The following is a 56676-nucleotide window of genomic DNA, read 5'->3' as shown; positions in this document are numbered from 1 at the left end:
AACTGGGCATGCCGCCCCTGAGCGACGCGGAACGGTACTTTGTGCATACGCGCACCCACGAAGAGGCCTTGCGCCATATTGTGCCCGAGAACAAGCTTGCGCGGGCCTTCGCCATCGGCCGGACCATGAATCAGGCCTCCCTGGCGCCGTACTTCAAGCGTTCGGACGGTATCCGTGAGTTCCTGTGGTGGCTGCGCTCGGCCGGATTCGGACTTGCCGTGAACACCAGCCGGGGCACGTCCATGAATCTGGTCCTCAAGCTCATGGATCTGGAAGGATTCTTCCACCCGATCATCACTTCCTGCGTGGTCAGCAAGCCCAAGCCCCACCCCGAGGGGTTGTTCCGGATTATGCAGGAGCACGGCGTGCGTCCGGACGAAGTGGCCTACATCGGGGATTCCGTGGTGGACCAATTGGCGGCACGGGCCGCCGGGGTGCGTTTCTGGGCCTACCGGGACCCGTCCATGGAGGCCGAGGTGCATGTGGAGAATTTCTGGGCCATCCGGGCAGTCATGCAGCGCTGCTACAAAGGATGCGCTCCCGCGTTTTAGGACTTGATTCTTGCATTCCCGTGTGCGAAATTACCAACATTGATACTAATCGCCGGCGCCTTGCGCCGCGCCGACTGGAGGCCTCATGGACTTGATTGTCCAAGCAATCGCTACCGTTCTCGACATTGTCCTTTCCGCCTACTTTTGGGTCGTCATCATCTCCGCTCTCCTTTCCTGGGTGAACCCGGACCCGTACAATCCCATTGTGCGTTTCCTGCGTGGCATCACGGAACCGGTCTTCTACAAAATTCGCAGTTGGATTCCCTTCGCCGTTGTCGGCGGTTTCGACCTTTCGCCCATCGTGGTTCTGCTGGCCATCAAGGTCTGCCAGATCGTGATTGTGGGGAATCTCTTGCGGTTGGCCTATTCCATGGGCTCCGGCATGCCCATGTAGCCCTTTGACCAAGGAGGACCGAGGTGACCGTTTCCAAAATCGATTTGCTCAACAAGCAGTTTTCGCGCAGCCTGCTCGGCTATTCGCGTCTGGAAGTTGACCAGTTCATGCTCGAACTGGCCGAAGTCCTGGGCGACGCGGCCGATGTGCAGAAGGGCATGCGCAAGAAGATCAAGCGGTTGGAAAGCGCGCTCAAGGAATACCGACAGCGCGACGAGACCCTTCGGGACACGCTCATGTCCACCCAGAAGATGGTAGACGACCTCAAGGTGGCTGCCGGGCGCGAAGCCCAGCTCATCCTGGACGAGGCCCGCGCCAAGGCGGACGATACCGTGCGCAAGGGCCACAACCGTCTGGCGCAGATCCACGAGGAAATCGAATCCCTGAAGCGGACCCGCACCCAGTTCGAGGTCCAGCTCAAGGGTATGCTCAACGCGCATCTGGAGATGCTTGAGCGTAGCGACCCCGAACGGGACAAGGTCGAGGAGATCGAGTCCAAGCTCAAATACCTGAAAAAGGCTGAGTAGGGGGCGCGTATTTCTCGGCCGGTGTTCGTTTCCGAACTGGAGTCGGGGTGGTCCCTCGACATCTGGGCCCAGCCGGGTGCCAGGAAGGACGAGGTTGCCGGCGAGTACCAGGGGTGTCTGAAAATTCGACTCAGGGCCCCGGCGGTGGACAACAAAGCCAACAAGGGGTTGGTCGCGTACATCGCCCGTTTGTTGCGGTTGAAAAAAAGCCAGGTGGAAATCGTGTCCGGTCATGCCAGCCGGAAGAAACACTTGGCACTTAATACTGCGGATGAGCCGGACTGGGGAAGTCTTCTTTCAGGCAACGCACCGCAATAACCTGTAAAAAGGAGCAGCACATGGAAGCCAAAGACCTTGAACTCATTGAGAAGTACGGGGCCGAGGATACGGAACTCAAGGCTCTGTGGGATCAACATACCAATTACGAAAAAATGTTGGATAAGCTTGAAGGCAAGTCCTACCTCTCTCCCACGGAAATGCAGGAAATGAAGGAACTCAAGAAGAAGAAGCTGGCGGGCAAGACCACCCTGTCGACGCTGCTCGACAAATACCGCCAACTGGAGGCGTAGTGATGAAATTGACCGGGGCCCAGATCCTGCTCAAGTGTCTGGAAGAGGAAGGTGTTGATGTCATGTTCGGTTTCCCCGGGGGAGCCGTGATCGACATTTATGACGAGATTCCCAAATCGTCCGTGGAGCACATTCTAGTGCGCCACGAGCAGGGCGCCATTCACGCCGCCGACGGTTACGCCCGGGCCACTGGCCGGGTAGGGGTATGCCTAGTCACCTCCGGCCCCGGTGCGACCAATACCGTAACCGGTATCGCCACGGCCTACGCCGATTCGATTCCGGTCGTCATTTTCACCGGTCAGGTGCCCCGGGCCCTGATCGGCAATGACGCCTTCCAGGAAGTGGACATCGTCGGCATCACCCGGCCATGCACCAAGCACAACTATTTGGTCCATGACATCAAGGACCTGGCGCGGATCATCAAGCAGGCCTTCTACCTGGCCCGCACAGGGCGTCCCGGTCCGGTCCTGGTGGACCTGCCCAAGGACATCCAGCAGCAGGTCGCCGAATTCAAGTATCCCGAAGAAGTGTCCATGCGCAGCTACAAGCCGACCAAGAAACCGCACATCGGCCAGATCCGCAAGGTGGTCAAGCTGCTCCAGAAGGCCAAACGTCCGCTGATCTACTCCGGCGGCGGGGTGATCACCTCCGGCTCCCATCAGGAGCTGACCTGGCTGGGACAGACGTTGAATATCCCGGTGACGTCCACCCTCATGGGGCTGGGCGCGTTCCCGGGCGACGATCCGCTGTTCCTGGGCATGCTCGGCATGCACGGCACCTTTGCCGCCAATATGGCGGTGAACAATTGCGATCTGCTTTTGGCCGTGGGCGCGCGCTTCGACGACCGCGTCACCGGCAAGGTCGATACCTTCGCGGCCAATGCGACCATCGTGCACATCGATGTGGACCCGACCTCCATCCAGAAGAACGTCTCGGTCCAGGTTCCCCTGGTGGCGGACTGCAAGCTCGCCCTGGCCGCGCTTAAAGCCGAGACCGAGGGCACGCTGGACGAGTTCGACTGGGTCGCCGACCACAAGCCGTGGGTGGACAAGGTCCAAGGGTGGGCCAAGGAACACCCGTTGACCTACAAAGACGACACCGACGGCATCAAGCCGCAGTATGTAGTCGAGAAAATTCATGAAATCACCAAAGGTGACGCTATCATCGCCACCGAGGTGGGCCAGAATCAGATGTGGGCGGCCCAGTTCTACAAATACAACCGGCCCAACACGTTGCTGACCTCCGGCGGCCTGGGGACCATGGGCTATGGCTTCCCGGCAGCCATGGGCGCCCAGCGCGCCTTCCCGGACAAGCTGGTCATCGACATCGCGGGCGACGGCTCCATACAGATGTGCATTCAGGAGATGATGACCGTGGTCTGCAACAAGTTGCCGGTCAAGATCGTCATCCTGAACAACGGTTATCTCGGCATGGTCCGGCAGTGGCAGGAGCTGTTCTACGACAAGAACTATTGCGCCACCTGCATGGACGCCCAGCCCGACTTCGTCAAGCTGGCCGAAGCCTACGGGGCCGCCGGATTCCGGGTAACCGAGAAGAAGGACGTGGAAAAGACCCTGCGCGAAGCCTTCAAGCTGGACAAGCCGGTTATCGTGGACATCCGCGTGGAAAAGGAAGAAAACGTTTATCCCATGGTCCCGGCCGGAGCGTCGCTGACCGAGATGCTGTTGGTGTAGGAGACCGTGATGAGCAAGCACACTCTTTCCGTAATGGTCGAGAACGAACCGGGCGTCCTGTCCCGCGTGGCCGGGCTTTTTTCCGGCCGCGGCTTCAACATCTACTCCCTGAACGTGGCCCCCACCTTGGAGGCGGGCGTCTCCCTCATGACCATCGTGGCCGAGGGCGACGATGCCATCGTCGAGCAGATCGTCAAGCAGTTGCGTAAGCTGGTACCCACCATCAAAGTCAAGGATCTCACCGAACTGAAGTCCGTGGACCGTGAAATGGTCCTGCTCAAGGTCAATGCCGAGGATTCAAAACGCGCAGAGATCCTGCGTATTGTTGACATCTTCAGGTGCAAGGTTGTAGACGTGAGCGTCGATGAGTTGACCATTGAGGTTACGGGCGACCAGGGCAAGATTGGCGCACTCGTCAATCTGCTCACCCGTTTCGGCATCAAGGAGATCGCCCGCACGGGCAACGTCGCCATGCGGCGTTCCATGCAGACCGACCTATAATTTGCAATCAGGCGAGTCCCCGGGCCAGGAGTGCGCTCCTCGCCCGGCTTTTTCGCATGTTCATATAATTCAAGCCGTTCTGTCCCAAGTGGGGCAAACAATATCGAGGAGAAACTCCCATGAAAGTGTATTACGAGAAAGATGCGGACCTGGGCCTTTTGAAAGACAAAACCGTGGCCGTGATCGGTTACGGCAGCCAGGGCCATGCCCATGCGCAGAACCTGCGTGATTCGGGCGTCAACGTCATCGTGGCCCAGCGTCCCGGTGGTCCCAACTATGATCTGGCCAAGGAACACGGCTTTGAGCCCATGTCCGTGGCCGACGCCTCCAAGCAGGCCGACATGATCATGATTCTGCTGCCCGACCAGTATCAGGCCGCAGTCTTCAAGAACGAAATTCTCCCGTACCTCGAGGAAGGCAACATCATCGCCTTCGGTCACGGCTTCAACGTCCATTTCCAGCAGATCACCCCGCCCAAGGGTGTGGACTGCGTCATGATCGCCCCCAAGGGGCCCGGTCACCTGGTGCGCCGCACCTACACCGAGGGCGGCGGCGTGCCCTGCCTCGTGGCTGTGGAGGCCGATGCCTCCGGCAAGGCCACCGAGATCGCCCTGGCCTACGCCAAGGGTATCGGCGGCGCCCGTTCCGGCGTAATCAAGACCACCTTCAAGGAAGAGACCGAAACCGACCTGTTCGGCGAACAAGCCGTGCTCTGCGGCGGTCTGACCGCCCTGTGCAAGGCCGGATTCGATACTCTGGTCGAAGCCGGTTACCAGCCCGAGATGGCCTACTTCGAGTGCATGCACGAGCTTAAGCTGATCATCGACCTCATGTACGAGGGCGGCCTGTCCAACATGCGCTACTCCATCTCCGATACCGCCGAGTACGGCGATTACGTCACCGGCCCGCGGATCATCACCGATGAGACCCGCGCGGAAATGCGTCGCGTGCTCAAGGACATCCAGTCCGGCAAGTTCGCCCGCGATTTCATCCTGGACAACCAGGCCGGTCAGGTGGGCCTCAAGACCATGCGCCGCATTGAAGCCGAGACCCAGATTGAGGAAGTCGGCGGCCGTCTGCGCAAGATGATGAGCTGGCTGAAGAAGTAAGCTCGTCTGCCAAGGCTATTCAAGGGCGGTCCTGTCGGGACCGCCCTTTTTTTGGGCGGAATTCAGACCGTTCCCTGTTGTGGGCGGGAAGCTGTGCGGCGGAGAGAGCGGGCCCAAGTCGCAACCTCGCAGAGGGAGAACCCTGTCCTGGACGGCTTTAGGCGGAATCTCCTGCTTCCCGACGCGAGAAGCGGCTTTCCATATTTGATTCTTTTCTTCAGGGGCGAAAGGGGGCAACCGGCATCCGATTCCATCGGGGAGGAGTGCGGAAACGTCCCGGCGGAATTTTTCCCCTCGGGGCGGCCACGGAAACATGGTTTGGCGCCTGTCATTTTTATTGAGTAAATATAGGCTGTTGAATGGTGGCGGCGAAACGGCTCCCCCGAGGCGGCGGCAGACGATTTCGCAGCCCGGAAACCGGGTGCGTAATTGTCACAATTCTTCCGGCGTATTTCGCTTGACCCATGGGGCAATGGTGCATACTGCTCACTCTCTGATTTTCATTTTGAGGGTGAGACTATGACGCTGGATGTCCTTTTTCTCGGGCTGGTCATCTTCCTGTTGGAGGTGATGGCCCTGACCATCGGTACCGTGCGAACCATCGTGACCATGCTCGGCGAGTCGCGTGCGGCCTTTTACCTGGGCTGCCTGGAGATGACCCTGTGGGTTTTCGGAACCTCGGCGGTCATGACCAAAGTCGGTGACGCGCCTGTGCTCGGACTGTTCTATGCCGTGGGATTCGCCACGGGCAATGTGGTAGGCATCCTGGCCGAGAAGAAGCTGGCCCTGGGCAACGTGGTGATCCGCTTGATCAGCGCCCTCAAGGGGGTGGAAATTGCCCACGCCCTGCGCCGGGCCGGGTTCATGGTTACCACTGTGGCCGGGGAGGGCTCCGACGGCCCGGTCACGGTCCAATTCGTGGTCTGCAAACGCAAGGACATGAAGCTTGTCCTGTCCGAGGCCCACGCGATTGATCGCGACCTCTTCTACACCTTCGAGACCGCGGGCGGGGCCAGTGAAGTGGCGAGCCCCTCCACCAGTCGCATGGACAAGTTCCTGCGTCCCCTTCGGCGGCTGGTGCCGCAGTTCTGATTCCGTCCGGTCAGCGGACGGGAGCGCCGTCGCGATGCCGGTGCAGGGCCGCGCCCAGGGCGCCCATGTGGTCCGGGTCGTTCGGCACGAGGATGTCCTTGCCGACCTCGCCACCCACGCTTTGGGCCAGCAGGTCGAGCACGCACGGGTTGTTGGCCACGCCGCCGGTGAAGACCAGGGGGAAATTGAGGCCCACCCGCCGCAGCATGTTGGTCGTGCGTTTGACGATGGCCTTGTGCAGGCCGAGGGCGATAGCCTCGGGCCGCTCACCGCGCGCCATGAGCGAGGTGGCCTCGGTCTCGGCGAAGACCGTGCAGATTGAACTGATTTCCGGCGGGTTCTCGCCTTTCATGGCGTAGGGCCCGAAGTCCTCCACCGGGATTTGGAAGACCCCGGCCGTGTATTCCAGGAATTTGCCCGTTCCGGCCGCGCAGCGGTCATTCATTTCGAACTTCAAAACCTTCCCGTTCACCAGGGACATGGCCTTGGTGTCCTGCCCGCCGATGTCGAGCACGGTCCTGGCCTCGGGGAAGCGATATGCCGCGCCCAGAGCGTGAGCCTTGATCTCGGTGATGGTCGAATACTCGCAGTCCAACTCCAGGCGCTGGATAAGATTGCGCCCGTAGCCGGTCCCGACCAAGGAGGTGGGGTGCAATCCATCCAGCAGCCTGAAGCATTGGGCTACGGGGTCGAAGGTGGTGGGCAGCTTCCGCGACTCCGCCACCTCCCCGTTTACCAGGATGACCAGTTCGATGGAACGTGATCCTATGTCCAGGCCCGCTATCATGCAAGGGTCTCCACGAACGCCTCGATGCGTGTCTTGAGCTGTTCCACGTCCTCCATGGAGTAATCGGTTTCGATGGAGAGCATGGGGATGCCTTCGGCCTGCAACGCCTTGTCTACCTTGAGGGATTCGTGGGTATAGGGCTGGCAGAAGAGCAGGCTGTAGTGGATCACGCCGTCGGCCTTGAGGTCCTTGGCCAGAGCGGTGATGTTGTCGAGCCGCTCCTGGTTGGGGGTGAAGCAGGCGCAGTCGATTTTCATGTAGCGATCGGCGATGGCGTCGATCATCGCTTCGAGCGTGTCGCCCGATTCATCAACCAAATCCCGTGAATTGCGGGTGCCGATACACGATTCCTCGCCCACGATGACCGCGCCGGAGCTTTCCACCACGTAGGGCAGCTTCCAGTTGGGCACGGCCATGGGACAGCCCGAGAGCAGGAGCCGGGGGGTGTCCGACGGGGTTACGCCGTCGCCCGCCGCGATGCGCACTTCCAATTCATCGCACAGTTCGTTGATTTTGGCCGTGAACCTGATGGGGTCGTCATAGAAGCTGATCTGGTTGATCAGCAGGGCGTCGCGCCCGGATATGGGAGCCGGGGAGGCCGCGCGCAGCCTGGTCAGCCGTTGCAGGGCCCGCCGTTTCTCGTTGACGATTCTGATCCCTTCCTTGAGCTTTTCAGCGGTGATGGTCCGGCCGGTCAATTCCTCTACGGCCTTCATGTAGCGGATCACCTCGGACCTCCACAGGGCGTGGGCGGCCTCGGACTTGGTCTGCGGCACTTCCATGACATAGGTGGGGGCGATCTCGTTGAAAGCCTCGTAGGCCTTCTTTTTGCCGTCGCAGGTGGTCTCACCCACGATCATATCCGAGGATTCGATGTATGGACACAGCTTGGCCATCTTGAAGCCGATGAACGATTTGATCAGCGCACAGGTATTGCGCGGGACCAACTGTTCGGCCAGTTCGCTGCCCGCCTCGGCCCCGGCGCACAAGCCCACATGCACGGCGTCGGCGGCCAGGGTGATTTCCTCGGGCACGAATACGCAGAAGGAACCGACCACCTTGCGGCCCGTGGCTTTGGCATCCTGGATTTCCTTGATGCGCAGTCCGTGTACCTCGGACAGAACGAAGTCCAAATATTCAGCGCCCTTGAGCCTGTTGTCCTGGGACAGGTAGATATCTCCATAGAATTTGCCGAGCACTTCGAGCAGGCCGTCGTGCGCTTCGAGATCCATATTCAGTTTTTCCCACATGGCATGATGCGTGTTGTCGGACATAGATACCCTCCCTATGGACAGGATGTTAATGATAGGTTGATTCGATATCGATGGGATCAATTAATTGCCAGTATAAATTTCTATTGATGAAAAGGATATGGAAACAGGGAAATCCTCTTTACAACGGTTCGGCACTGGTTTTTTCGATTGAGTTCAAAAATGTTGTCAATTCGTAACCTTCCGTATTCGTATGGGAAAAAGTGCCAGTCTCAAAAAACGTCATTCACCGAGGCAGGATGATTTTAAAAAAATGATATGATTACAACAAGTTGTTTTTGCTTTGGTGTCGGATTGTTGTGTAGTCGCGCAGATGTTGTGGGGAGGCTGCGAGTCCCATAGAACACATTTATGTCTAAGTAGGCATAATAAATTGCGAGGATGCTCCATGACCCGTTGTTCATTCGAGATCGGCAAATCCGGCATCCCGGCCCTGTGCGGCGTCCGGGCTGGCAAAGATTCCATGGCTTGGGCGCGGTCCGGCGTGGAATGCCGACGGGTGCAGGGGATTCCCGCCATGCCTGCGGGGAGGTAGACCATGCTGGATGCGAGAACGACCAAACAGGTGAGCGGCAAGAGCAACCCCACTATGCGCATGCACCTGTGGTTTGAGACCGAAGAGGGCGTCCTTTTCGGCTTGGGCCGGTTACAGTTGTTGAAATGTGTGGAGGAGCGCGGTTCCCTCAAGGCGGCAGCCGAGGCTTTGGGCATGTCCTACCGCGGCGCCTGGGGCAAAATCAAGACCACCGAGGAATTGATCGGCCACAAACTCATAGAGCGGGCCTCCAGCCGACGGGCCGGTTATCACTTGACCGACTTCGGGAAGTCCATCGCCCAGAGCTATGACCGGTGGTACCGGGAGGTGGAGTCCTTCGCACTTTCCAAGAGTCACGAATTCTTACCTTTCTCTCTTGATAAATATAAGTGATCCGTTGGCGTGTTTTGCAATGTGTTAAATATAACACATTGAATTTATTGAACTTTATGGTATTGTTAGGGAACCTGGATATTTTGTCCAGGCAAACAACGGCCGGACCGGTTCAAGGCGTCCGGCATACATCAAGGAGGCCATAGGTATGAAACTCGACCGCCGAAGCTTCATGAAGCTCGCAGGCTCCGGAGCGGCGTGTCTCACCCTCGGGCAACTCGGCGTCAGCCTGACGCCGATCAAGGCCTACGCGGCGGAGATCAAGATCTCCGGCGCCAAAGAGGTCGTGACGGTCTGTCCGTTCTGTTCGGTGAGCTGCCACATCATCGGTTACGTCAAGGACGGAAAGCTGGTCAACGCCGAGGGCGACCCGGACTACCCGATCAACGAGGGTGCGTTGTGCGCCAAGGGCGCGGCCATGTTCACCATGACCACCAGCCATCACCGGCTGCAAAAGCCCCTGTACCGCGCTCCCTACAGCGACAAGTGGGAAGAGAAGAACTGGGACTGGATGCTGGACCGCATCGCGCGCCGCATCAAGGACACTCGCGACAAGGACCTCATCCTCAAGGATGATAAGGGCAAAACCGTCAACCGTCTCGAATCCATGTTCCTGCTGGGCACTTCCCACGCGGGCAACGAGGAATGTGCCATTGCCCACCAGGCGATGCGCGGCCTGGGTGTCGTCCATATGGACCACCAGGCTCGTATTTGACACAGCGCCACTGTTGCGGCTCTGGGAGAGTCGTTCGGACGCGGCGCGATGACCAATCACTGGATCGACATCAAAAATGCCGACTCCATCCTTATCATGGGCAGTAATGCTGCCGAACACCATCCGATTTCCTTCAAGTGGGTCTTGCAGGCCAAGGACAAGGGAGCCACGGTAATGCACGTGGACCCGAAGTTCTCCCGCACGTCCGCCAGGTCGGATTTCCATGTCCCCCTGCGGTCCGGTACGGACATTGCCTTTTTGGGCGGCATGATCAAGTACATCGTGGATAACGAGAAGTACTTCCACGAATACGTGGCCGAATACACCAACGCGGCCCTGGTCGTGGGCAAGGACTACGGGTTCAAGGACGGCCTCTTCTCCGGCTACGACCCGAAGACCCGATCCTACGACAAGAGCAAGTGGGGCTTCGAAGTGGACAAGAACGGCGTCCCCGTGCGTGACGCCAGCCTGAAGAACCCCCGTTGCGTGTTCCAACTGCTCAAGGAACATTATTCCCGTTACGACCTGGATACCGTCTCGGCGACCACCGGCGTGTCCAAGGAAAACCTGCTCAAGGTTTACGAGGCCTTCGCGGCCACCGGCAAACCGGACAAGGCCGGGACCGTCATGTATGCCCTGGGTTGGACCCAGCACACCGTGGGTGTGCAGAACATCCGCTCGGCGGGCATCNCAAGGTTTACGAGGCCTTCGCGGCCACCGGCAAACCGGACAAGGCCGGGACCGTCATGTATGCCCTGGGTTGGACCCAGCACACCGTGGGTGTGCAGAACATCCGCTCGGCGGGCATCATCCAGCTTCTGCTGGGCAACATCGGCGTGGCCGGCGGCGGCATCAACGCCCTGCGCGGCGAGCCCAACGTCCAGGGGTCCACGGACCACACCCTGCTATACCACATCATCCCGGGTTACATGGCCATGCCGCACAACGGCTGGCAGACCTACGACGAGTACATCAAGGCCAACACCCCGGTGAGCAACGATCCGCAGTCCGCCAACTGGTGGCAGCACAAGCCCAAGTACTTCGCCAGCCTGCTCAAGGCCTGGTACGGCGATCACGCCACCAAGGAAAATGGCTTCTGCTATGAACTGCTGCCCAAGATCGAGAAGGGCGAGGACTATTCCTACCTCTACCTCTTCGACCGCATGTATCAGGGCAAGATCCGGGGCGGCATCATCATCGGTCTGAACCCGATGAACTCGGTGCCCAACACTAACAAGCTGCGCAAGGCCCTGGACAACCTGGATTGGCTGGTCACTTCCGAACTGCACCACTCCGAGACCACGGACAACTGGCATCGTCCCGACGTGGACCCGAAGAAGGTCAAGACCGAGGTCTTCCTCCTGCCTTCGGCCCACCGGCTGGAGAAGGGCGGTTCGGTGACCAATTCCGGCCGCTGGCTGCTCTGGCACTATCAGGTGATCAAGCCCGCCTACGAAGCCCGGTCCTTCGGCGACATGTTCTGCGGCTTCATGTCCCGGGTGAGAAAGCTGTACGAGAAGGAGGGCGGCACGCTGCCAGAGGCCGTGACTTGGCTTGACTACCCCGAGACCTATGACTCGGATGATCTGTGCCAGCGCATCAACGGCCGTTTCACCGTGGACAGCAAGGTCGGCGACAAACAATACAAGAAGGGCCAGCAGGTGCCTTCGTTCACCGCGCTCAAGGACGACGGCTCGACCATGAGCCTGAACTGGTTGTACGCGGGCAGCTACACCGAGGAGGACGGCAACAAGGCCAAGCGCCGCTCCACCAAGCAGACCGAGATGCAGGCCAACATCGGCCTGTTCCCCAACTGGTCCTGGTGCTGGCCCGTCAACCGCCGCATCCTGTACAACCGCGCTTCCGTGGACCTGAACGGCAAGCCGTACAACCCGGCCAAGGCGGTCATCGAGTGGAAGGACGGCAAGTGGGTCGGCGACGTGCCCGACGGCGGCTGGCCGCCCATGGCCACCGGCAAGGGCAAGTATCCGTTCATCATGTCCAAGCACGGTTTCGGCCAGATCTACGGCCCCGGCCGTCAGGACGGTCCGTTCTCCGAGCACTACGAGCCGGTGGAGACGCCGGTGAACAAGAACCTGTTCTCCGGGCAGCTCAGCAGCCCGGTGTACAAGTTCGTCGCCTCCAATATGGACAAGCTGGCCAAGCCCGCCGATCCCGCGTATCCGATCGTGCTGACCACCTACAGCCTGACCGAGCACTGGTGCGGTGGCGGCGAGACCCGCAACATCCCCAACCTGCTCGAAGCCGAGCCGCAGCTCTACGTGGAGATGAGCCCGGAACTGGCGCAGGAGAAGGGCATCAACAATGGTGACGGCGTGGTCGTGGAGTCCATCCGCGGCCGGGTCGAAGCCATTGCCATGGTCACGGTCCGCATGCGCCCGCTCAAGGTGCACGGCCGGATCATTCATGAGATAGGCATGCCGTTCTGCTTCGGCTGGACGACGCCCGGGACCGGTGATTCGACCAACAGGCTCACGCCGTCCGTTGGCGACCCGAACACCACCATTCCGGAATTCAAGGCTTGTTGCGTGAACATCCGCAAGGCGGACAAGCTCACCGAGCTGGCAACCTAAGGAGGAAGCGCCATGCCTAAGTCATTCTTGATAGATACGTCCCGCTGCACCGCGTGCCGCGGTTGTCAGATCGCCTGCAAGGAGTGGCATGAACTGCCCGCCAACAAGACGACCCAGTACCATTGGGGCAGTCACCAGAACCCGCAGGACCTGAATCCCAACAACTATAAACTCGTTCGCTTCAGCGAACACCTCGAAGACGGCGTGGTCCGCTGGAACTTTTTCCCGGATCAGTGCCGCCATTGTGAAGTCCCCCCGTGCAAGGAACTGGGTGACGTGTATGTCGAGGAGGCTATCATCCAGGACGGGAAGACCGGCGCGGTCATCTTCACGGAGAAGACCAGGAAATTCTCGGCAGAAGAGGCCGAGGAGGTCCGCGACGCATGTCCGTACAACATCCCGCGACGCAACGAGCAGACCGGGCTCATGTCCAAGTGCACCATGTGCAACGACCGCATCCATGCGGGCATGCTGCCCGCCTGCGTCAAGGTCTGTCCCACCGGGACCATGAACTTCGGCGATCGCGAGGAAATGCTTGCCCTGGGCAAGCAGCGCCTCGAACTCCTGAAGAAGAAATGGCCCAAGGCGATGCTGGCCGATCCCGACGACGTCAACGTCATCTACCTGCTCATCGACGAGCCGGTGAACTACCACGACCACGCCGTGGCCGAGGCGGACATCGGGCCCATGTCGAAAAAGCAGTTTCTCGCCACCCTGGCCAGACCTTTCAAGGCCATGAAGGCGTAACCTGAAACGACCCCTCCGCAAGGGCCGGAGCGTCACCGCGACGCTCCGGCCCGAAGCGGGGAATCTGGAGCATTTCATGAAATCGGTTTTTGACCAGAAAACTGTGGCCGCTACCCTCGACACCATCAAGCATCGCGTGCCCGCCTATGCAGAGCTGGCCGACAAGTTCCGCCCGCTCTTCGTGGAGCAGGCCCGGCTGCGCGGCGAGTTCGTGGCGGAGGAGGGGGCCTTGCCTCCCATTGACACCGCTCGCACTAATCAGGGTGTGCCCGTGTTGGTGGATGTGGATTTATCCCCCTGGGCCGGGAACATGAAGCGGTCGGCGGCTTGTCTGCTGCCCCAGCTTTTCGACGTGCTCAAGCCCGACGAGGAAGCGTGGCGCAAGCTTGAGGCCTTTCTGGACGACACCGACAATATTGTGGGGCTTGCCCAGGCTCGGATCGAAGGCAATTGGAAACATTTTGAAGACACCTCCGTACAGCTCGGCATCACACCGTATACCACGCTGCTGTATGTCGCAGAGACAGTTCTCTCGCCTGTCTTGCGCGCCTTGGTCGAGGGATTGGGCGAGCCCCTTTCCAAACTTGGCTGGGACGAGGGGTACTGCCCCGTATGCGGGGCCACGCCCTCCATCGCCCAGCTTTCCCCCAAGGAGATCACCGAGCTGGATCAGCTGGTCGGCGGCGGGGGCAAGAAGTTCCTGCATTGCTCCCTGTGCGGCCACGACTGGCGCTACAAGCGCAATGCCTGTCCGGCATGCGGCAATGACGACAACGATTCGCGCGAGGTCTTCTACATTGACGACGTCAAGTTCGAACGCATCGAGGCCTGTCACAAGTGCGGCAAGTACTGTCTGAGCATCGACATGCGTGAATGCGATCCCCTGCCGGACCTGGACGCGGTGCAGATCGGGCTGATCCACCTGGACATCTTCGCCCGGGAACATGACCTGATCCCCATTTCGCCGACCATCTGGAACAACCTGGATTAGTCGCATGGTCGCCCACACTTCGCATCTTCGAGCCGTGCCCGGCCAGTCGGAAACGGACCGTTCCGCCCGACCGGCCGAGGCTCGGCCCATGCAGTTGGCCCGTCCGGTAACCATCCAGCGGTTCGAGGACGGAAAACTGACCTTCAAGGACGACCAGATCGCCGAGGAGGCCGACATCCGGTTGACCGTCAACGGACACCGGGAGGCGGTCCTGGCCCGTACTCCGGGTGATGATCTGAACCTGGTGGCGGGCTATCTGTTCGCGCAGTCCAGGGTCATGTGCCCGGAGGACATCCACAGCATCGCCTTTTCCTACCACGGTCCGGCGCAGGTGGATGTGGTCCTTGATACCACCACGGGGGTGCGGCGCATCTATCCCTCGCCCCGGCCCGTACACATCGCGCCCGAAATGTTCTTCCTGCTGAAGGACGTTTTCGAGCGGCGGCAGAGCCTGTTCAAGAATACCGGGAGCACTCATGCAGCGGCCCTGTTTTCGGAAGAGGGGGAACTGATTTCCTACGGGGAGGATGTGGGACGGCATAACGCCTTTGACAAGGCCGTGGGCCGGGCGTTGCTTGAGGGGACCCTGAAGACGGCGACCATCGCCATGCTTTCCTCGCGTCTGGCTTTGGAGTTGGCCACCAAGGCGACCACGGCCAACATTCCGATCTTATGCGGTTTTTCGGCGGCTACCAGTTCGGCCATCACCTATGCCGAGCGCAACAACCTGAGTCTGGTGGGGCGCATCCGGGGAAATTCGTTCAACATCTACGCCAACGGCTGGCGTTTCCGCTGATCGAGAGGAGGACGGGCTGCTTTCCGTCGAGGATTCGGCGCTTGAAGGATTTGTCTGGGCTCGGCTCGGGGCCTATGCGCGTGGTCAGGATCGCGCAGGCGAAGTCCTTGTCCGGAACGCCTCCGGGGCGTCCGGCGGCCATGACCGCGATTCCGCGCCCGGCGCGTGGATGCAACCCATTTCCCGGTCTTCCTTGACGTGATCATCATCTGGGCCAACAGGTTGAATTCTTGCTTCAATCGCAAAGGCGGGGTTCAGGCAAAATCGGGTCAGGGGGGCGGGCGGAAAAATATCGGCGCAGGGAATGCCTTCCCGCGCGCCGCATCAGGCGTCCAGTGTGTTCATGAATCCGGACACGGTTCGATTGAATTCCTCGGGTTGTTCATAAAACGGCATATGGCCGCTCTTGTCCAGGATGGCGAAACGCGATTCCGGCAGGGTGGCTGCCACGTACCGCCCCGTGGACGGGCCGTAGCACATGTGCAGGGAGCGCCCGTAGACCACCAGTGCGGGCAGGGTCACCGTGGGCAGCACGGGCGTGGCGTCGAGCCGGGCATAGTCCTCATAGATGGCGGCGGCTGAAGCCGGATCGCTCTTGAGTTGTTCGGCGACCATCCAACGCAGGGCGTGTGCCGGGGCTTGGCCCGACAGGAACATGGCGTTGACGAAGCGTTCCGCGAATCCCCGGCGGTCCTCCTGCATGGCGGCCAGGTCCACCCGCATGGCCTCCTCGTTGTGGCCGTGGCACTTATGCACGTTCCATGGTGCGGGGGACATGGGATAAGGGCCGCTTTCCACCAAGCCGAGTCCGGCCAGCCGGTCCGGCCCGAACCGGCGCCAATATTCGAGGACCACGGAGCCGCCCATGGACCAGCCCACGAGCAGGATGCGGGTCAGGCCCAATGCGGTGATGACCTCGCGCACATCCGAGGCGTAGCGGGACACGGTGTGGCCGCGCGGTGTGGTCTGGGAGCGGCCGTGGCCGCGGAAATCCATGGTGATTACCTGGCAGGCGTCGGCCAACGGGGTTTGCCGACGCCAAAACAGAGAACTCATGGTCCAACCATGAAGCAGGAGCACGGGATGCCCCGTGCCGCGAATTTCCACCCACAGCCGCACGCCGTCGGTGGTCCGCACCCATCCGCCCACTTGGTTCTCGCCGGTGGTTTCCACGGCTTCGAACCGGTCCATGGACCTATTCGCCGCGAGGCTTGGGTTTGATGTCGATGACCGGCGTGCCGTCAATGGCCTCCAGGGGCTCGACAACCAGGGTCAGGGGCTCTTCCATGGCCACCAGGGTCACCCGGTGCAGGCCGATGGGGTTGGGCCTGACAGGGGAGCGGGTGGAGAACACGCCACGCAGGGGGCGGTCCTTGATGCCCCTTGGGTGGACTTTGAGCACGGACCGGTCGGATTTGTGGAACCAGGTGAAGAGTTCGAGCCGTGCGCCGGGCTTCAGCCCGTCCAGTCCCTCGGCATAGGCCGGGTCCATGACGACGCGGGCCCGCACGGCCCCGGCCTCGTCCTCCATCTTGGGGGCCGAGGCGAGGTCCTTGATGTCCGAGCGGATGGTGCCGATGATGACCAGTTCCTTGTCCATGACGCCTCCGTTTATTGGCTGAAGTGATCGAATCCGGGGTTGTTGAAGGGGGTGCCGTTGACGACGAGGCCCGGCGTCTTGGTCACCGTGCCGATTTCCACGTAGCCGGGCACGGATCGGGCTTTGCCCGCTTCGAAAGGCGAGACCGCGCCGAGCAGGGCGTAGTCTTCGCCGCCAAGCACCGCGAACTCCACCGGGTCGATCCCGGCCTTTTCGCACCAGGCGTGGATGTCGCCGTGCAGGCTCGCAGGGTCGATGGTCAGGTTCGCGCCGAGATCGGGGCCGACGAAGCGGGGCAGGTCGCGGGCCAGACCGTCGGACAGGTCCATGAGTCCATTGACCCCGGCGGCGTTGAGCAGGGTGCCGATCATGACCTTGGGCTTGGGCCGCAGATGGGCCATGACCGCCGCGGGCAGGACCTCGCGGGCCTTGATCCCTTCGGCTTCCAGGGCCATGAGTCCGGCCCGGGCCAACCCGAAGTCGCCCACGGTGAACAGGATGTCGCCGGGGGCGCAGTTGCCGCGCCTGAGAAATCCGGTGGCTCCAGGCGCGCCGAAGGCGGAGATGGACACGCCCAGGCGGTCGCAGCGGCTCAGGTCGCCGCCCGCCAGGACCATGTCGAATTGCCGGGCCAGTCCGGCCATGGACTTGAGAAATTCCTCCCAGAAGTCGTCCGGCAGGTTGGTCGGGGCCATCAGGTCCATGGTAAAGGCCACAGGTTTGGCCCCCATGGCCGCAAGATCGCTGACGTTTACGGCCAAAGCCTTGTAGCCGATGTCGGCCGCCGAGAAATAATCGCGGCGAAAGTGCTCGCCTTCGAGAAAAAGGTCCGAGGTCACGCAGTAGTCGGTGCCGCCCCGGAGTACGGCGCAGTCGTCGCCCCGGCCCAGGGCCAGGAACTCGTGGTCGCGCGGAAAGTAGTGGTCGATCCGTTCCAGAAAGTGTGCTTCGCTTCGCATAATCTATCCATACTCCATCAGAGGAATTCCAGGTAGTCCCCGATGATGACCTTGAGGCCGAAGCCGGGGAAGTTGACTCTGTACTTGTTTGATTCCAGTTGGGCGACGAGTTTGCCCTTGCCGAAAATCTTGTGCTTGCAGAAGCCGAGCTTGGACGGATCGACTTTGAGCCGCTTGGGTTCGGAGACGTCGGGCCCGCCTTCGGCCAGGACCGGATCGGGGGTGCGGACGGTCCGCCGCCGGGTTTCCAGGCCGCCGCCGTAGGACTCGTTCTGCCGCTCGAAGACCGTGTCCGGCAGCTCCTGGACAAAGGGGCTGGGCAAGGTGGGGTCGGACAGGCCGCTGGCCCGGTTGTAGACCGAGCCTGGCACGAAGAGCCTGAGATCCTCCTTGGCCCGGGTGCAGGCCACGTACATGAGGCGGCGTTCCTCCTCCAGATCTTCGGCCCGCTGCATAGCCTTGCGTGACGGGAAGCGGTCTTCCACCAGATCGATGATGATCACCGCCGCCCATTCCAAGCCCTTGGCCGAGTGGACCGTGGACAGGACCACCGCGTTCTCCTTGCGCTTCTCGTCGTCCGGGTCGCCGTCCAGGGAGAGGTCGCCGATGAATTGGTCCATGTCTTTGTAGCCCGCCGCGATCTGGCTGAGCTGTTCCAGCCCGGCCTGGCGCTTGGGGTAATCGTCCGGGTATTTTTCGATGAGGATGGGCTGGTAAAAGGCGAGCACGGCTTCCAGCACGGCGGGCGGGCGTTTCTCGCCAGCGCGCAGCCGGTCCAGTTCGGTCAGCAGCTCCTTGAGCTGTTCGTGCTTCTTGAGCATTTTGACCAGGTACTTCTTGTCGGCGTCCAGGCCCGAGTGCATGGCCTGGTAGATCTTGGCCACGGTCTTGGGCCCCACGCCCTTGATGTGCTCCATGGCCCGCTGCCAGGCGAGCAGGTCGTGGGGGTTGAGGACCAGCCGGATGTACGCGAGCACGTCCTTGACGTGGGCGGCCTCATGGAAGCGGATGCCGCCGAATTTCTGGTAGTCGATGCCGATGCGCGTCAGGGCCACTTCCAGCGGGAAGGACTGGTAGCCGGCGCGGAAGAGCACGGCCACGTCGTGGAGCATGTACTTGCGGCCCAGTTCGAGAATCTGGTCCACCACCAGCCTGGCCTGGGTCTGGTCGCTCAGGGAATGGATGACCAGAGGCAGGCGGTCGCTCTTGAGGTCCGAGTAGAGATGCTTGTCGAACTTGGTGGTGGCCCCTTTCAGGATCTCGTTGGTCAGGTCGAGGATGGGCTGCACCGAACGGTAGTTCTTCTCCAGCCGGATAATCTTCGTGCCTTCAAATATCTTTGGAAATTCCAGTATGTTGGCTACGTTTGCCCCGCGGAATGCGTAGATGGACTGGGCGTCGTCGCCCACGGCCATGACGTTGCCCTTGGTCCCGGCCAGGTGCCGGACGATGCGCGCCTGGACTAGGTTGGTATCCTGGTACTCATCGACCATGATGTAGCGGTAGCGGGCCTGTAACTGGTTGCGCAGGGGCTCGTTTCCGGCCAGTAGGGCGTCGAGGTGAAAGAGCAGGTCGTCGTAATCCACCAGGGCGTGTTCGCGCTTGAATTGGGCATAGCCGTCGGCGATCCGCTGGATGTCTTCAAGGTAGGGGCTCAGGTGGTAGGCCTCGCGCTCCATGACCGCCTCGATGGTCAGTTCCTTGTTTCGGGACTTGGTGATCATGTCTAGCAGGGTGGCCTTCTTGGGATAGGAGCGGTCCCCCTTGCCGAGCTTGAGGACGTCCCGGACCTCCTTGCATATGTTCTCGCTGTCGGCCCGGTCCATGAGGGTGAAGCCGCCGTTGAAGCCTATGTCCGTCGCGTTGCGCCGCAGCGTGGCGTAGGCGAACGAGTGGAACGTGCCCCCCGATGTGCCGTGCAGCGGGCGGCCGAGAATGGACTCGGCCCGGGCAAGCATCTCCTGGGCGGCCTTGCGGGTGAAGGTCAGGAGCAGGATCTGGGCCGGGTCTACGCCCTGGTTCACCAAGTGGGCCAGCCGGTAGACGATGGTTCGGGTCTTGCCCGATCCGGCCCCGGCGATGACCAGTACCGGTCCTTCGGTGGTGGTCACGGCCTCGCGCTGGGCCTCGTTCAGTTCGTGTTCGAAGTCGATGGTCATTTATTCCGCGATGTCGAAGTGTTGCAGGATGATACGCCCGACGTCCCGCATACGTTCGGGCCGCGCGCCGCCGGTGTCGGCGAAAATGGCTCCGTCCACCGTATGTGTCCCGGTGCGTCCATGCAAACCAAAAATATTCCGACGATCAAATTTGGCCTTGAGGTCCAGGCCGGGGTGCGCCTCGCAGACGAGATCCGGGCATTGGTCCGAAGTCGCCATCGGATAGATCTCGGTTCCTCGATGCACGGCCGCAAGGACCGGCATTCCGCCGTATTCGAGGGCCATGAGCCCGTCGGCGATGCGTTTTAGCAGTCCTTCGCGTTCTGCCGGTTCCACTCGGCCGCGCGCGAACCGGCCGCGTTCGTGCAGGTAGATGCGCCCGGGGTCCAGGGCGAACGCCTTGGATTCAGGGGTGATCCGCGAGGCGTCCCATTCGTCGCGGGGCGGGCCGGACAGGGACAGGAGTCCGGTTTCCATGAGCCAGGTGTTCAGGCAAACCTCGGTGCGCAGTTCCGTGAATCCGTGATCGGCCAGGACCAGGAGCCGCTTGGGGCCGGGGAGGGCGTCATAGCGGGTCAGGAATTGTCCGAGGGCCTGGTCCCAATCGGCCAGGAAGCGCATGCACTCGAAGTGTTCCGGGTGTTCGGTGTGGACCACCGCGTCCATGAAAAAATGGAAGAGCCGGTCCGTCTCGGTGAAGACGTGCACGAACAGGTCCCAGCCCAGATCCGGCCAGAGCATGTCCAGGGCGGTGAGCCGGGATCGGAGCGTAGCGCGCAATTCGTTCCGCAGATGGGACAGGTCGCCGCGCCCCCGGGTGGTGTCTGCTTCGAGCCGGTAGTTCGCGTCATGGAGCTTGGCGGCCAGGAATGGCGGGTAGACCGCGCCGTTCAGGTCCGGGGCCACGAACCCGGCCACGAGCATGCCCCGCAAGGGCCGGGCCGGATAGGTATTGGGCAGGTTGACGATTCGCGAGACCAGGCCGTGTTCGCCCATCCGGTCGAAGATCGTCGGGCAGGTCACGTCCGAGGCCTGGTTGACGCGCAGCTCGTAGGTCTCCGGGTCGAGGTGCGAGAAGCCGAAGATGCCGTGTCGCTCCGGCCCCTCCCCGGTGGCGAAGCTGGTCCAGTTCACCGGGGAGAGTTCGGGCAACTCGGCCTTGACCGTGGCCGCGTCCCCAACCAGCCGACGCAGGTTGGGCAGGGATGCGCCCAAGGTTCGGGCAAGGTCCAGCGGCAGGCCGTCCAAACCGAGGACGACCAGCCGGGCGCGCGGCTCGGATGGCAGGAACAAAGACATGGCCTAGAGCAGTTCCGCCTCGAATTTCTTGAGGAAGAAAGACGGGTTGTACGACATTTTCGCCTTGCGCAGGCCGGGGTCGCCCAGGTCCTGTTCGCGGTTGACCTTGGAGAATTCGGCGGCGTCGTTTTCCAGGAACATCTGGTTGATGGCCTGGTACACGCCCTTGTAGCGGATGTCGCCCTTTTCGAAATGGATGACCAGGGAATCCTCGCACAGCGGCTCGGCCACGGTGTAGGCGATGACCTTGCCGTCCACCCGGATGGTCGCGCCCATCAACCCCTTGATCTGGTCGATGTGCTGGAGCACGCGGGTGATGGCGTGGTTCTCGGCCTTGAGCGCTTCGGACGGATTGTTTTCCTCGTACCACTTGAACCATTCGTCCTGCATCTCCAGGACTTCCTCCACGCATTCGGGAGCCATGGACTCGTAGGTGTACAGATAACTTTTCTTGAACTGGTTGAGCAGGTTCTTCTTCTTGTGGAAGGCCTTGCCCTTGAGGGCGATGAGTTCCTCCACCGAGTAGACGTAGTCCCAATGCTCACGGCTTTCGGTGATGGTCATCTTGTTGCCGTAGGCGACGGACCACAGCCGGGTCAGGGCTTCGGGCACGCGGACGAACTTTTTGCCTTCGGGCATGGCCCGGCAGTCCGCCCAGTCATAGTTCTCCCACGCTCCCACGGGGGCCCAACAGATCGGTTCCGGCAGGGTCTGTCGGATGAAGCAAAGTCCCTTATGGAAGGCCCATTCCAGGCCATAGTGATCGGCCCACCCGAAGATGTTGGCAAAGGAGAAATCGCTGGTCAGCAGCTGCGGACATCCGGACAGGGCTTCGTGGTATTCGTCCTGTCGGTCCAGTGAAATGGGTTCGAACTCTAAGGTCATGGACAATCCTTATCCTTTTTGGCCGTTTCGATGCCGGATCATGGCGAAACGTTGCCAGTTCTTGAAGTTGAAGAAATAGAGCAGGGTGGACGACTGGATGATCTGTGAACAGAACATGGCGATCCAGATGCCCTCGGCCCCGTTCATGACCTCGTGCCCCAGGACGTAGGCCAGGGGCAGACGAAGGCCCCAGACGGCCCCGCCCATGATGAGCATGTTGTACAGGGTGGCCCCCGCCCCGTTGAAGGCCCCGGCCACAATCAAGCTGGTCAGGGTGAAGGGGATGGCCAGCATGTTCCACTTAAGGTAGCTGACCGCCTGGGCGGCCACGGCCGCGTCCCTGGTGAGCAGGTTCACCCATGGGTTGATGAATTGCCAGACCACCAGGGCGAAAAGTGAGATGGACACCAGCCCGAGGGCCAGGATGCGGAAGCCGAACCGTTTGGCCTCCAGGGGTTCGCGCGCGCCGAGATAGTGGCCGATGAGGATGCTCGCGGTCATGTTGAAGGCCATGGCGGGCATGAACAGCAGGGATTCGATACGCAGCCCGATGGACATGCCGGCCAGGGCGTTGACCGCGCCGCCGGGCAGACTTGCGGTGATGGCGTAGAGCACCAGGTAGCCGGATTGCCAGACGACCTGCATCAGTCCCGAGGGCCAGGCTACCTTGAACAGGTAAGGCGTGGCCCGCTTCATCCAGCGCCAGGGGGCGAAGCAGGCCGGGCACAACTGGCCCTGTTTGCCCAGGATGGCCAGATTGAAGATCGCGCCGCAGGTGACCGAACTGAAAGTGGCCCAAGCCAGCCCCGAATAACCGACTTCCGGCAGTCCGAACCAGCCCAGGCCCAGGCCCAGGTCCAGCACGGTATTGAGCGCCGTGACGATGATCATGCAGTAGAGCGGGTAGAAGACCTGCTTGCGCGCCCGGAAGATGGCGTTGGTGATGAGCAGCATGTAGTAGGGCGGCAGCAGGAGCAGGAAGACCGTCAGAAAATACCGGGTCACCGGGCGCATGGACTCCGGGATCTGCAGGGCGGAGAGGAGCAGATCCTTGAACGGCAGCCCCAGGATTAGGAATACGGCCCCGAGCAGGGCGGCCAGGATGAGGCACAAGCCCACGTAGCGCATGGCCCGTTTTTCAAGCCCGGCCCCGATGGATTGGCTGATGGCCGCCACCGCGCCGTTGGCCACGGCCATGGCCACCACCAGCAGGAAGAACAGGGACTGGGTGATGATGCCCAGCGAGGCCTGGACTTCGCGGGATATATACCCCGCGACCCAAACGTCCGTCATGCCGATGAGCACGTGGAACATGGTCATGATCAACTGGGGCCAGGCCAGTTTCCAGATGGTCCGGGTGGGAGAATGCGACATCTGCGCGGTCAGGTCGTTGTTCGGCATGGTGTGGTGTTTCGTTTCAGGCTGGCCGGGATGGTCGGCCGCTGTCTCATAATAGGTTCATATTTTTGAAAGCCAAGGGGCGGAGCCTTATTTTTTCCCGGAAGGTCTCTAAGCCGGTTGTTGCCCGGGGCGTTCCCATGTAATGTCCGGGCTCAAGTTTAAAGGGGGAGCGGTTGCGCGTTCGCGGAGCCGGACTCGAAGCGGCGGTAAGCATGAAAGGGAATATGTATATGCGGATTTTGGTGGTGGACGATTCCAGTACCATGCGGCGAATCATAAAGAACGACTTGAAGGAATTGGGTTTCCGGAACGTGATCACGGCCGATGACGGTGCTTCCGCCTGGGAAATCATCCAGCGGGACCGCATTGATCTGATCCTTTCGGACCACAAGATGCCCGGCATGACCGGGGAGGAACTGCTCGGCCTGGTTCGCAACCATCCCGAGTACAAGTGCCTGCCGTTCATCATGATCACGGCGGAGGCATTCCGCGAGAACGTTCTGAATGCTATCAAGCTCGGGGTTTCCAACTATGTGGTCAAGCCCTTCAGCTCCAGGCAGTTGGGGGAAAAGATCGAGAAGGTCTGCGGCGCGGTCTGCTGATTGGTCAGTGTTGGTGCGGCATATCCCCTTCCTCGTGCACATGGACGTGGCTGTGCGGTTTGAGTTCGCCCGCCTTGATGCGGCCGTCGCGCATGGCCAGCAGGCGCCCGGTGGTCGCGGCCAGGAAGTCCGGGTCGTGGGAGACCACCAACCGGGCCATGTCGAGCCCTTTGAGGATGTCCACGAGCCGGTCCTTGGCCTCGGGTGAGAGACCGGTGGTCGGCTCGTCCAGGACCAGGACCTCGGGGCGCATGGACAGGATGGTGGCCAAAGCGACCAACTTCTTTTCGCCGCCGGACAAGCGGTGCGGCACACGGTCCTCGAATCCGGACAGTCCCACGGTTTGCAGCGCCTCGCGGGCGCGTTCGGCGGCCTCTTCGCGGCTCAGCCCCTGGTTCAGCGGCCCGAAGGCCACGTCGTCGAGGACCGTCGGGCAGAAGAGCTGGTCGTCCGAGTGCTGGAACAGGAATCCGATCCGCAGCCGGGCGGCCTCGAATTCTTTGCCGTCGGTCATGGGGATGTCGAACAGCCTGACCTCGCCTTTGTCCGGGGTAAGCAGTCCCATGAGCACGTGCAGCATAGTGGACTTGCCCGCGCCGTTGGGCCCGAACAGGCCGAGTTGCTCGCCCGCGTGCAGGTGGAAGGTCAGTCCCTTGAGTGTCTCCTCGCGGCCGGGAAAAGCATAGCTGACGTCCTTCAGTTCGATGACGGCGTGGCTCACTACAGCCCCCCTTGGATGAAGCCCATGTAAATCAGTCCGGCGCTGAGCGCGATGCAGGCCGTGAGAAACAGATAGTCGGCGGGCCGGGTTTCGAAGGCCGTCAGACTATAAAAGCGCCCGCGAAATCCCCGGCAGAGCATGGCCCCGTGAACCCGTTCCGCACGATCCCAGCTTTTAACCAGGAGCATGCCCACCAGCCAGGCGAAGGTCCGATAGGTATGCGTGTCCGTGCGCGGCTTGAACCCGCGCGCCCGCATGGCCTGGCGCATGGTGGTGTACTCCTGGTGGATGGAAAAGATGTAGCGGTGGGTGAAGAGCAGGATGTGGCAGAGCTTGTCGGGAATGCCGAGCTGTTGCAGGGCCGGGCCCAGGTTTTGTACCGAGATGGTCCCGAGCAGGGCCATGAGGCTGATCACGATGGCGTTAGACTTGATCGTGATGAGCAGGGCGCGGTCCAGGCCTTGGATCGTGGCGTGCAACGGGCCGAGATCGAAGATCGGTTCGCCGGGCACGGTGAAGGGCAGGAAAATCCATAAAAAGGCGATGAAAAAGTTGACCACCACGAGGCGCCGGAGCACCAGCAGGGGGTTGAGCCGGGCCATCTTCATCAGGACGAGCCCGCCGACCAGGGCCAGCCAGGCGGGCCTGAGCGCGGGCAGTACGGCCACTGGCACGGTCAGGACCAGCGAAGCCAACAGGCGGATGCGCGGGTCCATGTGGTGCAGAAAGGAATCGCCCGAGGCGAAAGGCTCGGTCAGCGCGGCCACGCAAGCTCCTGTTCGTAAGGCATTTATGGGGAGTTCAATCCGGCTCTCAGGCCAATTCACAAGAGTACTGTAAAATCGGTGGCCGCGCAACCGGCACTACTTGGCAGCCAGTCCGACCTCCGGGGCGATGGCCGTGATGGAGTCGATGGCGATTTGGAGGAATTCGCCCAGCTCCAGGCCGATCTTGTCGCATTCGCGGATACAGTCGCGGTTGACGCTGGCGGCAAACGCCTTGTCCTTCATTTTCTTCTTGAGGCTTTTGGGCTGCATGCCGTCGATCTTGGTAGGCCGCACCAATGCGCCCGCGTGAACCATGCCGGTGACGGTTTCGCCGCAACGCAGGGCGTAGTCGAAGTCCGTTTCCGGGCCTTCGGCCCCGTTCATTTCGGCGGCGTGGCGGCGGATGGCGTTCAACGCTTCCTCGGGCAGTTTGCCCGCGAGCAGTTCCACGGTATCCAGGCCGTGGCGGGCGTAGGTTTCCTTGGTCACGGCGTAGTCAAGGTCGTGGAGCAGGCCGGTGATGCCCCACAGCTCCTCGTCCGTGCCCAGCTTGCGGGCCAGGCCGCGCAGGACGGCCTCGGACTCCAGGGCATGGTTGATCAGGCTGGCTTCGCTGTTGTGTTCCTTGAGCAGGGTAAAGGCTTCTTCCCGGGTTATCATGTTCGCTCCTTGGGGGTGTGAATTTAGGGAGGCAATATGCCCCAACCGGTTTGTCCGGTCCAGATACAGATGGGCGGCGCGTGGCCCGGTACAGTTATTGTCCGCCGTAGAGCCAGCAGGCGACGCGCGTGCCGTCGGGCTGTTCCATGAGTTCCGGGCGGCCGTTTCGGCATTTGTCGAAGGCCTCGGGACAGCGGGGGTGGAACGGACAGCCCGCAGGCGGGTTCATGGGGCTCGGCAGGTCGCCGGTCAAGGTAATGCGTTGGGGCCTGTCCGTGGGGTCGGGCCGGAGCACGGCGGACAGCAGGGCCTTGGTGTACGGGTGCTTGGGGGCGGCGAACAGGTCCTTGCTTTCGCCGATTTCCATGATTCGGCCGAGGTACATGACCGCCACCCGGTCGCAGATGTGGCTGACCACGGACAGGTCGTGGGAAATGAACACGTAGGTTAGGTTCAAGCGCTTCTGGAGGTCTTTGAGCAAGTCGAGGACCTGGGCCCGGACCGAGACGTCCAGGGCGGATACCGGCTCGTCGCAAACCACGAGCTTGGGGTCCAGGGCCAGACATCGGGCAACGGCCACGCGCTGGCGCTGGCCGCCGGAAAATTCGTGGGGATAGCGGTTGCCATGGTCGGGCCGCAGGCCGACCAGCTTGAGGAGTTGGGCAACCTTTTCGCGGCGTTCCTCTCGGGTGCCGATGCCATGGATATCCAGCCCTTCGCGGATGATGGAGCCGATTTTCTGGCGCGGATTCAGGGAGGAATAAGGATCCTGGAAGATCATCTGTATCTTGGAGCGCAGCTTTTTCTCGTCCCAGGCGTTGATGGAGCGGTTGCCGAAGAGAACCTCGCCGGAGGTAACCGGCGTCAGCCCCATGATGCATTTGGCCAGGGTGGACTTGCCGCATCCGGATTCGCCCACCAGCCCCAGCGTGTGACCCCGCTCCACGCTCAGGGTCACTCCGTCCACGGCGCGCACAGTGCCGGTCGTCAGCCCCATCAGCCCGCCGGAGACCCGGTAATGCTTGGTCACATCGATCAGTTCGAGCAGGGCCATGGCCTAGTCCTCGTAGAGCCAGCAGCGGACCGTGTGGTCCGGTTGCGGTTCGAACAGCGGTGGGAGCATGAGTGAGCACTTCGGGTACGCTTTGGGACAGCGCGGGTGGAACCGGCATCCCTGGGGCAGCTCGAATATGGACGGCACGATGCCGGGGATGGGACGGAGCTCCCGGGTTTCGCCCAGGGAAGGCATGGAGTCGAGCAGCCCTTGGGTGTAGGGGTGCAGCGGTTCGGCGTAGATTTCGTTCACCCCGGCCAGCTCGACGATCTTGCCCGAGTACATGACCGCCACGCGGCGGGCCATGCGGGCGACCACGCCGAGGTCGTGGGTGATGAGCATGAGCGAGCCGTTCATGCGTTCCCTGAGTTCGTCCATGAGGTCCAGGATCTGGGCCTGGATGGTTACATCCAGCGCCGTGGTCGGTTCGTCCGCGATGAGCAGATCCGGGTTGCAGGCCAGGGCCATGGCGATCATGACCCGCTGGCGCATGCCGCCGGACAGTTCGTGGGGATAGGACGTGGCGATCTTGGCCGGATTGGGGATGCCCACCAGCTTCAGGGCGTCCACGGCTTTTTCCAGGGCTTCGTGCTTGCCGAATTTCTGGTGTAGGCGCAGCGGCTCGGCGATCTGGTCGTTGATGCGGAAGACCGGGTTGAGCGCGGTCATGGGTTCCTGGAAGATCATGGAGATGGCGTTGCCCCGGATGTGCATGAGTTCGTGCTCGGACAGATCCAGGAGATCCGTGCCCCGGTACAGGATGGTCCCGTCCGTGATGCGGCCCGGCGGATCGGGTATGAGCCCGAGGATGGACAGGGCGAGCACGGTCTTGCCGCAGCCGGACTCGCCGACGATGGCCAGGGTTTCTCCTTGCATAAAGGAAAGGCTGACGTTATCCACCGCCTTGGCAATGCCCTGGGCGGAGGAAAAGCAGGTGGTCAGCCCGCGTATGTCCAGTAATGGTTTTGTCATAAGAAATTCCAAGGGTTCGCCGTTGGCCATCTATACGGCATATTGCGGCGGACGTAAACGACGGTGGGGAGGGCAAATGACACATGTGGCGATCATTGGCGGCGGCCTGGCCGGGTGCGACTGCGCCTGGCAGTTGGCCGGGGTCGGAATCTCGGTGACGCTTTTCGAAATGAAGCCGGAGAAGCGCAGCGAGGCGCACACCGAGGACGGCCTGGCCGAACTGGTCTGTTCCAATTCCTTCCGGGCCATGGGCCCGGCCGCGGCCATCGGGCTGCTCAAGGAGGAAATGGAGCGCCTCGGCAGCCTGGTCATGGAGGCGGCCTTCGCCACGCGCGTCCCGGCGGGCGGAGCCCTGGCGGTGGACCGTGCCCTGTTCTCCCAATACATTACCGGAAAAATCGAGGGCCACGAGCGGATCACCGTGGTTCGCCGGGAAGTCGTTTCCCTGGACGACGAGGCCCTTCGGGATTGCGACGCGGTGGTCGTGGCCGCCGGTCCCCTGGCCAGCCCCGAACTGACCGAGAGCCTGATGGCCGCCGTTGGCGACGAACGGCTCTATTTCTACGACGCCATCGCGCCCATCGTATCCCGCGACTCCGTGGATTTCGACAAGGCGTTCTGGGGGTCGCGCTGGAAGCCCGAGGATGACGACTATCTCAACTGCCCCATGGACGAGGCCGAATACAAGGCGTTCGTGGCCGCGCTGCTCGAAGGGGAGAAGGTCAAGCCGCGCGAGTTCGAGAAGGAGGTCCATTTCGAGGCCTGCCTGCCTGTGGAGGCCATGGCCGAGCGCGGGGAGATGACGCTGGCCTTCGGCCCGCTCAAGCCCGTGGGCTTCACGGACCCGCGTACCGGCGAGCGCCCCTTCGCCATTGTCCAGTTGCGCACCGAAAACGCGGACAAGACCGCCTTCAACCTGGTGGGCTTTCAGACCAAACTCAAGTATCCGGAGCAAAAACGTATTTTTCGCATGATCCCGGGATTGGAAAACGCCGAATTCCTGCGCCTGGGGTCCATTCACCGCAATACCTATGTCAACGCCCCCGAGGTCCTGGATGAAACCCTGCAATTGAAGAACCGGCCCGGCGTGTATCTGGCCGGACAGATCACCGGGGTGGAAGGCTATCTGGAATCCGCGGCTTGCGGGCTGTGGCTCGGGTTGTCGATGGGACGGCGGCTGCATGGCGGCGAGTTGACCGATCTGCCGGTGGAGACGGCGCTGGGCGCGCTCATGAATCACCTGCGGACCAAGCCGGACAAGCAATTTCAGCCGTCCAACGTCAATTTCGGGCTTATGCCGGGCCTTGAGGGGCGGATTAAGAAGAAATTGCGCAAGGAAGCCTACGGCAAGCGGGCCCAAGCAGCGTTTGCTGCCTGGTTGGAACGGACGGGCCTGGACGGGTGATCCCCGCCCCGGTCTGCTCTGTTTGTCCCGGGGCGGGGATCTTTCGCTGACCCCTGTGTTAGCGAAATTCGAAACGTCGGTCCGCATTCCTTCGGGCCGCCTCGGAAAATCGTTCCTGTCCCAATTCTGAGTAAGACCCGTTCCATCTCCCTGTTGATGATGGCGGCGATAAGGAATCGCAATGCGTCACACCCTTGCCAATCCGGGGGTGAAGGCGCATTTTGATTGTCGAGCGGGCGCGTTTTTCGCCCGGACCAAGGAGAAAAAATCATGAACGAAAAACACTACGGACCCCAGACCCTGGCCCTGCACGCGGGCCACACCCCGGATGCTACCGGCGCTCGCGCCGTGCCCATATATCAGACCACCGCGTACCTGTTCCGCGACACCAACCATGCGGCCGATCTGTTTTCCCTGCGGGAGCCGGGCTATATCTACACCCGATTGAACAACCCGACCACGGACGTGCTGGAGAAGCGGCTGGCCGCCCTGCACGGCGGCGCCGGTGCCATCGCCACGGCCAGCGGCATGGCCGCCATCTTCTATGCGGTCACGACCATTGTGTCCGCCGGGCAGAATATCGTCACCGGCTCCAACCTGTACGGCGGGACCCAAACCCTGTTCGAGCATACACTGAAGCGGTTCGGCATCGAAGCGCGTTTCGTGGATTCCAGCGATCCCGCCAACTTCGAAGCGGCCATCGACGAGAATACCCGGCTGGTCTATTCCGAGGCCATCGGCAATCCGCGCTGCAATGTGGACGATCTGCTCGGCATCGCCAAAGTCGCGCATGGCCACGGGCTGCTGTTCATTTTGGACGCCACAGTGGCTCCGCCGCCCATTTTCAACCCTTTCGATTTCGGCTGCGACATCGCGGTCTATTCCCTGACCAAGATCGTGGGCGGTCATGGCACGGCCATGGGCGGAGCCATTGTGGAGAAAGGCGATTTCGATTGGGCGGCCGGGGGCCGGTATCCCGAGTTGACCTCGCCGGACTCGACCTACCACGACATGAATTTGTGGGAGGCTCTGGGCGGGCCGTCGGGCGAGCCGTGCCCCGTGTTCACCACCAAGGTGCGTATAGGGCTCATGCGCGACACGGGCGCGACCATCGCGCCGCAGAATAGCTTTCTGATCCTTCAAGGGTTGGAGACCCTGCCCCTGCGCGCCCGCAGGCACTGCGAGAACGCCCGCAAGGTGGCCGAGTTTCTGGAAGGGCATTATGCGGTGGAGTGGGTCAATTACGCGGGCCTGCCAAGCCATCCCGACTTTGATCGGGCCAAGAACACCTTCCCGCTGGGCCCCGGCGCGGTCTTTGGGTTCGGGGTCAAGGGCGGGCTGGAGGCAGGCCGCAAGTTCATCGAATCCGTGGAAATCTGCTCCCACCTGGCCAATATCCTCGACGCCAAGACCCTGGTCATCCATCCTGCGTCCACCACCCACGGCCAGTCCACTCCCGAGGAGCAGGCCGCCGCGGGCGTGCCCCTGGATCTGGTGCGGATTTCCGTGGGCCTGGAGGACGCGGACGACATCATCGACGATCTGGACCGGGCCCTGACGCTGTCGCAACGCTAGCGGGGGCGAACCCTGTGAAGAGCGGTTTTGCCGCTTGATACAGATTGGGTGATTATGTACCTTGGTGCGTCATCAACACCGCACCAAGGTACACAATCATGCGCCGCTTTCCTCTTGTTGTCCTGTTCCTGTCTCTTTTCCCCTTCCTGTTCGTCGGTTGTGCTCCGGTAACGGCGCGGCCTGACGTCGATCCCGCGCTGGCCGCCCAAGAGGCGGCCATTCAAAAGCGAATGCACGTCGAGGCCCGCATGCAGAAATTCTGGCGGCTCAGCGCGGTTTCCCTACCGGTGCTTGAGCACGGGGCCGCCTTGTGTGGAGACCGGGTGACCTACTATCTGGGCATGGACACCAATTCCATAGACAACGTGCCCAAGGAGTGGCGGCAGGCCTACAAGGATACCCTGGGCCTGGATGAACATATCAAAGTGACTCGGGTCTTCGCCCGTACTCCGGCCGCCGAGGCCGGATTCCAGGCCGGAGACGTCATCCTGATGCTCAACGGGCAAAAGGTGGCGACGGGGGACAAGGCCTACGAAAAATTCAATGATCAGCTTCAGGAAGGACTGGAGACGGGCGCTCCCCTGGCCTTTTGGGTCGAACGGAACGGCGTCCCAACGGCGCTTTCCGCCACCCCCGCCAAGCGGTGCGACTACGCCGTCAGCATGTCCGACGACACCGTGGTCAATGCCTATGCCGACGGGGATTCCGTGGTCGTGACCAGAGGCATGATGAATTATATCCAGAGCGACGATGAACTGGCTCTGGTGTTGGGGCACGAAATGGGCCACAACGTGATGGGGCATATCTCCAAGCAAACGGGCAACCGCATCTTCGGTGCGGTGCTGGACGGCCTGCTTGCCGGAGTCACGGGGGTGTACACCAATAGTTTCGCCAATGCCGCCGGGATGATGTACAGCCAGGAGTTTGAGCAGGAAGCGGACTACATGGGCGTGTATTTCATGGAACGGGCCGGATACGATTCCACGGGAGCTCCGAATTTCTGGCGTCGTATGGGGGCCGACAACCCCTACGCGATCGGCCATGCCTCCACACATCCGACGTCGGCCTACCGGTATGTCTTTCTGGAGAAATGCTGCCGGGAAGTAAAGGAAAAGGAACGAGAAGGCAAGGCGCTGCTTCCCAATATGGAGGAGTTGAAAACCGCCTCGAAATAATGACAAAGGCCCGCTTCAAGCGGGCCTTTCTTTTCCTCCGGGCTGCGGGCCTAGAAGAGAATCTTTTCCGGCGGGCGGCGTTCGGGAACCACTTTTTTCTCGATGGAGCCGTCGTTGTATTCCTTGCTGACGTAGAGGGCGCAGTAGCAGGCGCCGTATTCCCTGACGTCCTCTTCGCGGTACACGCAGGGACAGATGATGTCCTTGTCCTCTTCGTATTCGCCGTTGGCCAGCCTGCACGGACAGGCCATGTAGCCGAAGCGCTCCTTGTTGGTCAGCAGGCTTTCCAGCAAGGGCATGGTCATGTCCATGTCTGTATTGAAATGGTAGCCTTTGGGCTCCTGGATCTTTTTCAGCGAGGCATAGAGTTGCTTGGCGTCCATGAGCTAGTCCTCCTTGAGGGCTTTGTCGATCTGATCCTTGTGGAAACCAACGATGACCTTGTCCTTGATGACAATGGTCGGGAAGGAGACGGCCGGGTTGACTTCCTTGACCGCCTTGACGGCTTGTTTGCGTTCGTCGCCGGTCAGTTCATCCACGTGGACGCATTCGTATTTCACGCCGCATTCATCGAGATATTTTTTGGCATTTCTGCAGTGGATGCAGGTGGAGAGGGCATAGACTTTGATGTCGTTCATGTGAAACGCCTCCATGTCGAACGGTTTGGCGGGTGCGTGGGTACGGGCATTCCGTCTTGTGTTTTCAAAAATTTTTCAACCAGTTGAACATGTCCGCATTATCTGTTCAGCCTGAGTTCCCATTTGCGGACCAGCAGGGAACACAGAAACGTAAGTACGAAATACATGGCCAGCACCAGGGTCCAGATTTCGAAACTCCGGTATGTGGTGGTCATGAGCTGTTGGGCCTGAAAGGTCAACTCTTCGATGGAGATGACCGAAACGATGGCCGAGTCCTTGATTATGGATATAAACTGTCCGGCCAAGGCTGGCAACATCCGCTGGAGGGCCTGGGGAAGGATGACGTAGAGCAGGGACTGGACCCGGGTCAGGCCCGTCCCGGCAGCGGCCTCCCACTGGCCGGGCTCCACCGATTCGATGCCGGCGCGGACTATTTCCGCGATGTAGGCCGCCTCGAACAGGGCCAGGGTGATCAGCGCGGACAGGAACCGGGGGAATCGGTTCATGGGCCCGAAGAACCAGCCCAGGACCTCGCGCGCGCCGTCGGACAGGGCGTAGATGAGCCGGTCCACGCCGAGGAGGGTCATGATCTGGTCGCCGACGAAAAAGTAGAATACGAAGATGAGCACCAGCGGCGGGGTGTTGCGGATGAGCCCCACATAGACCGCGCCCACCTGTCGTTTGAACAGGCTCGGGCTGACCCTGAACAATCCCATGAACACGCCGAGGACCATGGCCAGGAGGCCGGACCACACGGACAGGCGGATAGTGGTGAACAGCCCCTGGGTCAGCAGCCCCGGCGCCCACGATCCGGTGCGTTCGTCGAAGCGCACCAGGAACTGTGGGATGATCTCCCACTTCCAGTGGTAGTTGAGGCCGGTGGCCGCCTTGAACAGGACGTACCCGAAGAACCCCGCCAGAGCCGCCAGGATGGCGGCGTCCAGCAGGGTGATCTTCAGATGTTTTTCGGTTTTTCGGATAGGCAATGAACGGGCCCGGCTACTGGATCTGGTTTTCCCAGTCGTTGGTGAAGAACCAGTATTCGTAGCGGTTTTGCAGCCAGCCCTTGCTCATGGTCACGCGGACCCAGTTGTTCAGCCAGTTGAGGAAGTCGAGGTCGCCTTTTTTCACGGCAAAGGCGATGGGCTCCCTGGTGAAGTCGTCCTTGAGCGGCAGGAAGAGCTGGTCCGCATACTCCTTGGACAGGCTCAGGGGCAGCGGGTTGGAGGCGACCACGGCGTGCACGCGCTCGTTGAGCAGTTCCTGGATGGTTTGGGATTCTTCGTCAAAGAACAGGATCTTGGCCTTGGGCAGGAAGTTTTTGGCCGCCTCGGCAGCGGTGGTGCCCAGGCGCACGGCGATAGTCGTGGCCGGATTGTTGAAGTCATTGATGCTGCTTCGGCCCGCGGCGAGTTTCTTGCTGGCCACGATGGACATGCCCGAATATTCGTAGGGCAGGGAGAAGTTGACCTTCAGGTTGCGCTGGGGCGTGACGGACATGCCGCCGACGATGATGTCGAACTTGCCGGTCAGCAGGGCCGGAATGATGCCGGACCACTTGGTGGGCACGAATTCGACCTTGACGCCCATGTCCTTGGCCAGTCGGCGGGCCACTTCGATCTCGAAGCCGATGTATTCGCCGTTCTTGTCCTTCATGGCCCAGGGCTTGAAAGTGTCGAAACCGACCCGGATGGTGCCGCGTTTGAGAATGGCGTCAAGCTGGCTGCCGCTTTCGGCGGCAACGGCCGGTCCATTTTTCTCGGTTTTTTGTTCAGGGGGTTGTTGGCTGCACCCGAAGCCGGCTGCGAGCAGAATGAAAAGTGTTGCGATGGCCAGGTGACGAAGGGTTTTCATGAGCTTCTCCTTGGTCGGCGTCATTGCGCCGTGTCAAAGGTTACTTGCAGGATTCCTGGGCAAAGGTGACGTGGGACACGCCGAGGATGGCGATCATGATCACGCCGCCGATCTTCGTAGCTCTCCAAATGGTCATGATGAGCTCCTTTGCGGTTAGACCCGAAGGCCGTTGAAGCGTCGTTCCAGCAATCGGACCACCCCGGACAGGGCCAGGGTGACCGCCAGGTAAATGGCGGCGACGGTGAACCATATTTCAAACGTCAAAAATGTTTCTGCGTCAATCATGCGGCCGCGTTGGGTCAGGTCCAGGATGGCGATGGTCGAGACCAGGGCCGAATCCTTGACCAGGGACACGGCCTGGCTGGTCAGGGGCGGGAGTACCCGCCGCACGGCCTGGGGCAGGATGATATAGCGGTACATGGCGTAAGGCCCCATGCCGAGGCTCTTGGCTGCCTCCCATTGGCCCTTGTCGATGGAGGTGATTCCCGCCCGGAATATCTCCGAGGCGTAGGCCCCCTCGAACAGGCTGAGGGCGATGACCGCCGAGCGGAAAGCCGAGATGTCCAGGATGGGCGCGATGACGAAATACATGAAGAATATCTGGATCAGCAGGGGGGTGTTGCGGATCAACTCCATGTACCCGCGGGCCACGCCCTGGGCGGCCCAGGACGTGGACATGCGCATCAACGCGGTGGTCAGGCCGATGCCCATCATGAACACCAGGCTGATGCCCGTGATGCGGAAGGTTACCCCGAGGCCCTCCATGAGAGGCCCCCAGGTAAAACCCCGGTCGGTGACGGTCCAGAGATATTGCGGGATGCGGTACCACTGCCAGTTGTAGCCCAACCGTTGTGAGCCCAGAATCAGCAGCCAGATGATCGCGGCCAGGAGGAGCAGGGTTTTGGTCGTGTCCACCAGGGTGGAACGGTGCAGAAATATTGACTTTTTATGCAAAAGTTCAGCCGACATGCGGTCTCGGGTGTTTGGTTGGCGAAAAGGAACAGCCGCCATTCTGGTTGCACCATAGCACAATACCCGGAGTTTTCCAGGCACGATCGTGTAAAAAGAGAGCCTGCGGATCAGGCCGCATCGTTTCCCAAATTCTCGATGGCGGCCTTGACCCGGGCGAAGACCTCTTCCGGGGTGCCGGCTGCCTCGATCACGCGAATGCGTTTGCGGTTGAAGGCGGCCCAGGTCAGGTAGCCTTCGCGGATACGCTGGTGAAAGGAGAGGTGCTCGGCCTCGAATCGTCCCTCCTCCTTGGCCTTGCCGTCTTCGATGTTGCGCAGGGTGGCCCGTTTCAAGCCTATCTCCGGGTCGATGTCCAGAACGATGGTCAGGTCCGGCCACAGGCCGTTCACGGCCACGCCGTTGAGTTCCCTGAGCATGGACGTGTCCAGGCCGCGCCCGTAGCCCTGGTAGACGATGGTCGAATCTGCGAACCGGTCGCACAGGACCACCTTGCCCGCTTCGAGCGCGGGCCGGATGATCTGCCCCACGTGCTGGGCGCGGTCGGCCAAGTAGAGGAAAAGTTCGGTGGTGGGCGTGATCTCGCGGTTGTCCACGTGCAGAAGCATCTTGCGCAGCTCCACGCCGATGCGGCTGCCGCCCGGTTCCATGGTCTGGACGACCTCCCGGCCCTGCGCCTCGAAATATTCGCGGACACGGGCGATCTGTGTGGACTTGCCGGTCCCCTCTATGCCTTCAAAGGTAATAAACATTGGTTCTCCGCTTTCGCGTTCTGCCTTTTGGCGTTGTCGGGGGTGGGCTCGGGCCGGAATACGTTGCGTTCCAGGAAGCGCATATAGGGGGACCAGGTCGCGCCGGTCTTGTCCATGTCGGCGTAGGCCTGGTCAATGATGTTCAGCTTGGCGTCCATGTTGTCCGCGAAGTGCAGGACGAACGCTTCCGGGGTCTTGGGCCGCACCGGAGAGCCGAATTCGTGCTCGCCGTGATGGCTGGTTATCAAATGTTTCAGGTGCAGCTTCAGACTTTCTTCGAGGCGCGGGGAACGGGCCAGGAACGGCTCCAGCTTCTCCACGCCGATCTGGATGTGGCCGAACAGCCGTCCCTCGTCGGTGTATTCGTTGGTTAGGCCGCCGGACAGCTCCCACGCCTTGCCCAGGTCGTGGAAGATGGCTCCCGCCAGCAGGGTCTGGCGATCCAGGTCGGGGTAAACGTCGCACAGGGCCATGCACGCCCGGGCCACGCCCAGGGTGTGCTCCAGCAAGCCGCCCACGTAGGCGTGGTGGACGGTCTTGGCGCCGGGCGCGGTCAGCAGCCGGGCGCGGATCTCCTCGTTGCCGAGGACTTTGCGGCAGAGGGTCTTCCACGGCTTGTGCCGCATATGCTCGGTGACCATGTCCTCCAGGGCCTCCATCAACTCCTCGGGCGGGGTCGCGGAGGCGGGCAGGAAATCGGACAGGTTCACGCCGGAATCGTAAGCGTCGAGCACGTCCATCTGATCGACCTTGAGCTGATTCTTGTCGCGGTAACTTTCCACGAATCCCCGAACGCGGACCAGACAACCCGGTTCGAGGGTGGGGTATTCCAGGCTTTTCGGGCTCCATATTTTGCCGTCGATGACGCCGGTGGCGTCCTGGAACGAGAGGTTCCAGTAGGGGCCGTTTTTGGACTGGGCCTGATTGGCCCCGGCCAGGAGGAAGAGATCGTCCACGGTCTGGCCCGCTGACAGAGACTGGATATATTGCGACTTTTTGCCCACTGATCTTGCCATTGGATTGATGTTGAGGTACCCCGCCCATACACGTATCATACATATACGCACGGGAAACGGACCGGCGCGGAAGTTGCGCGGCCCGCTCAGGGTTATGAACCTGATTTCACACGTATTGTCAAATCCTAGCTTGCAGGCGGAAACGCGATGAACATTTTGCTCGCCAATGATGACGGCATTCAGGCCATCGGTCTGCGCGCCCTGTATTTCGCCCTTAGGGAGGCCGGACACGAGGTCCATGTGGTCGCCCCGGTTACGGAACAGTCCGCCGTGGGGCACGCCGTGACCCTGGCCCTGCCCATCCGGGTCAAGCAGTTCCGTGAAAACGGTTTCGTCGGTCAGGGCGTCTACGGCACCCCCGTGGATTGCGTCAAGCTCGGCTTGTCCACATTGCTGGAGGAAAAGCCCGATCTGGTCCTGTCCGGGATCAACGCGGGGGCCAACGTGGGCGTGGATATCCTTTATTCCGGGACAGTGTCCGCCGCCACGGAGGGGGCACTGATGGAAATTCCGTCCATGGCCGTGTCCATGGACAATTTCAACCCCGAGGACTTGAGCGGCCAGGCCCGCTATTGCGCCGAATTGCTGCCCAGGATTCCCTGGGCCGACCTGCCGCGTAAGCGCGTGCTCAATCTCAATTTCCCCAATTGCCCCATCGGGGAGGCGAAGGAATTGATCATCTGCCCGCACACCCGCGCGTCCTATGACGACATCTACGATACCCGGCAGGATCCGCGCGGCAGACCCTATTACTGGCTCAGCGGGGCCATTCCGCCGGGCCGCATCAGCCCGGACCGCGACCGCGCGCTGCTGACCGAGGGGCACATCACCCTGACCCCGCTGCATTTCGACTTCACGGACCGAGAGACGTTGGATCTGCTGAAGGATATCATTTCGTGAACCCCGTTGACGGAAAATCATTGGCACAGTATGTTTGTTGCCCGATAAAGCTACATTCAGAGAGATAATCGCTTACCACACAGGAGGACTCGGCATGGCGACGAAGATAGGCTTGAACGGATTTGGACGCATCGGCCGGTATCTGGCCCGGTTGTTGGCGGAAGAGAGCGATCTGGAATTGGTGGCCGTCAACGCGCGTGCTTCCAACGAGGATCTGGCCCACCTGCTGAAATACGACTCCGTGCACGGCCGGTTCCCGGACGTGCAGCCCACTGAGGATGGATTCGTCATGGCGGGCAAGCCGGTCAAGGTGACCCGCAATGCGCCAGGCGAATGGACCTGGGGCGAGATGGGCTGCGACCTGGTCATTGAGTCCACCGGCAAGTTCACCGACCGCGAGAGCTGCGAGAAGCACCTCGCCTGTGGCGCCGGGAAAGTGATCATCTCCGCGCCGGGCAAAAATTCGGACGTGACCGTGGTCATCGGCGTCAACGACGAGGAGCTCAAGCCCGAGCACAAGATCATTTCCAACGCCTCGTGCACGACCAACTGCCTGGCCCCGGTGGCCAAGGTCATCAACGACGCCTTTGGCATCAAGCACGGCATCATGACCACGGTGCATTCCTACACCATGAGCCAGCGCATCTTGGACGGCTCCCACAAGGACTTGCGCCGCGCACGCGCCTGCGCCGTGAATATGGTGCCCACCACCACCGGCGCGGCCAAGGCCGTGGGGTTGGTCATCCCCGAACTGAACGGCCTGTTGGACGGCATGTCCATCCGCGTGCCCACCCCCAACGTGTCCCTGGTGGACCTGGTTTGCGAACTGAAGCGCGAGACCACGGTGGAAGAGGTCAACGCGGCCCTCAAGGCGGCGGCCAACGATTCCATGGGCTACACCGACGAGCCGCTGGTCTCCGTGGACTTCATGGGTTCCACCTTCGGCGGCGTGGTGGACAGCTCGCTGACCCGCGTCATGGGCGGCACCCAGGTCAAGGTCATCGCCTGGTATGACAACGAGGCAGGTTTCACCAACCAGCTTTTGCGCCTCATCAAGAAGACGGCCGCGATGTAGGGTTGTTGGGCGGTCCGATAGCAGACCGTCCGTAGGTTTTCTCCGAAGGGCTTTCAGCCTCACATAGATGGCTACGCTGCGGTGAAAACCCCCGGAAGAAAATACAGCCGATCCACTCTCGAAAATCTAATTCGAGAACGATGGGGCGGCGGAAGAGAGAGCCGCTGTCGGATGGCTGCGCCACCCGATTCCCTCCAGAGAATGATGAAGAAAAGCCCCCTGGCTCAGTAGAGCCGGGGGGCTTTGTCATGCAGTATTTCCCTGCGAAGCGGCGCTAAAAAGTTTAGGAAGGGAAAGGGGATGGGGACCCGGCGGAAGGGGAGAGGGAGAACCTTTTTCAAAGGGGCTCCCGCTCCCTTCCCCCGGCCGCCGGAGGCTTCGGCTATTCGGCCGCAGCCATTTCATCCTTGAAGAGCTTGTAGTTGATGGCATCGACGACGGCCTGCCAAGATGCCTCAATGATGTTGTGGGACACGCCCATGGTCGTCCAATGGTCGGTTTTGTCGCCGCTTTCGACCAGGACGCGGACAAAGGAGGCCGTGCCTCCGGTGTCGCGCACCGCGCCGGACAGGACGCGGACTTTGAAGTCGAGCAGGCGCATCTCCTTGAGCCCAGGGTAGAAACGTTCCAGTCCCTTGCGCAGAGCCTGGTCCAAGGCGTTGACCGGGCCCAGGCCGGTGGCCGCAGTGTGTTCCTGCTGCCCCTTGACGTCCACGATGACCGTGGCCTCGGACATGGGTTCGGGGTCTTCCTCGCGCTTGGCGTCCACCACGAAGAAGTTTCGGAAGTGGAAATAGTGGAGGGGCTGGCCCAAGGTCTGGCGGAGCACGAGTTCGAAGGAGGCGTCGGCCACGGAGTATTCGTAGCCCATGCTTTCCTTGATCTTGAGTTCCTTGAGCAGTCGATCCACGGTGGGATCGTCTTTTTCCAGCTTGTAGCCCAGCTCATGGGCCTTGAACAGGATGTTGGATTTGCCCGCCTGGTCCGAGAGGAGTACGCGGCGCTCGTTGCCCACGGTTTCGGGCGGGATGTGCTCGTAGGTCCGGGCATCCTTGAGGATGGCGCTGACGTGGATACCGCCTTTGTGGGCAAAGGCGGACGCGCCCACGAAGGGTTGGCGCATGAATGGCCGCAGGTTGGCTATTTCGCTGACGAAGTTCGAAATGGGTTGGAGTTTCGCCAGGTTGTCTCGACCGATGACGGTGAAGCCCATCTTGAGTTCGAGGTTGGGGATGACCGAGCAGAGGTTGGCGTTGCCGCACCGCTCGCCGTAGCCGTTGATGGTGCCCTGGACTTGGACCGCGCCGAGGCGGACCGCTTCCAGGGAGTTGGCCACGGCCAGTTCGGAGTCGTTGTGGGCGTGCACGCCCAGGCGCGCTTCGGGAAGTTTTTCGCGCACGGCCCGCACGGCCTCGCCTATCTCGCTGGTCAGGGAGCCGCCGTTGGTGTCGCAGAGGACAAGCCGGTCGGCGCCGGCTTCAAGCGCGGCGTTCAGGGCTTTCATGGCGTATTCGGGGTTGCGCTTGTACCCGTCGAAGAAGTGCTCGGCGTCGAAGATGACCTCGTCCACCCGGGCCTTGAGGTAGGCCACGGAGTTGGCGATGAGTTCCAGGTTGCGCTCAAGCGGGACGCCCAGTGCTATGGTTGCATGGATGTCCCAGGTCTTGCCGAAGATGGTCACCACCGGGGTTTCGGCCTCAAGCAGTCCAGCCAGATTCGGGTCCTTCTCGGGCGTGAACTTGGCCATGTGCGTGGACCCGAAGGCGGCCAGCTTGGCGTTTTTGAAGGTGCAGGACCGGACCGCGTCGAAAAACTTCTTGTCCGTGGGGTTGGAGCCGGGCCAGCCCCCCTCGATGTAATGGATGCCCAAGTCGTCCAGCTTCTGGGCTATGCGGATCTTGTCCTGGGTGGTCAGATTCAGTTCTTCGGCCTGGGCTCCGTCTCTCAACGTCGTGTCATATATCGTGATTTGTTGCATCGGTTACTCGATGTGTTTGCCTTCCTCCAAGTTGAAGGCTTTATGGAGTGTGCGTACGGCCAATTCGGTGTACTTGTCGTCGATCAAGCAGGTGATCTTGATCTCGGAGGTGCTGATCATCAGAATGTTCACGTTCTCATCGGCAAGCGCCCGGAAGGCCGTGGAGGCCACACCGGAATGGTTACGCATGCCGACGCCGATAATCGAGACCTTGGCGACGTTCAAATTGCTGGACAACTCCTCGTAGCCGATTTCGTATTTTAGTTTTTCCAGGGTGTTGATGGTCTGCTTCACGTCGGCGCGGGGCACGGTGAAGGTCATGTCGGTGAGGCCGTCCTTGGACGGGTTCTGGACGATCATGTCCACGAGAATTTTCTTTTCGGCCAGGGGGGAGAAAATCTGGGCGGACACGCCGGGGGTGTCCTTCACGTGTATGAGCGTGATGCGGGCCTGATCTTTATCATAAGCGATGCCCGAAACCATGACGGCTTCCATGTTTTCATCCTCCTGGGTGACTATGGTGCCCGGCTCGTCGGAAAAGGTGGAGCGGACATGAACGGTTACATTGTATTTTTTGGCGAACTCAACGCTGCGGATCTGGAGCACCTTGGCCCCCATGCTGGCCATTTCGAGCATCTCGTCGTAGGAAATGCGGTCGATCTTGCGGGCGTCGGCGCAGAGGTTCGGGTCCGTGGTGAAAACGCCGGTCACGTCGGTGTAGATTTCGCAGACGTCGGCCTTGATGGCCGCCGCCAGGGCCACGGCCGAGGTGTCGGAGCCGCCGCGTCCCAGGGTGGTGATGCGCATGTTCTCGTCGCACCCCTGGAAGCCCGCGACCACCAGGATGTCGTATTCCTGGAGCATGCCCATGAGTTGATTCTGGTCGATGTCGGTGATCCGGGCCTTGCCGTAGCAACAGTCGGTTTTGACCGGGGCCTGGAAACCGAGGACGGAGCGGCATTTGACGCCTTGTTGCTTGAGGAGCATGGCGAACAGCGCGCAGGAGATCTGCTCGCCGGTGGAGACCAGGGCGTCCGCCTCGGCCGGGTCGGGGTTGTCCGACCATTCGTTGGCCAGTTCCAGCAGCCGGTTGGTCTCTCCGGACATGGCCGAGAGCACCACGATGACCTTATTGCCTTCGCGGTAGGGGCGCAGGACCTTCTGCATGACCTGGCGCTGGCATTCCAGGTTGCGGACCGATGTGCCTCCGAATTTTTGTACGACGATGTTCATTCTTCGATACTGCTTTCTCTAGATACGGTTTTCACTCGGGCCGCAGGGCGTTGACGACGTCCCCGGCCGCACCTCCCATCGCATGCAATACGAGGCTTCGTCCAGTGTCCGACGGGGTCCATTCCAGGAAAAGGGCGTCTTGTGGCCACATTTCCCTGGGCAGGTACTGTATCCATTCCACGATGGTGATCGTTTCAGGGTCCTCGAAGGCGTCGAACAGGGCGTCGTCCGGCTCCATGCCTTCCAGTCGGTAGAGGTCGAAATGGGCCACCCCGGGGGTCGTCGGATACAGATTGCAGATGTTGAAGCTCGGGCTTGAGACCTCCGCCGCCTCCGCGCCGGGCAGGGATTCCACGAAACCCCTGACCAACGTGGTTTTGCCCGATCCCAGGTCGCCTTGCAAGAGCAAAGCCGGGGGTGCGTCCATTTCGGACAGGACGGACGCCAGGGCGCGGCCCAGGGCCACGGTGGCGTCGCTGTCGGGAAGATGCAGGGTGAGACGCATTGCCGGTTCCGACCCCTAATCCTTGAGCAGGGTCTTGAGCACGTCTTCCTTGCCGACAACGCCGACGAGTTTGCCGTTCTCGATCACGGGCAAGGTGTAGAGTTTCTGGTTGGCCATCAGGGTGGCCACATCCTCGATGGAGGTCTCGGGTTGAACGAAGGTCGGGGCCGCGGTCATGGCGTCGCCCACCTTGAGGGCGGCGATCTTGGTCATTTCGCGGTCCAGTTCGTCGTGGGAGGAGAGGGGAATGACCCCGTCCAGCAGCGTGAAGAAGGAAGGCAGGGTGATCTTCTTCTGCTGGGCCACCAGATCGGATTGGCAGAGCACGCCGACCACCTTGCCGTCATCCAGGACCGGCGCGCCGTTGATCTTCTTGTCGAGAAGGACCTTGGCCGCGGTGGCGATATCGGTTTCCGGGGTCAGGGTGATGCATTCGGTGGTCATGATGTCTTTGGCTTTCAGCATGATTCAGGCTCCTTGGTGAAGGCTGCCGCCGTATGGGGCAGCATGTTGGCGATTTCGGACGCGAGGTTGCCGCGTGCGGGAAATTCGTTGTTCAGGGCGCGTCCGGCCAGACCGTGCCAGAAAACGCCGGTACAGGCCGCGTGCAGGGGAGAGAGTCCCCCGGCCAGGAGTGCGCCGACGAGACCGGACAAGACGTCGCCGGAGCCGCCCACGGACAGATTCGGCTCGGCGAAGGGGGAAACGCAGGTCATGTCCCGGTCGGCCACCAGCGTGCCTGCGCCCTTGAGCACCAATGTGGCGTCGCAGACGGACAGGAAGCGGTCCACGGCGGTCAGGCGGTCGGCCTGGATTTCCGACGTCCCCACGCCGAGCAACCGGGCCATCTCGCCCGGATGGGGGGTGAGTACGGCCTGTTCGGGCATCGCCCCGAGGGACCCTGGGACAGCGGCCAGGGCGAAAAGGGCGTCCGCGTCCACGACCAGGGGGACGTTGCAGGCGGCGACGAGGTCCAGGGCGAAGGCTGTGGCCTTAGGCGTGCGGCCCAGGCCGGGCCCGAGGACCACAGCGTCGAAGCGATGGAGCTCGGCCTTCAGCGAGGCGGCCATGTCTCGGGTCCAGGCGTTGCCTGTGCCCAGCGGCAGAGTCATGATGTCCGGGGACCCCGCCTTGACGGCGTCGGCCAGCCCGGCGGGGCAGGCCACGGAGACCAGTCCGGCTCCGCCACGCAGTCCGGCCAGGGCGGCCAGATGCGGCGCGCCGGTCAGGCCGATGCTGCCTCCGACCACCAGAACATGCCCGGCGCTGCCCTTGTGCATGTCGCGGGCCGGGGCGGGCAGGGCGTTCATGATTTCCCCGGTGATGAGCTGGTGCCTGGGCGGGTGGTCTTCCCGGATTTTGCGGGGAATGCCGATGGGGCAGACATGCAGCACGCCGGTGTAGGGCCGGGCGTCGGGCAGGACCAGGCCCAGTTTCGGGGCCTGGAGAGTGGCCGTAGCGTCGGCCCGGACCGCGTCGGGCTGGGGGCGTCCGGTGAGGCCGTTCAGCCCCGAGGGAATGTCCACGGCCAGGACGAAGGCGCGTTCGCCCAGCCGGTTGACGGCTCGCACCAGATTCAGGACGTCCTCGCGCAGGGGCCCGTGAAAGCCGGTGCCGAGCAGGCCGTCCACGATGATATCGGGCTGGGGCAGGGCGTCGGGATTCATTCCGGCCAGATGCACCAGAGGGATGTCGAGTTTTTGCGCCCACAGCAGGTTCGTCCGGGTTTCGCCCCGATACGCCTTCTTGGGCCGGGTGTGAAAGACCGTGACTTCGGCCCCGAAATCGTTCAGGTGGCGGGCTACGGCAAAGGCGTCCCCGCCGTTGTTCCCGGAACCGGCGAAGCAATAGATCTTTGCACCGTTGATGTCGCCGTATTCTTCAAGCAACACATTAACTATTCCATGAGAGGCGGACTCCATGAGAGTCACGCCGGGAATGCCGATGGTGCGGATGGTTTCCCGGTCCCATACGGCCATTTCGGCGGGGGTCGGAAGGGGCGACAGCATGAGCTCTCCTGTGGACTGGGGTTAATGTCCTTCCAATATCACGGTGGCGGCGGCGGCATCGCGGGAATGGGTCATGGATACGTGCGCTTTGGTCACGCCCAGGCGTTCGCAGCGGGCCAGGCCTTTGCCGAGAAAGCCGATTTCGGGCTTGCCGTTGGCGTGGTGCAGGACTTCGATGCACTTGAAGTGGATGCCTTCGGTGAAGCCGGTGCCCAGGGCCTTGACCGCCGCCTCCTTGCAGGCGAAGAGGGCGGCCAGGCGCGGCACGGGATTGCGTCTGGGAAGCTGCTCCCGCTCCCGGTCGGTCAGGATTTTCCGGGCGAACCGTTCCCCGTACCGGTCCCAGAGGGCCTGGATGCGGTCCAATTCCGTCAGGTCGATGCCCGTTCCCTTGATCATGCCGTGATTCCGTTTGCCCGCTAGTCCGCGAAGGACCGGACCAGTTCGGCCATGTCCCGGACCGCGCGGTCCAGGCCCACGTAGATGGCCCGGGCCATGATGGCGTGGCCGATGGAGTATTCGCTGATGCCGGGCACATCCTTGAAATTGAGGATGTTGCGGTAGTTCAGACCATGGCCGAGGTTGACCTTGAGACCGATGTCCCGGGCCAGGGAGATGGACTTGAGAATTTTTTCCAGCTCCACACGCCGCTGGCTGTACGCCTTGGCATCGGCGTAGTGCCCGGTGTGGACTTCGATGAATTCCGTGCCCGTGGCGATGGCCGCCTCGATCTGCTTGGGGTCGGCGTCGATGAACAGGCTGGAGCGGATGCCCTTTTCATGGATAGGGGCCAGGAATTCCTTGAGCTCGGCTTCGCGTCCGATGCAATTCAAGCCGCCCTCGGTGGTCAGTTCCTTGCGCTTCTCCGGCACCAGGCAGACCATTTCGGGCTCGACGTCCAGGGCGATTCCCTGCATCTCGGCCGTGGCGGCCATTTCCAGGTGCAGCCGGGTGTTGCATGTCTCCTTGATGAGGCGCACGTCGCGGTCCTGGATATGGCGGCGGTCTTCGCGCAGGTGAACGATGATGCCCGTGGCCCCGGCCAGCTCCGCCATATAGGCTGCGGTCACGGGTTCGGGCTCGATGCCCATTCTGGCCTGGCGCAGGGTGGCCACATGATCGACGTTGACTACGAGTACCGGCATTGTATTATCCTCCGAGTGCCTGATTGCATAATATCCTCATTAAGTAAGGTACCTGATGCGGAATGGCAATAGGCGCGGTATTTCGGAGGCCACCTGCATTCGTGTTGACGCGCCTGGCCGTACACGGTATCCGCTTTGCCTGAAAACGCATAGAAACTCTATCCGGAGCAACGCCATATGAATGTGTGCATCGTCGGCACCGGCTACGTGGGCTTGGTTTCCGCAGCCTGCTTTGCCGAAATGGGAAACAATATTTTTTGCGTGGACGTCAATCCCAAGGTCGTGAAAACCTTGGAAAGCGGCAAGGTCCACATCTATGAACCCGGCCTGGAGGATTTAGTCAGGCGCAACACCGAGCAGGGCCGCCTGCATTTCACCACGGACCTCGGCGAGGGCCTGGATGAGGCCGACGTGGTCTTCATCACCGTGGGTACTCCGTGCCGTGAGGACGGTTCCTGCGATCTCAAGTACGTGGACGCCGTGGCCTCCGAAATCGGCAGGAAGATGACCACGCCCAAGATCGTGGTGGACAAGTCCACCGTGCCCGTGGGCACCGCCGACCGCGTACGCGGAATCATCAAGGCCGAATTGGAAAAGCGCGGCGAGACCATTGGTTTTGATGTCGTCTCCAACCCCGAGTTCCTCAAGGAGGGCGACGCGGTCAACGACTTCATGAAGCCGGACCGGGTCATCGTCGGGACCTCGGACGAGCATTCGGCCACGACCATCAAATCCCTGTACGCCCCGTTCGCGCGCAGCCGGGAAAAACTCATCGTTATGGGCGTGCGTTCGGCCGAGATGACCAAGTACGCGGCCAACTGCATGCTGGCCACCAAGATTTCCTTCATTAACGAAGTGGCCAACATCTGCGAGCGGGTCGGGGCGGACGTCTCCGAAGTGCGGGCGGGCATCGGCTCGGATTCGCGCATCGGCTATTCTTTCATTTACCCCGGCGTGGGCTATGGCGGATCCTGTTTCCCCAAGGACGTCAAGGCGCTCATCGACACCGCAGCCGAGCACGGCTACGATGCCAAACTCATCCGCTCCGTGGACGAGGTCAATAACACACAGAAGCGCATTCTGGCCGAAAAGATCAAGGCGTACTTCGCGCCTCAGGGCGGCGTCAAAGGCCGTACCCTGGCCCTGTGGGGGCTGGCCTTCAAGGCCAATACCGACGACATCCGCGAGGCCTCGGCCACTGAAGTCATCAGGGAATTGACCGCCCAGGGCATGAAGGTTCGAGCCTTCGATCCGGTGGCCAACACCCGCGCCCGCGAGGAGATCGGCCACATCGAAAATCTTGAGATTCTGGACGACCAATACGACGTGCTGGAAGGGGCGGACGCCTTGGCCGTGGTCACGGATTGGAATCAGTTCCGTAACCCGGACTTCGATCGCATCAAGAGTACCCTGACCGCTCCAATCGTCTTTGACGGTCGCAACCTGTACCCGCCCGAACGTATGGGCAAGGCCGGATTCGCCTACTTCTCCATAGGCCGCACCCCGGTTGCCTAAGGGAATGGTCCCGGGCACGAAAAAAAACTCCCCGTCTCGGTTGAGGCGGGGAGTTTTTTCTTCATGGCCGAAGAAATCAGATACGGCCTTTGAAACAGGTGCGGTATTGCAATTCCTGGAGAATGACCCGCTCATATTCGGGGTTGTATTCCAGATCGGTTTGCTCGGCCTGGTCGAGCATCCTGGCCAACTGCTGAGTTTCTTCCCAGAAGTCGAGGAGTTCGTTGTCGGCCAGGCTTTTGACTTGGGCTTCAAGCGTGTCGTGATCGGGGAAATTGGCGTACTGACCCATGCGTAGCGGCTTGCCTCATTTCAAAAGGTGATAAAAATCAAATGTATAGGGACAAAGTTGGACCTACGTTAGCCCTTTATCCTTTGAGCGTCAACCATACTTTACGAACGAAGTATGAGAAAAAACACAACACGGCTTTTTCGTTGGCGAAAAAAGAAAAAGCGGCCGGTTAAGCCCGTCCGCCAGGGAGAGCGGCCGGTTTCTTTCCAAGGATTCCGACCGGCTGGATATTCTCATTGACAAAAAAGGGTAGGGTTGACAGATTCGGAGCTTGAAAAACGGGGCGTGCCGTCGGACGCGTCCGGTCATCCGAGACGGGGTAGCCATGAGAACGGAAGTTGAAGATATCATCGACGACGAAGAGGGCGAGGTCGATCAGGAATTGACCCAGCTGGTGACCTTCAGCATCGGCGACGAGGAGTTCGGGGTCAATATTCTCCAGGTCCAGGAAATCATCCGGACCATGGAGATCACCAACGTGCCCCGCGCGCCCGAGTTTGTCGAGGGCGTCATCAACCTTCGCGGCAAGGTCATTCCCATTGTGGACATGCGCCGTCGTTTCGGGCTCCAGTCCAAGGAGCACGACAAGTACACCCGGATCATCGTCATCGAGATCGACATGATCATCGTCGGTTTCGTGGTCGATTCCGTATCCGAGGTCCTGCGCATTCCGGCCAACTCCGTGCAGCCGCCGCCGCCTGTGGTGGCGGGCATGGATGCAGACTACATCGACGGCGTGGGTAAGCTCGATGACCGGTTGCTCATCCTGCTCGACCTGGACTCGCTCCTCGACAACGAGGAAAAGGAAGCCCTGGGCACCGTCTAGGCCGGACGGAATCTTGGTGACAAGCCGTCCCGCTCCCGTTAGGGAAGAGGCGGCTTTTCTGTTTGACCGTACGTCCGCAAACCCTTTTCCCAGCAAATTCATGCCAGCCATTTATCCCAAGGACATAGCCGACTTCATGCAGGGGACCGTGGATACGGTCCGCGTCTTCAAGAGCGGGCCGGGTTCCCAGGCCCTGCTGGCGGGATCGCTGCTGGCCGGGGGCTCGAACGTGGTCCTGGTGGTCCCCGGCGTCACCGAGTTCCGGGAGATGCAGGCCCTGTTGACCCTGCTGTCGCGCGGTTCGGGCGGCGGGATCGAACAGCCCGCTTGGGAGCGGGAGTGGGCCTTTCTGCCGCCATACCATTCGCGCAACCCGGAATCCTCGGGCTGGAGCGAGCGGTGGGCGGCCTTGTACGGGTTGGTCTACCGGGACGGTCCGCGCGGCGTGCTCATGACCGCCGACAATCTTCTGCCGCACTGGCCCGACGAGACGGTTCTGCGCGAGAACTGGGCCGCCCTGGCCAAGGGCGAGGAGATGTCCCCGGACATCCTTCTGGAGCAACTCGTCTCCTGGGGGTACGTGCGCCGCAAGCTCGTGGCCGAGCCTGGCGATATGGCCATGCGCGGCGATATCCTGGATATTCACGCGCCGGGCTACGAGTTGCCGCTGCGTCTGGAATTTTTCGGCGATATACTGGAGGAAATCCGTCTGTTCGATCCGGCCTCCCAGCGCTCCAAGGCGGATCTCGCCGAGGCCGTGCTGCTGCCCGTGGCCCCCTGCATCACCACAGGCGACCGTGGCTTTCGCGCCCGGGATCAGTGGGAGAAACTGCGCAAGACCGGCGAAATCTCCGCCGCCCAGGAACAGGCGTTGTCCGAGCGCCTCGACGCCGATGACGGGTTCATCTGGCCCGGCCTGTACTATGACGATCCCGTGGGCCTTGAAGCCTTTCTGCCCAAGAACGCGGCCTGGCTGCTTTCTTCCGGGGGAAGTCTGCGTGCGCGGCTCGAAGACCGCGAACAGGCGTGGCGCGACTTCTTGAAGGACGAGGAACGCGACAAGGGAATCAGCCTGCCCAGGCGGTTTGTCGTCCGTTCCCACGACGTGGCCCGCAAGGCGTGGAGTTCCGCCCGCCAATTGGTTTTCGAAGAGCTGACCATTGGCCGGGAGAAGATCGGCATCGACCTGCCCGAGACCCCGTATAGCGATTTTACGGACATCTTCTGGCGTCCCGAGGCCTCGCGGCGACCGTGGGCGGCCCTCATGGCCGGGATCAAAGAATGGCAGGGCGCTGGCGAAACCACCATCCTGAGCTTCCGCACCCGGCGTTCGCGGGCCAAGTTCCTGAATCTGGCCGAGCAGGAGAGTCTGCCCATCACCCTGGAATATGCGCCGGACAGGCCCGGGCTCTACGCTTTGGTCTCACCGTTGCGCAAGGGCATGGACATTGGCTGGAACCGTACGCGCATCCTTGGCGAGGAGGTTCTCCAACCTCAGGCCGCCCGGGCGCACGAGCGGCGCGACAAGGCCTTCAAAGGGCTTGACCGGTACGACGACCTGTCCGAGGGCGACCTGCTGGTCCACCGGGACTACGGGCTGTCCCAGTTCGGCGGCCTGCACCATATGTCCATCGGCGAAGGGGCCAACGACTACTTGCTTCTGTATTTTTCTGGCGAGGATAAGTTGTACCTGCCCGTGGACCGGCTCAATCTCGTCCAGCGCTTCAAGGGCCCCGAGGGGGCCCGGCAGCCGTCGTTGGATAAGCTCGGCGGCGCACGTTGGGCCAAGACCACGGCCAAGGTCCGCAAAGCCATCGAGAAGATCGCCCACGAATTGGTGGAGATGTACGCCTTCCGCCGGGTGGCCAAGGGGTTCGGCTACGGCCCGCTGGACGAGATGTACGCCGAGTTTGAGGCGACCTTCGGTTTCGAGGAGACCCCGGATCAGGAGAAGGCCGTGAACGACGTGTTCCGGGACATGGAGAAGCCCGAACCCATGGACCGGCTTGTCTGCGGCGACGTCGGCTTCGGCAAGACCGAGGTGGCCTTGCGCGCCGCTTTCCGCGCGGCGCTCGAAGGCCGCCAGACGGCCCTGCTGTGCCCGACCACGGTCCTGGCCGAACAGCATTACCAGACATTCACCAAGCGCATGGAGGGGTTCCCGGTGCGCGTGGGCCTGCTCAGCCGGTTCGTCTCCGCCAAGCGGCAGAAGACCGTGCTCGAAGCCGCGAGCCGGGGCGAAATCGACATCCTCATCGGTACGCACCGCATTCTGTCCAAGGACGTGGCGTTGCCCAATCTCGGCCTGCTCATTTTGGATGAGGAACAGCGCTTTGGGGTCAAGCACAAAGAAAAGCTCAAGCATTTCAGACAGAATATCGACGTCTTGACCTTAACGGCCACACCCATCCCCCGGACTCTGCAACTTTCCCTGTCCGGCATCCGAGGACTGTCCGTCATCGAGACCCCGCCCGTGGATCGCAAGCCCGTGGAAACGGGCATCATGGAGCGCGAGAACCTGGAACTCGCGGCGGTCCTGCGCCGGGAGCTGGACCGGGGCGGCCAAGTCTACTGGGTGTACAACCGGGTCAACGGGCTGGAACGGGTGGCCGAGTACGTGCGCGGCCTGGTCCCGGATGCCAAGGTGGGTATGGCCCACGGCCGCATGAGCGAAAAAGGGCTTGAAGAGGCCATGCGCGGCTTCTGGCACGGGGAGCTGGATGTGCTCGTCTGCACCTCCATTGTGGAGTCCGGCCTGGATTTCCCCAATGCGAACACCCTCATCGTGGACCAGGCCCAGCTTTTCGGCCTGGGGCAGCTCTATCAGTTGCGGGGCAGGGTGGGGCGGAGTGAACGCCAAGCCTATGCATATTTCGTGGTTCCGTCCATCAAGGATATTTCCGAAATCGTGCGCAAACGCTTGCGCATCATTCTGGACATGGATTATCTGGGGGCAGGATTCAAGGTGGCCATGGAGGACTTGCGCCTTCGCGGCGCAGGCAATATCCTGGGCGAGGCCCAGTCCGGGCAGATCGCCAAAGTCGGCCTCGAACTCTTCCTTGAAATGCTTGAGGAGGAGGTCGCCAGGCTGCGTGGCGAGGAGCATGCCGGGGCATTGGACACGGAACTCAATTTCGTGTTCGAGGCACACATTCCCGGCGGGTACATCCCGGATTCACGGGAGCGGCTGCGCTACTACCGGGGCCTTTCCTCGGCGGCCTCGGATATGGAGCTTCGCGAATACGAAGCGGAGATCCGGGATCGGTTCGGCCCGTTGCCCGAGGCCCTGGACGCCTTTTTCGGGGTGTTGCGCATAAAACGAACCTTGTCCCGCATGCAGGCGGCCAGGGCGGAGCTCTACCCAAGCCGGATGGTCATCACTTGGAAGGACAACGCCATGGCGGTTACCCCGGAGCAACTCATTCGCTGGGTTGGCGGACGGGGGGAAACGGCCAAGCTCATTCCCCCGGCCAAGCTGGAAATCCGATATGAAGACGCGCATTCCATGCGGGAGGCGTTGGAATCTACCGCCGCGGACCTGGAAAGCATGTTCGATGCCGAAAACGCGCCACCGACCGGACGATAACGAGTACATATGAAACGTTACATAGCCATATTGTTTTTGTTGGCGGCCCTCATGGCCGGTTGCTCTGGGGACACGGACGACATGGGCATCGTGGCCCGGGTCAACGGTGCGCCCATTTTCCTCAGCCAGTTGGAGTTCCAACACGACCAGTTCCAGGAGGACAGCGTCGGGGCCTTTGTGCCCAGCGTGGAAAAGCTGCGCCGGGAATACGGCGAGATCCTGTCGGACCTGATTGTGCAGGAACTGGTGGTCCAGGATTTGGCCCGCCGCGACCTGTCCGTGACGGACGAGGAACTGCGCAAGGCCGAGGACATGGTGCGCGCCGATTATCCCGAGGGGGCCTTTGAACAGGTTTTGGTCGAGGAATACATCGACCTCAAGTCCTGGCGGCGGCAACTGCGTTACTATCTGGCCCAGAAGAAATTTTTTCAGCAGGTCCTCCGGCCGCAGGTCAAGATCGACTACAAAGAGGCCGAGAAGTACTACCGCGACCATATCTCGGACTTCTATCTGGCCGAGAGTCTGCGCATCCTGGTGGTGCGGGGGCCGAGCCGCGAGTTGGTTATCAAGGCCGTGGACAAGTATCTCAAGGATCATGACCAGGTGAACTTGGCCACCGCCTTTGGTGAAGTCGAGACCCGGGAGGTGGTGGTGCGGGAAGGGCGGTTGACCGCCCCCTGGCGCGCCGCTTTGACCGGGCTCAAGCCGGGGCAGGCCAGCGACGTACTAACCGACCGTTTCGGTTTCGAAGCCCTGGTTTTGCTCGAACGCAGCGAAGCCAAAGTCTTGCCTCCGGCCCAGGCCTATCCCCTGGTGGAAGAGGCCCTGCTTGAAAAGAAGATGGAAAGCGCCTTCGAGAAATGGCTTTCCGGGAGCTTGGCCAAGGCGGACATCAAGATCAGCGAGCATCTGCTGGAATCCGCCGCCAAGCCGGGAGAAGGCGATGCTGGCGGGGATGACCCCGTCATGACGGAACCGGACGAATCATCTCCGGATCAGGGCATGGAACCGACCTTGCCGCCGGACATGTCCCAGGATGACATGAACGATCAGGAGCCGGCCGATGAGGCTATTCCCATGGACCAGATCGGCACGGATACGGGGATCTGATCGGTCCGTTCGTTGCATAGTCCGTACAAAACGACTAGAATCCGACAACATTTCGGGAGAGGAATGGAAATGTCCTTTCCCGATTCAAGGAGTGAATGCGTGGTAAAAATCGTTTCCTTGCTTTTGGGAGCCATGCTCTTTCTCTATCCGCTGACGGCCCAGGCCAAGGATATGGTCGTGGACCGCATCCTGGTGAAGATCAACGACTCCATCATCACCCAATATGACTTGGACCAGGAGATGAAGCCCGTTTACGACAAGATCAAGGACCGCAAACTCGATGCCCGGGAACAGGCGAAGTTGCAGTCGTTGCGGAAGCAGATGCTGGATAAGCTCGTCAACGATGAACTCATTCAGCAGGAGATCCAGCGGTTTTCCGTCAACGTGTCCGAAGAGAATCTGGACAAGGAAATCGAGCGGGTCCGCAACGAGCGCGGTCTGACCCTGGAGGAATTTCAGCAGATGGTGGCCCAGGATGGCCTGAGCATGGAGGAGTTCCGTTCGCGGCTCAAGAAAATGCTGGAGAAGCAGGAGCTCATCGGCCACATGGTCAACAGCAAGGTCGTGGTCACGGATTCGGAAATCCAGGCGGAGTATGAAGCCCGCAAGGATGATTACTCCATGGGCAAGATGGTCGAGCTGGCCATTATCCTCTTGCCGCCCGATGTATCTCCGGTGGAAGTCAGGGAGCGCATCACCAACGGCGAGCTGACCTTTGCCGAGGCCGTAGCCAAGTATAGTGTCGGTCCGGGCAAGGACAGCGGCGGATCCATCGGTCAACTGAACTGGGTGGACCTGGCCGACGAGTGGCGAACCTCCCTTCAGGGAGTGGCCGAGGGCGGCGTGAGCACGCCATTGACCATCCAGGGGCATCAAGCTCTGCTTTCACCCATCAAGATCAACGACGACCGCATGGTTCCGCTTGAAGACGTGCGCGACAATCTCTACAGGGATTTGATGCAGAAAAAACGGGAGACGGTGTTCACCGATTATTTCGATAAATTGAAGCAGAGCGCGGTTATCGTCTACATGGACGATGCGCTCAAGCCCGATAATGGAGTAACCCAATGACATTTCAGGAACTCGGCGAAACGCTACAGCGCGAACGGGAGGCCAAGGGGCTGACCATCAAAGCGGTCATGGAGACCACCAAGATCAGCCGCGTCATCCTTCTCGCCTTGGAGAGTGGCGACCGCTCGGCCCTGCCGCATCCCGTGTACACCAAGGGATTCGTCAAGAGCTACGCCCGCCTGCTCGGGCTCGACCCGGATGAACTGTCCATGGTCGTGGACCGCGAATATCAATTGGAGCAGCCCCAGGCAGGGGACCTTTCCTACGATGTGGCCCCCACTGCGGAAAAGGCCTTTCAGGACAACGAAGTGGGCGCTGGACGCCGCAAGCGGTCCGTGTGGCCCTCCATCCTCATCGTCTTGGTCCTCGTCGTCGCGGCGGTGATCCTGGTCTTGAATCTGAACAAGCCCAAGGTCCCGGAGGCCACTGTGCCAGCGCCGGTTCCGGCCGAGGAGTCCGTCCAGCCCGCCGGGCCCGGTGAGGTTGTCCCGGAAGTCGCCCCTGCCGATGACCAGTCTGCGCCCGAGATCGCGCCCGAGATCGCGCCCGAGACGGCTCCCGCCGAGGAACAGGACTGGGCTACGCGGACCGGTCAAGCCCCGGCGGAAGAATCCGCGCCCGACGTGCCCGCTCCGGCCGCTCCCGCCCGCGAGCGGGCCGCCGCCCCGGCTCAAGTTCCGGCTCCGGCCCAGTCCGACCTGGCCGACGAGGAGGCCGCCATTACCCAGGAGGGCGCGCCCGATGAGCCCAACTACGACCATGTGGTGATCATCCGCGCCATCTCGGACAAGGGGTGCTGGATCGGCGTCTGGCGGGGCGAGGAGACCAAGATGGCCCGTGACTTCGTCCTGCGCAAGGGGGAACCGCTGCGCCTCATGTTCAACAGCCCGCGCCGCATCCGCATTGGCAACGTTTCCGGCGTGACCGTGACCTATAACGGCCAGCCCTACGCCCTGGACGCCTCCAAGGGCAACATCCAGACGCTTACCTTCGGCATGTGACCGGGATTTCCGGATTCCGCGCGGACGTAGGCTCATGAGCGCCACCGAAAAAGCCCTCGTACTCAAGACCGGGCGTTTTCGAGAGGCCGACGTCTGGGTTCGCCTGCTGACGCCTTCGCGCGGCATCTTCAACGGGTTCGCCTTCGGCGGCAGCCGTTCGCGCCGTCGCTTCGTGGGCTGCCTTGATCCTTTGAGCCTCGTGCTCTTCACCATCGGAACCAACAAGACCGGTGCATACACGGTCCTCGAAGAGGGGACGCTGCTGCACAATTTTCCCGGGATCCGCACGGACCCGGCACGCACCGGCCTGGCCGTCAACTGCGTCAAATTCGTAGAGGCGGTGGAGATCGACCCCGCCGATGCCAAGGTTGCCTACGAACTGCTCCTTGAGACCCTGCACATGCTGGAGGAGAGCGGCACGGGCAGCGATTTTACCCCCTGGCTCTTTCGGGCCAAAATGGCCTTCGACATGGGCTTCACGCCCGACTTCCTCTGTTGCGGGGTATGCGGCCGCCCCTTGTCCTGCGAGTGCGGCCATCGTTTCGGCGTGGAGCGCGGCCAAGTGGCCTGCCGGACTTGTCTTTCCGACGGGAAACCGTTAGAGGGTCTTGCTCGGCCTATTTCCGCCGGGGTGCTGCGCGCCCTGGACTGGATACAACACAGCCGGCCGGCCGACTGGGCCTCAGTGAGCATGGACAATG

General features: G+C 61.4%; 57 protein-coding genes and 1 pseudogene (2 of these 58 running past the window's edge). 29 read left to right on the top strand and 29 right to left on the bottom strand.

From position 1 onward, the window contains the following. From J0909_RS09090 to J0909_RS09050, 9 genes are all read left to right on the top strand, one after another. A protein-coding gene (locus J0909_RS09090; RefSeq protein ID WP_207262232.1) for an HAD family hydrolase crosses the window boundary here: on the top strand, positions 1-551 show its 3' portion. Its footprint begins 130 nt before the window's first position; only the last 551 of its 681 coding nucleotides appear in the window; the start codon falls outside the window, past its left edge; it ends in the stop codon at positions 549-551. Positions 552-636: 85 nt separating this feature from the next. After that, complete coding sequence (locus tag J0909_RS09085) at positions 637-945, top strand: YggT family protein (protein ID WP_207262231.1); 309 nt, start codon at positions 637-639, stop codon at positions 943-945. 23 nt (positions 946-968) lie between these two features. Next, positions 969-1472 (top strand): DivIVA domain-containing protein, encoded by a 504-nt coding sequence (locus J0909_RS09080; RefSeq protein WP_207262230.1) that lies wholly within the window; start codon positions 969-971, stop codon positions 1470-1472. Between the two features lie 21 nt (positions 1473-1493). After that, entirely contained in the window at positions 1494-1790 is a 297-nt protein-coding gene (locus J0909_RS09075; protein ID WP_207262229.1) for a DUF167 domain-containing protein, read from the top strand. A gap of 20 nt (positions 1791-1810) precedes the next feature. Continuing rightward, entirely contained in the window at positions 1811-2041 is a 231-nt protein-coding gene (locus J0909_RS09070; protein ID WP_207262228.1) for a DUF465 domain-containing protein, read from the top strand. Between the two features lie 2 nt (positions 2042-2043). Next, complete coding sequence (gene ilvB, locus J0909_RS09065; protein ID WP_207262345.1) at positions 2044-3735, top strand: biosynthetic-type acetolactate synthase large subunit; 1692 nt, start codon at positions 2044-2046, stop codon at positions 3733-3735. A gap of 9 nt (positions 3736-3744) precedes the next feature. After that, positions 3745-4236, top strand: coding sequence for an acetolactate synthase small subunit (gene ilvN, locus J0909_RS09060; RefSeq protein ID WP_207262226.1), 492 nt, complete (start codon positions 3745-3747; stop codon positions 4234-4236). A gap of 119 nt (positions 4237-4355) precedes the next feature. Further along, positions 4356-5345 (top strand): ketol-acid reductoisomerase, encoded by a 990-nt coding sequence (gene ilvC / locus J0909_RS09055; protein ID WP_207262220.1) that lies wholly within the window; start codon positions 4356-4358, stop codon positions 5343-5345. Positions 5346-5864: 519 nt separating this feature from the next. Next, on the top strand, positions 5865-6437 hold the full coding sequence (locus J0909_RS09050; RefSeq protein WP_207262219.1) for a DUF2179 domain-containing protein: 573 nt from the start codon (positions 5865-5867) through the stop codon (positions 6435-6437). Positions 6438-6447: 10 nt separating this feature from the next. Here the strand turns inward: J0909_RS09050 and J0909_RS09045 are convergent, their stop codons facing one another. After that, positions 6448-7224, bottom strand: coding sequence for an acyl-CoA dehydratase activase (locus J0909_RS09045; RefSeq protein ID WP_207262218.1), 777 nt, complete (start codon positions 7222-7224; stop codon positions 6448-6450). Next, positions 7221-8498, bottom strand: coding sequence for a double-cubane-cluster-containing anaerobic reductase (locus J0909_RS09040; protein ID WP_207262217.1), 1278 nt, complete (start codon positions 8496-8498; stop codon positions 7221-7223). The genes J0909_RS09045 and J0909_RS09040 overlap by 4 nt, the downstream gene beginning before the upstream one ends. Positions 8499-8883: 385 nt before the next feature. On the opposite strand from J0909_RS09040, the gene J0909_RS09035 reads away from it, so the two are divergent. The 7 genes and pseudogenes from J0909_RS09035 (at position 8884) to J0909_RS09005 (ending at position 15266) form a co-directional block, all read left to right on the top strand. Further along, a complete protein-coding gene (locus tag J0909_RS09035) occupies positions 8884-9030 on the top strand; it encodes a hypothetical protein (protein ID WP_207262215.1) in 147 nt (48 codons plus the stop codon). Positions 9031-9033: 3 nt separating this feature from the next. Further along, entirely contained in the window at positions 9034-9423 is a 390-nt protein-coding gene (locus J0909_RS09030) for a winged helix-turn-helix domain-containing protein (RefSeq protein ID WP_207262213.1), read from the top strand. 148 nt (positions 9424-9571) lie between these two features. Next, positions 9572-10816: pseudogene (locus J0909_RS09025) on the top strand (molybdopterin-dependent oxidoreductase); the annotation flags it as partial. Beyond that, positions 10780-12732 carry a molybdopterin dinucleotide binding domain-containing protein gene (locus tag J0909_RS09020; protein WP_502757438.1) on the top strand — a complete coding sequence of 651 codons (1953 nt, stop codon included), beginning with the start codon at positions 10780-10782 and terminating at the stop codon, positions 12730-12732. The pseudogene J0909_RS09025 and the gene J0909_RS09020, both read left to right, overlap by 37 nt. Before the next feature lie 12 nt (positions 12733-12744). Continuing rightward, a complete protein-coding gene (locus tag J0909_RS09015) occupies positions 12745-13479 on the top strand; it encodes a 4Fe-4S dicluster domain-containing protein (RefSeq protein ID WP_207262211.1) in 735 nt (244 codons plus the stop codon). 76 nt (positions 13480-13555) lie between these two features. After that, positions 13556-14470, top strand: coding sequence for a formate dehydrogenase accessory protein FdhE (locus J0909_RS09010; RefSeq protein WP_207262209.1), 915 nt, complete (start codon positions 13556-13558; stop codon positions 14468-14470). Between the two features lie 4 nt (positions 14471-14474). Further along, positions 14475-15266: a formate dehydrogenase accessory sulfurtransferase FdhD gene (locus J0909_RS09005; protein WP_207262207.1), complete on the top strand. Its 792-nt coding sequence runs from the start codon at positions 14475-14477 to the stop codon at positions 15264-15266. Between the two features lie 324 nt (positions 15267-15590). On the opposite strand, the gene J0909_RS09000 is transcribed toward J0909_RS09005, so the two are convergent. The 7 genes from J0909_RS09000 to J0909_RS08970 are packed head-to-tail and all read right to left on the bottom strand — an operon-like array spanning position 15591 to position 23569. Then, the gene (locus tag J0909_RS09000) at positions 15591-16457 is read right to left on the bottom strand and encodes an alpha/beta fold hydrolase (RefSeq protein ID WP_207262206.1); all 867 of its coding nucleotides are present in this window, start codon (positions 16455-16457) and stop codon (positions 15591-15593) included. 4 nt (positions 16458-16461) lie between these two features. Further along, positions 16462-16866, bottom strand: a complete 405-nt coding sequence (tsaA, locus tag J0909_RS08995; protein ID WP_207262204.1) for a tRNA (N6-threonylcarbamoyladenosine(37)-N6)-methyltransferase TrmO — start codon at positions 16864-16866, stop codon at positions 16462-16464. Between the two features lie 11 nt (positions 16867-16877). After that, positions 16878-17825, bottom strand: coding sequence for a thiamine-phosphate kinase (gene thiL / locus J0909_RS08990; protein ID WP_207262202.1), 948 nt, complete (start codon positions 17823-17825; stop codon positions 16878-16880). A gap of 17 nt (positions 17826-17842) precedes the next feature. Continuing rightward, a complete protein-coding gene (locus J0909_RS08985; protein ID WP_207262200.1) occupies positions 17843-19984 on the bottom strand; it encodes an ATP-dependent helicase in 2142 nt (713 codons plus the stop codon). After that, positions 19985-21283, bottom strand: coding sequence for an alkaline phosphatase family protein (locus J0909_RS08980; RefSeq protein ID WP_207262198.1), 1299 nt, complete (start codon positions 21281-21283; stop codon positions 19985-19987). Between the two features lie 3 nt (positions 21284-21286). Beyond that, positions 21287-22168, bottom strand: coding sequence for a DUF2156 domain-containing protein (locus tag J0909_RS08975; protein WP_207262196.1), 882 nt, complete (start codon positions 22166-22168; stop codon positions 21287-21289). Positions 22169-22177: 9 nt separating this feature from the next. After that, positions 22178-23569, bottom strand: coding sequence for an MATE family efflux transporter (locus J0909_RS08970; protein ID WP_207262193.1), 1392 nt, complete (start codon positions 23567-23569; stop codon positions 22178-22180). A gap of 212 nt (positions 23570-23781) precedes the next feature. On the opposite strand from J0909_RS08970, the gene J0909_RS08965 reads away from it, so the two are divergent. Next, complete coding sequence (locus tag J0909_RS08965) at positions 23782-24171, top strand: response regulator (protein WP_502757437.1); 390 nt, start codon at positions 23782-23784, stop codon at positions 24169-24171. A 4-nt stretch (positions 24172-24175) separates the two neighbouring features. Here the strand turns inward: J0909_RS08965 and J0909_RS08960 are convergent, their stop codons facing one another. From J0909_RS08960 to J0909_RS08940, 5 genes are all read right to left on the bottom strand, one after another. Next, positions 24176-24892 carry an energy-coupling factor ABC transporter ATP-binding protein gene (locus J0909_RS08960; RefSeq protein WP_207262191.1) on the bottom strand — a complete coding sequence of 239 codons (717 nt, stop codon included), beginning with the start codon at positions 24890-24892 and terminating at the stop codon, positions 24176-24178. Continuing rightward, positions 24892-25659, bottom strand: coding sequence for a cobalt ECF transporter T component CbiQ (cbiQ, locus tag J0909_RS08955; protein ID WP_207262189.1), 768 nt, complete (start codon positions 25657-25659; stop codon positions 24892-24894). Before cbiQ ends, J0909_RS08960 begins: the two co-directional genes overlap by 1 nt. 96 nt (positions 25660-25755) lie before the next feature. Further along, on the bottom strand, positions 25756-26319 hold the full coding sequence (locus J0909_RS08950; protein WP_207262187.1) for an HD domain-containing protein: 564 nt from the start codon (positions 26317-26319) through the stop codon (positions 25756-25758). 94 nt (positions 26320-26413) lie between these two features. Further along, positions 26414-27373: an ABC transporter ATP-binding protein gene (locus J0909_RS08945; RefSeq protein WP_207262185.1), complete on the bottom strand. Its 960-nt coding sequence runs from the start codon at positions 27371-27373 to the stop codon at positions 26414-26416. Between the two features lie 3 nt (positions 27374-27376). Then, on the bottom strand, positions 27377-28345 hold the full coding sequence (locus J0909_RS08940; RefSeq protein WP_207262183.1) for an ABC transporter ATP-binding protein: 969 nt from the start codon (positions 28343-28345) through the stop codon (positions 27377-27379). Between the two features lie 76 nt (positions 28346-28421). On the opposite strand from J0909_RS08940, the gene trmFO reads away from it, so the two are divergent. The 3 genes from trmFO to J0909_RS08925 all read left to right on the top strand — a co-directional run bounded on the left by trmFO (position 28422) and on the right by J0909_RS08925 (position 32500). Next, positions 28422-29750 carry a methylenetetrahydrofolate--tRNA-(uracil(54)-C(5))-methyltransferase (FADH(2)-oxidizing) TrmFO gene (gene trmFO / locus J0909_RS08935; protein ID WP_207262181.1) on the top strand — a complete coding sequence of 443 codons (1329 nt, stop codon included), beginning with the start codon at positions 28422-28424 and terminating at the stop codon, positions 29748-29750. A 270-nt stretch (positions 29751-30020) separates the two neighbouring features. After that, positions 30021-31325, top strand: a complete 1305-nt coding sequence (locus J0909_RS08930) for an O-acetylhomoserine aminocarboxypropyltransferase/cysteine synthase family protein (RefSeq protein WP_207262179.1) — start codon at positions 30021-30023, stop codon at positions 31323-31325. A gap of 98 nt (positions 31326-31423) precedes the next feature. Then, positions 31424-32500 (top strand): M48 family metallopeptidase, encoded by a 1077-nt coding sequence (locus tag J0909_RS08925; protein WP_207262178.1) that lies wholly within the window; start codon positions 31424-31426, stop codon positions 32498-32500. Positions 32501-32550: 50 nt separating this feature from the next. Here J0909_RS08925 and J0909_RS08920 read toward each other — a convergent pair whose 3' ends face one another. The 7 genes from J0909_RS08920 to J0909_RS08890 form a co-directional block, all read right to left on the bottom strand. Next, positions 32551-32883: a ferredoxin-thioredoxin reductase catalytic domain-containing protein gene (locus tag J0909_RS08920; protein ID WP_207262177.1), complete on the bottom strand. Its 333-nt coding sequence runs from the start codon at positions 32881-32883 to the stop codon at positions 32551-32553. Between the two features lie 3 nt (positions 32884-32886). Continuing rightward, complete coding sequence (locus J0909_RS08915) at positions 32887-33138, bottom strand: glutaredoxin family protein (protein WP_207262176.1); 252 nt, start codon at positions 33136-33138, stop codon at positions 32887-32889. 98 nt (positions 33139-33236) lie between these two features. Continuing rightward, on the bottom strand, positions 33237-34118 hold the full coding sequence (locus J0909_RS08910) for an amino acid ABC transporter permease (protein ID WP_502757440.1): 882 nt from the start codon (positions 34116-34118) through the stop codon (positions 33237-33239). Positions 34119-34137: 19 nt separating this feature from the next. After that, positions 34138-34992 carry a transporter substrate-binding domain-containing protein gene (locus J0909_RS08905; RefSeq protein WP_207262174.1) on the bottom strand — a complete coding sequence of 285 codons (855 nt, stop codon included), beginning with the start codon at positions 34990-34992 and terminating at the stop codon, positions 34138-34140. 153 nt (positions 34993-35145) lie between these two features. Further along, positions 35146-35961: an amino acid ABC transporter permease gene (locus J0909_RS08900; protein ID WP_207262173.1), complete on the bottom strand. Its 816-nt coding sequence runs from the start codon at positions 35959-35961 to the stop codon at positions 35146-35148. Between the two features lie 110 nt (positions 35962-36071). Continuing rightward, a complete protein-coding gene (gene tmk, locus J0909_RS08895) occupies positions 36072-36713 on the bottom strand; it encodes a dTMP kinase (RefSeq protein ID WP_207262172.1) in 642 nt (213 codons plus the stop codon). Beyond that, the gene (locus tag J0909_RS08890; protein WP_207262171.1) at positions 36689-37729 is read right to left on the bottom strand and encodes a 3'-5' exoribonuclease YhaM family protein; all 1041 of its coding nucleotides are present in this window, start codon (positions 37727-37729) and stop codon (positions 36689-36691) included. The genes tmk and J0909_RS08890 overlap by 25 nt, the downstream gene beginning before the upstream one ends. A 147-nt stretch (positions 37730-37876) precedes the next feature. Between J0909_RS08890 and surE the strand changes: the two genes are divergently transcribed. Both surE and gap read left to right on the top strand, forming a co-directional pair. Beyond that, positions 37877-38629 carry a 5'/3'-nucleotidase SurE gene (surE, locus tag J0909_RS08885; RefSeq protein ID WP_207262169.1) on the top strand — a complete coding sequence of 251 codons (753 nt, stop codon included), beginning with the start codon at positions 37877-37879 and terminating at the stop codon, positions 38627-38629. A gap of 94 nt (positions 38630-38723) precedes the next feature. After that, a complete protein-coding gene (gap, locus tag J0909_RS08880; RefSeq protein WP_207262168.1) occupies positions 38724-39704 on the top strand; it encodes a type I glyceraldehyde-3-phosphate dehydrogenase in 981 nt (326 codons plus the stop codon). Between the two features lie 382 nt (positions 39705-40086). Here the strand turns inward: gap and cimA are convergent, their stop codons facing one another. From cimA to J0909_RS08845, 7 genes are read right to left on the bottom strand one after another with little or no spacing between them, the layout of a single operon-like run. Next, positions 40087-41682 carry a citramalate synthase gene (gene cimA / locus J0909_RS08875; protein ID WP_207262167.1) on the bottom strand — a complete coding sequence of 532 codons (1596 nt, stop codon included), beginning with the start codon at positions 41680-41682 and terminating at the stop codon, positions 40087-40089. A gap of 3 nt (positions 41683-41685) precedes the next feature. After that, positions 41686-42915, bottom strand: a complete 1230-nt coding sequence (locus J0909_RS08870; RefSeq protein ID WP_207262166.1) for an aspartate kinase — start codon at positions 42913-42915, stop codon at positions 41686-41688. A 31-nt stretch (positions 42916-42946) separates the two neighbouring features. After that, entirely contained in the window at positions 42947-43420 is a 474-nt protein-coding gene (gene tsaE / locus J0909_RS08865) for a tRNA (adenosine(37)-N6)-threonylcarbamoyltransferase complex ATPase subunit type 1 TsaE (RefSeq protein WP_207262165.1), read from the bottom strand. Positions 43421-43435: 15 nt separating this feature from the next. Continuing rightward, complete coding sequence (locus tag J0909_RS08860; RefSeq protein ID WP_207262159.1) at positions 43436-43885, bottom strand: CBS domain-containing protein; 450 nt, start codon at positions 43883-43885, stop codon at positions 43436-43438. Continuing rightward, a complete protein-coding gene (locus tag J0909_RS08855) occupies positions 43879-45429 on the bottom strand; it encodes an NAD(P)H-hydrate dehydratase (RefSeq protein WP_207262158.1) in 1551 nt (516 codons plus the stop codon). The genes J0909_RS08860 and J0909_RS08855 overlap by 7 nt, the downstream gene beginning before the upstream one ends. Positions 45430-45450: 21 nt before the next feature. Continuing rightward, complete coding sequence (locus J0909_RS08850; RefSeq protein ID WP_207262157.1) at positions 45451-45828, bottom strand: holo-[acyl-carrier-protein] synthase; 378 nt, start codon at positions 45826-45828, stop codon at positions 45451-45453. A gap of 20 nt (positions 45829-45848) precedes the next feature. Next, entirely contained in the window at positions 45849-46574 is a 726-nt protein-coding gene (locus J0909_RS08845) for a pyridoxine 5'-phosphate synthase (RefSeq protein ID WP_207262156.1), read from the bottom strand. Between the two features lie 177 nt (positions 46575-46751). Here J0909_RS08845 and J0909_RS08840 point away from each other — a divergent pair, with 177 nt between their 5' ends. Further along, complete coding sequence (locus J0909_RS08840; protein WP_207262155.1) at positions 46752-48089, top strand: UDP-glucose dehydrogenase family protein; 1338 nt, start codon at positions 46752-46754, stop codon at positions 48087-48089. A gap of 76 nt (positions 48090-48165) precedes the next feature. Here the strand turns inward: J0909_RS08840 and J0909_RS08835 are convergent, their stop codons facing one another. Then, positions 48166-48381, bottom strand: coding sequence for a hypothetical protein (locus tag J0909_RS08835; protein ID WP_207262154.1), 216 nt, complete (start codon positions 48379-48381; stop codon positions 48166-48168). A 325-nt stretch (positions 48382-48706) separates the two neighbouring features. Here J0909_RS08835 and J0909_RS08830 point away from each other — a divergent pair, with 325 nt between their 5' ends. The 6 genes from J0909_RS08830 to recO form a co-directional block, all read left to right on the top strand. Beyond that, positions 48707-49207 (top strand): chemotaxis protein CheW, encoded by a 501-nt coding sequence (locus J0909_RS08830; protein ID WP_207262153.1) that lies wholly within the window; start codon positions 48707-48709, stop codon positions 49205-49207. 100 nt (positions 49208-49307) lie between these two features. Next, positions 49308-52793, top strand: a complete 3486-nt coding sequence (gene mfd, locus J0909_RS08825; RefSeq protein WP_207262151.1) for a transcription-repair coupling factor — start codon at positions 49308-49310, stop codon at positions 52791-52793. A 9-nt stretch (positions 52794-52802) separates the two neighbouring features. Further along, a complete protein-coding gene (locus J0909_RS08820; protein WP_207262149.1) occupies positions 52803-53903 on the top strand; it encodes a peptidylprolyl isomerase in 1101 nt (366 codons plus the stop codon). A 99-nt stretch (positions 53904-54002) separates the two neighbouring features. Then, positions 54003-54974 carry a SurA N-terminal domain-containing protein gene (locus tag J0909_RS08815; protein WP_207262148.1) on the top strand — a complete coding sequence of 324 codons (972 nt, stop codon included), beginning with the start codon at positions 54003-54005 and terminating at the stop codon, positions 54972-54974. Further along, positions 54971-55975, top strand: a complete 1005-nt coding sequence (locus J0909_RS08810; RefSeq protein ID WP_207262147.1) for a helix-turn-helix domain-containing protein — start codon at positions 54971-54973, stop codon at positions 55973-55975. Before J0909_RS08815 ends, J0909_RS08810 begins: the two co-directional genes overlap by 4 nt. A gap of 34 nt (positions 55976-56009) precedes the next feature. Next, a protein-coding gene (recO, locus tag J0909_RS08805) for a DNA repair protein RecO (protein ID WP_207262146.1) crosses the window boundary here: on the top strand, positions 56010-56676 show its 5' portion. It continues 92 nt past the right edge of the window; 667 of the gene's 759 nt are visible here — the first part of the coding sequence; it begins with the start codon at positions 56010-56012; its stop codon lies beyond the right edge, outside the window.

This window comes from Desulfovibrio sp. Huiquan2017, from assembly GCF_017351175.1.
In the GTDB taxonomy this organism is placed as follows: Bacteria; Desulfobacterota; Desulfovibrionia; order Desulfovibrionales; family Desulfovibrionaceae; genus Pseudodesulfovibrio.
Note: the sequence above shows the minus strand (reverse complement) of the source record. Positions and strands in the feature narration are given on the sequence as shown.

Coding starts and splice junctions, on each gene's coding strand:
- surE (WP_207262169.1), top strand. CDS start 37,877: ATGAACATTTTGCTCGCCAATGATGACGGCATTCAGGCCATCGGTCTG.
- J0909_RS08950 (WP_207262187.1), bottom strand. CDS start 26,319: ATGATAACCCGGGAAGAAGCCTTTACCCTGCTCAAGGAACACAACAGC.
- J0909_RS09070 (WP_207262228.1), top strand. CDS start 1,811: ATGGAAGCCAAAGACCTTGAACTCATTGAGAAGTACGGGGCCGAGGAT.
- thiL (WP_207262202.1), bottom strand. CDS start 17,825: ATGCGAAGCGAAGCACACTTTCTGGAACGGATCGACCACTACTTTCCG.
- J0909_RS09035 (WP_207262215.1), top strand. CDS start 8,884: ATGACCCGTTGTTCATTCGAGATCGGCAAATCCGGCATCCCGGCCCTG.
- J0909_RS08845 (WP_207262156.1), bottom strand. CDS start 46,574: ATGCCGGTACTCGTAGTCAACGTCGATCATGTGGCCACCCTGCGCCAG.
- J0909_RS08985 (WP_207262200.1), bottom strand. CDS start 19,984: ATGACCATCGACTTCGAACACGAACTGAACGAGGCCCAGCGCGAGGCC.
- ilvC (WP_207262220.1), top strand. CDS start 4,356: ATGAAAGTGTATTACGAGAAAGATGCGGACCTGGGCCTTTTGAAAGAC.
- ilvN (WP_207262226.1), top strand. CDS start 3,745: ATGAGCAAGCACACTCTTTCCGTAATGGTCGAGAACGAACCGGGCGTC.
- J0909_RS08850 (WP_207262157.1), bottom strand. CDS start 45,828: ATGATCAAGGGAACGGGCATCGACCTGACGGAATTGGACCGCATCCAG.
- tsaE (WP_207262165.1), bottom strand. CDS start 43,420: ATGCGTCTCACCCTGCATCTTCCCGACAGCGACGCCACCGTGGCCCTG.
- J0909_RS08855 (WP_207262158.1), bottom strand. CDS start 45,429: ATGCTGTCGCCCCTTCCGACCCCCGCCGAAATGGCCGTATGGGACCGG.
- J0909_RS08965 (WP_502757437.1), top strand. CDS start 23,782: ATGAAAGGGAATATGTATATGCGGATTTTGGTGGTGGACGATTCCAGT.
- J0909_RS08820 (WP_207262149.1), top strand. CDS start 52,803: ATGAAACGTTACATAGCCATATTGTTTTTGTTGGCGGCCCTCATGGCC.
- cimA (WP_207262167.1), bottom strand. CDS start 41,682: ATGCAACAAATCACGATATATGACACGACGTTGAGAGACGGAGCCCAG.
- ilvB (WP_207262345.1), top strand. CDS start 2,044: ATGAAATTGACCGGGGCCCAGATCCTGCTCAAGTGTCTGGAAGAGGAA.
- J0909_RS08945 (WP_207262185.1), bottom strand. CDS start 27,373: ATGGCCCTGCTCGAACTGATCGATGTGACCAAGCATTACCGGGTCTCC.
- J0909_RS08930 (WP_207262179.1), top strand. CDS start 30,021: ATGAACGAAAAACACTACGGACCCCAGACCCTGGCCCTGCACGCGGGC.
- J0909_RS09005 (WP_207262207.1), top strand. CDS start 14,475: ATGGTCGCCCACACTTCGCATCTTCGAGCCGTGCCCGGCCAGTCGGAA.
- J0909_RS08920 (WP_207262177.1), bottom strand. CDS start 32,883: ATGGACGCCAAGCAACTCTATGCCTCGCTGAAAAAGATCCAGGAGCCC.
- J0909_RS09040 (WP_207262217.1), bottom strand. CDS start 8,498: ATGTCCGACAACACGCATCATGCCATGTGGGAAAAACTGAATATGGAT.
- J0909_RS08970 (WP_207262193.1), bottom strand. CDS start 23,569: ATGCCGAACAACGACCTGACCGCGCAGATGTCGCATTCTCCCACCCGG.
- J0909_RS09045 (WP_207262218.1), bottom strand. CDS start 7,224: ATGATAGCGGGCCTGGACATAGGATCACGTTCCATCGAACTGGTCATC.
- J0909_RS08940 (WP_207262183.1), bottom strand. CDS start 28,345: ATGACAAAACCATTACTGGACATACGCGGGCTGACCACCTGCTTTTCC.
- gap (WP_207262168.1), top strand. CDS start 38,724: ATGGCGACGAAGATAGGCTTGAACGGATTTGGACGCATCGGCCGGTAT.
- J0909_RS08980 (WP_207262198.1), bottom strand. CDS start 21,283: ATGTCTTTGTTCCTGCCATCCGAGCCGCGCGCCCGGCTGGTCGTCCTC.
- J0909_RS09010 (WP_207262209.1), top strand. CDS start 13,556: ATGAAATCGGTTTTTGACCAGAAAACTGTGGCCGCTACCCTCGACACC.
- J0909_RS08860 (WP_207262159.1), bottom strand. CDS start 43,885: ATGCTGAAAGCCAAAGACATCATGACCACCGAATGCATCACCCTGACC.
- J0909_RS08975 (WP_207262196.1), bottom strand. CDS start 22,168: ATGACCTTAGAGTTCGAACCCATTTCACTGGACCGACAGGACGAATAC.
- tsaA (WP_207262204.1), bottom strand. CDS start 16,866: ATGGACAAGGAACTGGTCATCATCGGCACCATCCGCTCGGACATCAAG.
- J0909_RS09000 (WP_207262206.1), bottom strand. CDS start 16,457: ATGGACCGGTTCGAAGCCGTGGAAACCACCGGCGAGAACCAAGTGGGC.
- J0909_RS08810 (WP_207262147.1), top strand. CDS start 54,971: ATGACATTTCAGGAACTCGGCGAAACGCTACAGCGCGAACGGGAGGCC.
- J0909_RS08900 (WP_207262173.1), bottom strand. CDS start 35,961: ATGTCGGCTGAACTTTTGCATAAAAAGTCAATATTTCTGCACCGTTCC.
- J0909_RS08905 (WP_207262174.1), bottom strand. CDS start 34,992: ATGAAAACCCTTCGTCACCTGGCCATCGCAACACTTTTCATTCTGCTC.
- J0909_RS09085 (WP_207262231.1), top strand. CDS start 637: ATGGACTTGATTGTCCAAGCAATCGCTACCGTTCTCGACATTGTCCTT.
- J0909_RS08835 (WP_207262154.1), bottom strand. CDS start 48,381: ATGGGTCAGTACGCCAATTTCCCCGATCACGACACGCTTGAAGCCCAA.
- J0909_RS08915 (WP_207262176.1), bottom strand. CDS start 33,138: ATGAACGACATCAAAGTCTATGCCCTCTCCACCTGCATCCACTGCAGA.
- J0909_RS09015 (WP_207262211.1), top strand. CDS start 12,745: ATGCCTAAGTCATTCTTGATAGATACGTCCCGCTGCACCGCGTGCCGC.
- J0909_RS08830 (WP_207262153.1), top strand. CDS start 48,707: ATGAGAACGGAAGTTGAAGATATCATCGACGACGAAGAGGGCGAGGTC.
- J0909_RS08870 (WP_207262166.1), bottom strand. CDS start 42,915: ATGAACATCGTCGTACAAAAATTCGGAGGCACATCGGTCCGCAACCTG.
- tmk (WP_207262172.1), bottom strand. CDS start 36,713: ATGTTTATTACCTTTGAAGGCATAGAGGGGACCGGCAAGTCCACACAG.
- J0909_RS08890 (WP_207262171.1), bottom strand. CDS start 37,729: ATGGCAAGATCAGTGGGCAAAAAGTCGCAATATATCCAGTCTCTGTCA.
- J0909_RS08840 (WP_207262155.1), top strand. CDS start 46,752: ATGAATGTGTGCATCGTCGGCACCGGCTACGTGGGCTTGGTTTCCGCA.
- trmFO (WP_207262181.1), top strand. CDS start 28,422: ATGACACATGTGGCGATCATTGGCGGCGGCCTGGCCGGGTGCGACTGC.
- mfd (WP_207262151.1), top strand. CDS start 49,308: ATGCCAGCCATTTATCCCAAGGACATAGCCGACTTCATGCAGGGGACC.
- J0909_RS08925 (WP_207262178.1), top strand. CDS start 31,424: ATGCGCCGCTTTCCTCTTGTTGTCCTGTTCCTGTCTCTTTTCCCCTTC.
- J0909_RS09050 (WP_207262219.1), top strand. CDS start 5,865: ATGACGCTGGATGTCCTTTTTCTCGGGCTGGTCATCTTCCTGTTGGAG.
- J0909_RS09030 (WP_207262213.1), top strand. CDS start 9,034: ATGCTGGATGCGAGAACGACCAAACAGGTGAGCGGCAAGAGCAACCCC.